53 protein-coding genes (2 of these 53 cut by a window edge) are annotated in these 57,671 nt (G+C 37.4%); 36 read left to right on the top strand and 17 right to left on the bottom strand.

Translation table 11 applies throughout. The annotated features are described in order from the left end of the window. Positions 1-1,618, bottom strand: partial view of a bifunctional [glutamate--ammonia ligase]-adenylyl-L-tyrosine phosphorylase/[glutamate--ammonia-ligase] adenylyltransferase gene (gene glnE, locus QUE72_RS14045; RefSeq protein ID WP_286269665.1) — the 5' portion only. It extends 1,280 nt beyond the left edge of the window; the window shows 1,618 of its 2,898 coding nt (coding positions 1-1,618); the start codon lies at positions 1,616-1,618; its stop codon lies beyond the left edge, outside the window. Positions 1,619-1,688: 70 nt separating this feature from the next. Here glnE and QUE72_RS14050 point away from each other — a divergent pair, with 70 nt between their 5' ends. From QUE72_RS14050 to QUE72_RS14090, 9 genes are all read left to right on the top strand, one after another. Continuing rightward, entirely contained in the window at positions 1,689-2,717 is a 1,029-nt protein-coding gene (locus QUE72_RS14050; protein WP_407704978.1) for a hypothetical protein, read from the top strand. Between the two features lie 24 nt (positions 2,718-2,741). Next, positions 2,742-3,644, top strand: a complete 903-nt coding sequence (locus tag QUE72_RS14055) for a DUF350 domain-containing protein (RefSeq protein ID WP_286269667.1) — start codon at positions 2,742-2,744, stop codon at positions 3,642-3,644. Positions 3,645-3,648: 4 nt separating this feature from the next. Beyond that, the gene (locus tag QUE72_RS14060) at positions 3,649-5,361 is read left to right on the top strand and encodes a polyamine aminopropyltransferase (protein WP_286269670.1); all 1,713 of its coding nucleotides are present in this window, start codon (positions 3,649-3,651) and stop codon (positions 5,359-5,361) included. A gap of 122 nt (positions 5,362-5,483) precedes the next feature. Further along, entirely contained in the window at positions 5,484-5,897 is a 414-nt protein-coding gene (locus QUE72_RS14065; RefSeq protein ID WP_074499850.1) for a YjfI family protein, read from the top strand. A 24-nt stretch (positions 5,898-5,921) separates the two neighbouring features. After that, a complete protein-coding gene (locus QUE72_RS14070) occupies positions 5,922-6,611 on the top strand; it encodes a PspA/IM30 family protein (RefSeq protein WP_074499848.1) in 690 nt (229 codons plus the stop codon). A 61-nt stretch (positions 6,612-6,672) separates the two neighbouring features. Then, on the top strand, positions 6,673-7,314 hold the full coding sequence (locus tag QUE72_RS14075; RefSeq protein ID WP_286269673.1) for a hypothetical protein: 642 nt from the start codon (positions 6,673-6,675) through the stop codon (positions 7,312-7,314). Between the two features lie 3 nt (positions 7,315-7,317). Next, on the top strand, positions 7,318-7,644 hold the full coding sequence (locus tag QUE72_RS14080; RefSeq protein WP_407704926.1) for a hypothetical protein: 327 nt from the start codon (positions 7,318-7,320) through the stop codon (positions 7,642-7,644). A 166-nt stretch (positions 7,645-7,810) separates the two neighbouring features. Continuing rightward, positions 7,811-8,302, top strand: coding sequence for a potassium channel family protein (locus QUE72_RS14085; RefSeq protein WP_286269674.1), 492 nt, complete (start codon positions 7,811-7,813; stop codon positions 8,300-8,302). A 14-nt stretch (positions 8,303-8,316) separates the two neighbouring features. After that, positions 8,317-8,556, top strand: coding sequence for a hypothetical protein (locus QUE72_RS14090; protein WP_074499837.1), 240 nt, complete (start codon positions 8,317-8,319; stop codon positions 8,554-8,556). A gap of 37 nt (positions 8,557-8,593) precedes the next feature. Here QUE72_RS14090 and QUE72_RS14095 read toward each other — a convergent pair whose 3' ends face one another. Together QUE72_RS14095 and QUE72_RS14100 are read right to left on the bottom strand one after the other, a co-directional pair. Further along, entirely contained in the window at positions 8,594-9,496 is a 903-nt protein-coding gene (locus QUE72_RS14095; RefSeq protein ID WP_286269676.1) for a L,D-transpeptidase family protein, read from the bottom strand. Further along, positions 9,484-10,998, bottom strand: coding sequence for a CYTH and CHAD domain-containing protein (locus tag QUE72_RS14100; RefSeq protein ID WP_286269677.1), 1,515 nt, complete (start codon positions 10,996-10,998; stop codon positions 9,484-9,486). Before QUE72_RS14100 ends, QUE72_RS14095 begins: the two co-directional genes overlap by 13 nt. Before the next feature lie 158 nt (positions 10,999-11,156). Between QUE72_RS14100 and QUE72_RS14105 the strand changes: the two genes are divergently transcribed. The 9 genes from QUE72_RS14105 (at position 11,157) to QUE72_RS14145 (ending at position 21,483) form a co-directional block, all read left to right on the top strand. Further along, positions 11,157-11,759 (top strand): TIGR04211 family SH3 domain-containing protein, encoded by a 603-nt coding sequence (locus tag QUE72_RS14105; protein WP_286269679.1) that lies wholly within the window; start codon positions 11,157-11,159, stop codon positions 11,757-11,759. A 74-nt stretch (positions 11,760-11,833) separates the two neighbouring features. Further along, positions 11,834-12,898, top strand: coding sequence for a CDP-glycerol glycerophosphotransferase family protein (locus QUE72_RS14110; RefSeq protein ID WP_286269680.1), 1,065 nt, complete (start codon positions 11,834-11,836; stop codon positions 12,896-12,898). A gap of 68 nt (positions 12,899-12,966) precedes the next feature. Further along, on the top strand, positions 12,967-13,383 hold the full coding sequence (locus QUE72_RS14115; RefSeq protein WP_286269681.1) for an adenylyltransferase/cytidyltransferase family protein: 417 nt from the start codon (positions 12,967-12,969) through the stop codon (positions 13,381-13,383). A 13-nt stretch (positions 13,384-13,396) separates the two neighbouring features. After that, complete coding sequence (locus QUE72_RS14120) at positions 13,397-14,920, top strand: capsule assembly Wzi family protein (protein WP_286269682.1); 1,524 nt, start codon at positions 13,397-13,399, stop codon at positions 14,918-14,920. Positions 14,921-15,463: 543 nt separating this feature from the next. After that, positions 15,464-17,014, top strand: a complete 1,551-nt coding sequence (gene leuA / locus QUE72_RS14125) for a 2-isopropylmalate synthase (protein ID WP_074499821.1) — start codon at positions 15,464-15,466, stop codon at positions 17,012-17,014. Between the two features lie 57 nt (positions 17,015-17,071). Further along, positions 17,072-18,163, top strand: coding sequence for a 3-isopropylmalate dehydrogenase (leuB, locus tag QUE72_RS14130; RefSeq protein WP_286269683.1), 1,092 nt, complete (start codon positions 17,072-17,074; stop codon positions 18,161-18,163). 3 nt (positions 18,164-18,166) lie between these two features. Beyond that, positions 18,167-19,576 carry a 3-isopropylmalate dehydratase large subunit gene (leuC, locus tag QUE72_RS14135; RefSeq protein WP_286269684.1) on the top strand — a complete coding sequence of 470 codons (1,410 nt, stop codon included), beginning with the start codon at positions 18,167-18,169 and terminating at the stop codon, positions 19,574-19,576. Positions 19,577-19,586: 10 nt separating this feature from the next. After that, a complete protein-coding gene (leuD, locus tag QUE72_RS14140) occupies positions 19,587-20,183 on the top strand; it encodes a 3-isopropylmalate dehydratase small subunit (protein WP_286269685.1) in 597 nt (198 codons plus the stop codon). Positions 20,184-20,259: 76 nt separating this feature from the next. After that, positions 20,260-21,483, top strand: a complete 1,224-nt coding sequence (locus QUE72_RS14145) for an HD-GYP domain-containing protein (protein WP_286269686.1) — start codon at positions 20,260-20,262, stop codon at positions 21,481-21,483. A gap of 41 nt (positions 21,484-21,524) precedes the next feature. Here QUE72_RS14145 and QUE72_RS14150 read toward each other — a convergent pair whose 3' ends face one another. Further along, positions 21,525-23,135: an AAA family ATPase gene (locus QUE72_RS14150; RefSeq protein ID WP_286269687.1), complete on the bottom strand. Its 1,611-nt coding sequence runs from the start codon at positions 23,133-23,135 to the stop codon at positions 21,525-21,527. A gap of 143 nt (positions 23,136-23,278) precedes the next feature. Here QUE72_RS14150 and QUE72_RS14155 point away from each other — a divergent pair, with 143 nt between their 5' ends. The 13 genes from QUE72_RS14155 (at position 23,279) to QUE72_RS19030 (ending at position 30,513) form a co-directional block, all read left to right on the top strand. Beyond that, positions 23,279-24,487, top strand: coding sequence for a multifunctional CCA tRNA nucleotidyl transferase/2'3'-cyclic phosphodiesterase/2'nucleotidase/phosphatase (locus QUE72_RS14155; RefSeq protein WP_286269688.1), 1,209 nt, complete (start codon positions 23,279-23,281; stop codon positions 24,485-24,487). Positions 24,488-24,709: 222 nt separating this feature from the next. Beyond that, a complete protein-coding gene (locus QUE72_RS14160) occupies positions 24,710-24,931 on the top strand; it encodes a hypothetical protein (RefSeq protein WP_286269689.1) in 222 nt (73 codons plus the stop codon). Continuing rightward, entirely contained in the window at positions 24,931-25,116 is a 186-nt protein-coding gene (locus tag QUE72_RS14165) for a hypothetical protein (protein WP_286269690.1), read from the top strand. Before QUE72_RS14160 ends, QUE72_RS14165 begins: the two co-directional genes overlap by 1 nt. A gap of 52 nt (positions 25,117-25,168) precedes the next feature. Next, positions 25,169-25,480, top strand: a complete 312-nt coding sequence (locus tag QUE72_RS14170; RefSeq protein ID WP_286269691.1) for a hypothetical protein — start codon at positions 25,169-25,171, stop codon at positions 25,478-25,480. A gap of 199 nt (positions 25,481-25,679) precedes the next feature. Then, the gene (locus QUE72_RS14175) at positions 25,680-25,847 is read left to right on the top strand and encodes a hypothetical protein (protein ID WP_286269692.1); all 168 of its coding nucleotides are present in this window, start codon (positions 25,680-25,682) and stop codon (positions 25,845-25,847) included. A gap of 263 nt (positions 25,848-26,110) precedes the next feature. Then, positions 26,111-26,383: a hypothetical protein gene (locus QUE72_RS14180; protein ID WP_286269693.1), complete on the top strand. Its 273-nt coding sequence runs from the start codon at positions 26,111-26,113 to the stop codon at positions 26,381-26,383. 63 nt (positions 26,384-26,446) lie between these two features. Then, positions 26,447-26,749 (top strand): hypothetical protein, encoded by a 303-nt coding sequence (locus QUE72_RS14185; protein WP_286269695.1) that lies wholly within the window; start codon positions 26,447-26,449, stop codon positions 26,747-26,749. Positions 26,750-26,960: 211 nt separating this feature from the next. Next, positions 26,961-27,899 carry a rhomboid family intramembrane serine protease gene (locus QUE72_RS14190; RefSeq protein WP_286269697.1) on the top strand — a complete coding sequence of 313 codons (939 nt, stop codon included), beginning with the start codon at positions 26,961-26,963 and terminating at the stop codon, positions 27,897-27,899. Positions 27,900-27,964: 65 nt separating this feature from the next. After that, the gene (locus QUE72_RS14195) at positions 27,965-28,135 is read left to right on the top strand and encodes a hypothetical protein (RefSeq protein WP_286269699.1); all 171 of its coding nucleotides are present in this window, start codon (positions 27,965-27,967) and stop codon (positions 28,133-28,135) included. 24 nt (positions 28,136-28,159) lie between these two features. Beyond that, positions 28,160-28,288 (top strand): hypothetical protein, encoded by a 129-nt coding sequence (locus QUE72_RS14200; RefSeq protein ID WP_286269701.1) that lies wholly within the window; start codon positions 28,160-28,162, stop codon positions 28,286-28,288. Between the two features lie 10 nt (positions 28,289-28,298). Further along, positions 28,299-28,439 (top strand): bacteriocin, encoded by a 141-nt coding sequence (locus tag QUE72_RS14205; RefSeq protein ID WP_175573141.1) that lies wholly within the window; start codon positions 28,299-28,301, stop codon positions 28,437-28,439. 59 nt (positions 28,440-28,498) lie between these two features. After that, a complete protein-coding gene (locus QUE72_RS14210; RefSeq protein ID WP_286269703.1) occupies positions 28,499-29,380 on the top strand; it encodes a CPBP family intramembrane glutamic endopeptidase in 882 nt (293 codons plus the stop codon). A 737-nt stretch (positions 29,381-30,117) separates the two neighbouring features. Beyond that, positions 30,118-30,513, top strand: a complete 396-nt coding sequence (locus QUE72_RS19030; RefSeq protein ID WP_407704927.1) for a CPBP family intramembrane glutamic endopeptidase — start codon at positions 30,118-30,120, stop codon at positions 30,511-30,513. A 122-nt stretch (positions 30,514-30,635) separates the two neighbouring features. On the opposite strand, the gene QUE72_RS14215 is transcribed toward QUE72_RS19030, so the two are convergent. Further along, a complete protein-coding gene (locus QUE72_RS14215; protein ID WP_286269704.1) occupies positions 30,636-33,260 on the bottom strand; it encodes a TonB-dependent receptor plug domain-containing protein in 2,625 nt (874 codons plus the stop codon). Positions 33,261-34,226: 966 nt separating this feature from the next. After that, the gene (fahA, locus tag QUE72_RS14220; protein ID WP_286269705.1) at positions 34,227-35,549 is read right to left on the bottom strand and encodes a fumarylacetoacetase; all 1,323 of its coding nucleotides are present in this window, start codon (positions 35,547-35,549) and stop codon (positions 34,227-34,229) included. 320 nt (positions 35,550-35,869) lie between these two features. Here fahA and QUE72_RS14225 point away from each other — a divergent pair, with 320 nt between their 5' ends. Then, positions 35,870-37,390 (top strand): DUF3369 domain-containing protein, encoded by a 1,521-nt coding sequence (locus QUE72_RS14225; protein ID WP_074499132.1) that lies wholly within the window; start codon positions 35,870-35,872, stop codon positions 37,388-37,390. A 40-nt stretch (positions 37,391-37,430) separates the two neighbouring features. Here QUE72_RS14225 and QUE72_RS14230 read toward each other — a convergent pair whose 3' ends face one another. From QUE72_RS14230 to QUE72_RS14255, 6 genes are all read right to left on the bottom strand, one after another. Next, positions 37,431-38,864 (bottom strand): sensor histidine kinase, encoded by a 1,434-nt coding sequence (locus QUE72_RS14230; protein WP_286269707.1) that lies wholly within the window; start codon positions 38,862-38,864, stop codon positions 37,431-37,433. Between the two features lie 99 nt (positions 38,865-38,963). Then, positions 38,964-39,269: a DUF1289 domain-containing protein gene (locus tag QUE72_RS14235; RefSeq protein ID WP_286269709.1), complete on the bottom strand. Its 306-nt coding sequence runs from the start codon at positions 39,267-39,269 to the stop codon at positions 38,964-38,966. Positions 39,270-39,334: 65 nt separating this feature from the next. Next, positions 39,335-40,891: a SulP family inorganic anion transporter gene (locus tag QUE72_RS14240; RefSeq protein WP_074499134.1), complete on the bottom strand. Its 1,557-nt coding sequence runs from the start codon at positions 40,889-40,891 to the stop codon at positions 39,335-39,337. Between the two features lie 217 nt (positions 40,892-41,108). Continuing rightward, positions 41,109-41,771, bottom strand: coding sequence for a GntR family transcriptional regulator (locus tag QUE72_RS14245; protein ID WP_286269712.1), 663 nt, complete (start codon positions 41,769-41,771; stop codon positions 41,109-41,111). A 96-nt stretch (positions 41,772-41,867) separates the two neighbouring features. Continuing rightward, a complete protein-coding gene (locus QUE72_RS14250; RefSeq protein WP_286269714.1) occupies positions 41,868-43,391 on the bottom strand; it encodes an aldehyde dehydrogenase (NADP(+)) in 1,524 nt (507 codons plus the stop codon). Positions 43,392-43,707: 316 nt separating this feature from the next. Beyond that, complete coding sequence (locus QUE72_RS14255) at positions 43,708-44,721, bottom strand: 4-hydroxyproline epimerase (RefSeq protein WP_286269716.1); 1,014 nt, start codon at positions 44,719-44,721, stop codon at positions 43,708-43,710. Positions 44,722-45,077: 356 nt separating this feature from the next. Between QUE72_RS14255 and QUE72_RS14260 the strand changes: the two genes are divergently transcribed. Together QUE72_RS14260 and QUE72_RS14265 are read left to right on the top strand one after the other, a co-directional pair. Next, on the top strand, positions 45,078-46,106 hold the full coding sequence (locus tag QUE72_RS14260; protein WP_286269718.1) for a proline racemase family protein: 1,029 nt from the start codon (positions 45,078-45,080) through the stop codon (positions 46,104-46,106). 4 nt (positions 46,107-46,110) lie between these two features. Further along, the gene (locus tag QUE72_RS14265) at positions 46,111-47,370 is read left to right on the top strand and encodes an NAD(P)/FAD-dependent oxidoreductase (RefSeq protein ID WP_286269720.1); all 1,260 of its coding nucleotides are present in this window, start codon (positions 46,111-46,113) and stop codon (positions 47,368-47,370) included. A 62-nt stretch (positions 47,371-47,432) separates the two neighbouring features. Here the strand turns inward: QUE72_RS14265 and QUE72_RS14270 are convergent, their stop codons facing one another. Then, positions 47,433-48,998, bottom strand: coding sequence for a sensor histidine kinase (locus QUE72_RS14270; protein ID WP_286269721.1), 1,566 nt, complete (start codon positions 48,996-48,998; stop codon positions 47,433-47,435). 132 nt (positions 48,999-49,130) lie between these two features. Continuing rightward, a complete protein-coding gene (gene lhpI / locus QUE72_RS14275; protein WP_286269722.1) occupies positions 49,131-50,087 on the bottom strand; it encodes a bifunctional Delta(1)-pyrroline-2-carboxylate/Delta(1)-piperideine-2-carboxylate reductase in 957 nt (318 codons plus the stop codon). Between the two features lie 129 nt (positions 50,088-50,216). Here lhpI and QUE72_RS14280 point away from each other — a divergent pair, with 129 nt between their 5' ends. Further along, the gene (locus QUE72_RS14280) at positions 50,217-51,665 is read left to right on the top strand and encodes an NAD-dependent succinate-semialdehyde dehydrogenase (RefSeq protein ID WP_286269726.1); all 1,449 of its coding nucleotides are present in this window, start codon (positions 50,217-50,219) and stop codon (positions 51,663-51,665) included. Positions 51,666-52,043: 378 nt separating this feature from the next. After that, complete coding sequence (locus QUE72_RS14285; RefSeq protein ID WP_286269728.1) at positions 52,044-53,477, top strand: MATE family efflux transporter; 1,434 nt, start codon at positions 52,044-52,046, stop codon at positions 53,475-53,477. A 323-nt stretch (positions 53,478-53,800) separates the two neighbouring features. Here QUE72_RS14285 and QUE72_RS14290 read toward each other — a convergent pair whose 3' ends face one another. The 3 genes from QUE72_RS14290 to QUE72_RS14300 form a co-directional block, all read right to left on the bottom strand. Then, complete coding sequence (locus QUE72_RS14290; RefSeq protein WP_074499142.1) at positions 53,801-54,022, bottom strand: EF-hand domain-containing protein; 222 nt, start codon at positions 54,020-54,022, stop codon at positions 53,801-53,803. Between the two features lie 787 nt (positions 54,023-54,809). Further along, complete coding sequence (locus QUE72_RS14295; RefSeq protein WP_286269731.1) at positions 54,810-56,765, bottom strand: alpha/beta hydrolase family protein; 1,956 nt, start codon at positions 56,763-56,765, stop codon at positions 54,810-54,812. A gap of 115 nt (positions 56,766-56,880) precedes the next feature. Next, a protein-coding gene (locus tag QUE72_RS14300) for a parallel beta-helix domain-containing protein (RefSeq protein ID WP_286269732.1) crosses the window boundary here: on the bottom strand, positions 56,881-57,671 show its 3' portion. It continues 727 nt past the right edge of the window; the window shows 791 of its 1,518 coding nt (coding positions 728-1,518); the start codon falls outside the window, past its right edge — the gene reads right to left on this strand; the stop codon is at positions 56,881-56,883.

The following is a 57,671-nucleotide window of genomic DNA, read 5'->3' on the forward strand; positions in this document are numbered from 1 at the left end:
ATCGTTCATTAGCTTGAAATTCAGAAATTTTGGTTAGTAGTTGTGGCATCAATTTATCAAGAACCTGACGCCCCCTACTTCCTACTGAACGCCGATCAACATCACGCTTAAAGTCAACTAATAGCTGATATACCTTTTCGCCATGCCACTCTGACTCGTGATTGGCGATCCATTCAATCGTTTCTTCTTTTGACCAATCTCCATCCCATAAATCAGCCCAATGATCATCAATATCTTGCTCACTCGGACTTTCTTCGCCAATTAACAACGTAAACTCTTGGTGTACTGCTGCCATTAATTTATGTGTGTATGCTAAAAATTGCGGCCAACTTGGAAAAGCATCATCACCTAATACATGAAGTAGCCTACTTTGATCCAGTGCTGAATCAGGCAGTGTTTGCGTTTGTTCATCATGTAGTGCTTGTACAATGTTTTCCACTCGGCGTAAAAAGCGATATGCTTTCTCTAGTACTTGTTTACTATGTTCAGAAATTTCTTCATGATTGACTAATTCAGGCAATACCGATAACAGATTGCGTTGCTGTAACGCCTTTGTCCGCCCTCCACGAATCAGTTGAAATACCTGCACAATAAATTCGATTTCACGAATACCACCAGCACCTAATTTAATGTTGTTATTAAGCTGTTTACGCCTTACCTCTTGAGCAATCATCATTTTCATACGACGTAAACTGTCAATAACGCTAAAATCGATATAACGGCGATAAACAAACGGGCGAAGCATGCTACTTAACGTACCATGGTATTTACCTTCACCAATTAAGCGCGCTTTTAACATCGCATAGCGCTCCCAATCTCGCCCTTGTTCTTGATAATAGTCTTCCATGGCATTAAAACTAAGCACTAAGGGACCACTGTCACCAAAAGGACGTAGGCGCATATCAACGCGGTAAACAAAGCCATCGGCTGTTTTTTGATTTAACGCGGTAATGAGCTTTTGCCCCAAACGCGTAAAAAAATTGTGATTATCGACCGACTTTCGGCCGCCTTGCGTTTCCCCCGCTTCGGGATAAACGAAAATAAGATCAATATCTGATGAAAAATTTAGTTCTCTACCGCCTAATTTTCCCATGCCATACACGAGTAGTGGCTGTAATTCTCCTTTGCGATTAAGGGGCTTCCCGAGCGTTTTATAACAGGCATGAGAGAGCCAATTTAATGCAGATAAAATCAAGCTATCCGCTAACGCAGACAATCTAGAAAGCGACTCATCCAGTGATATATCCAAAATCATATCAGCAAAGGCAATTGCAACCATTTCCCGCATGCGAAACTGTCGCAACATATGATGTAATATTTCTTCACTGTCACAACTAGCTAATCGTTCATTTAGCATATCCTGATAATTAGGCTTTGTAGCTTGGTAGATATCATCTGATGCAAACAAAGCGGTGATCACTTCGGGTGCTTGTAATGCGGAACAATAAATAAAGTCACTTAAGGCAATAGCTTGTTTGAAGTCAGCAACACGTTGTGGTGCCACCTTAGTTGAAAATTCCGTTGCTATTTCGGGGTATTGTTCACAAAATTGCTGCCAGTTGCTGTTTTGTTGTGTTAACAAAACAGGTAAAAGAGGTTTGCGAAATTCTTTATTCAACACTATCACCTATCGTATAAACTTGTATAATGCTAGTTAACAAAATATCAATAGACATATTATGTCAACAATGCTATTAATGAATGATAATCATAGCATTTTTGAGGGAACTATGGCAGAAATGCACCAGTTAACAAAATCGCTAATCATCGTTATTCTATTGCTGCTAATAGGATGCTCTGATCCATATATTGACAAAATAGCGCAACAAACGCCATTAACCGAGCAGAGAATCACACAGCTTGGTGATGCGCTGGCCTCTGGTAATGTGCGCAATGCAACACTAATCAAACAGTATGCAGAGCAATTGATCGAGAGTAAACCGCAATTGCGCCCTGTTGTTGAAGAGTTTTTGAAAGATTCAACGACACAAAGCCCTATGTATAAAGCACTTGTAGATCGATTAAACACCGTAAAACAGCAACCGCAAATGTTTGCCAGTAATGAAGCTGCATTCGCAGAGTTACTCAACATTTATCAAGCAGCAGACCCTACGCTATATTCTGACGCATTAAGTGATCCTCTCAATGTGTTAGCAGACATGTCAGATGGCGCGTTACCACGTGTTAATGCACTAAGTAAATCACAAAGTTTGCAAGCAAATAAAGCACAGGACTTCGGTGTAGGTGAGCAATTAGTCGGTAATCCCAATTATGGCCAATGGCAAACAAACAGCAGCGGTATGTCATTTTGGGCATGGTACGGTGTTTATTCTATGATGGATAACATGTTTGGTTATAATCGCAAACGTTACTATCACCAATGGGGTAAAGGCCGCAATTATAGTTACTACCATGATTATGGTCGTACACGCTATAGTTCGCCCACGCAGCTTCGTAAACAATCACAGTTAGAAACACGTACGCGAAAGTCGTTTAGCAATAAAGGCCAACGATTTACCAGTCCTTATAGTAAAAATAAATCTGGTGCTTCAGCATTATCTGGTCAAAGCAGAAGTGCGCAATCAAGCGCTAATAAATTTGCAAAAAGCAATCGCGCAAAAAGCAGTTATGCGAAAAAATCTTCGAGCTACAGCAAGAATGCCAGTTTTAGAAATAGTGCCAACACTACATCTCGTAGTTTTCGTCGCGGAAAATAAGAGCAACAAACGCAAGGAATTAATATGAATACCTTACTTGAAAATATTGGCCTCAATGCAGACCTGCTAATCTATCTTGCGATTGATATATCTATTGCAATTCTTTTACTTGGTTTTATGAAGTTTATTTCTGGTATTTCTGCCCAAGTAAATGCAACAGATGAGCTTTCAAAAGAAGATAACTTTGCTTTTGGTATCAGTGTCGCTGGCAGTGTCGCTGCATTAGGCATTGTTTTAACAGGAGCCATTACAGGCGAAAATGCAGAAAGCTATGCGATGGAAGCAATTGGAATGCTTTCTTATGGTTTATTAGGGTTAATTTTAATTAAAATCGGCCGAGTGATTCACGATCGTTTAGCGCTCAACCAAATCAACAAAACAGAACAAATTAAAGCACGTAACGTAACTGTGGGTATTGTTGATGCTGCTGGTGCAATAGCAACAGCCATTATTATTCGCGCAGTATTGCTTTGGGTACATGGATTAGATGTCAGTACTTTTATTGCTATCGTATCAGGCTTTGTAGTATCTCAAGCAATGCTAGTTCTTGTAACACGCATAAAAGAAAAGCAGTACGCAAAAAATAACCAACGAGATAGCATGCAAGAAGCTTTTGCAAACGGCCAAGACGCGTTAGCCATCCGTTATGCCGGCCAAGTTATTAGTACAGCTTTAGCAGTAACAGCAGCGAGTTACTTTTTAGTTTACAGCCCAGATACCCTGTTTGAAACATTAGTGGGTTGGTTTGTATTCAGTATACTCATGACCTTATTGGTGGCGTTATTAACCGCTATTGCTAAACGATTAATACTATGGGGAATTAACTTAGTTGAAGAAGTAGACCAACAGCATAATATTGGCGTAGCAAGCGTTGAAATGGCGATCAGTATTTCTATCGCGTTAATCTTAACGGCATTAATGGCGTAAAACGTTGCCCAGATTTTTTAAAAATCGGCTATTTTGGTACGATGTATTATTAATACTTTCCATGGCTGTGCTTGCCGGCTGTGGTTTAATATACGAATATTTACTTTCTCATTATGCTGGGCGTGTGCTCGGTATAATGGAAAGCGCTATTTACGCCATGATCGGCTTAATGATTGTCGCCATGGGTTTAGGCGCTTTCGCTGCACGTAAAATTTCTTGTGCATTTAATGGTATTGTTTGGCTTGAGTTGCTAGTTGCGGTTATAGGGTCTACGGCAATTTTAATCATTGCAGGCCTAATTGCTATTACGCAGTTACTGCCACAAATAATCAGTGATACCTTTGCACTACCGCCTGATGTTTTCCCTCGTGGCGGCTTTATCAAACAATTCACTTGGTTAGCATTAAATAGTCCATATTTTTTCGGCTTAATGTTGGGCTTTTTCATTGGCATGGAAATTCCACTAATAGCTAAGATCCGTGAAGCATTACACAAAAAACATTTAAAAAATAACCTAGGTACCATTTATGGTGCAGATTATATAGGTGCTGGCATTGGTGCGGCTATCTGGGTGATTTTTTTACTTACCATTGATATCAGCAAAGCAAGTGCATTAACTGCTGGGCTTAATTTAATAGCAGGCTTTGTGTTTATCTTTGCTTTCTGGCAACACCTTCATTGGCGAAAGCTACTAATTGTTTTACACACCGTGATGTTTATCGGCTTGCTGTTTATTTATCAACAAGGTAATCAATGGCTTAATACCATGAGTAACCTATTATATTTAGACAAAGTGATTTACACTGAGAAAACACGTTACCAACAACTAACTTTTACAGAACGCCAATTAGGTAACGATCGCCCCTCCATTTTAAATTTTTATCTCAATGGTCGTTTACAATTTTCGTCTGCGGATGAGCATATTTACCACAGCTATTTAGTAACTCCTGCCTTAGCAGGATCAGCAAGACATGATGATGTGTTAATTATTGGCGGTGGTGACGGTTTAGCATTACGAGATGTTTTAGCTTGGTCACCTGAAAAAGTAACACTAATAGATCTAGACGAACAACTGGTTAATATTTTCAAACACCCAGAAAACCACATCAATTCGACTTTATCAACGAAAATACGTCAACTTAATCAGAGTAGTTTACAAGACAAGCGAGTAACGCTCATTCATCAGGATGCTTTTCTTGCCATTGATAACTTTCTTTCGATGGCCCGAACTTTCGATAGTATTATTGTCGACTTACCAGATCCTAATCACCCCGATCTAAATAAGCTCTATTCAGTTAGTTTTTATGCAAAGCTTAAACAATTACTATCAGGTGATGGCCTTATTTCCGTGCAATCAACCAGTCCATATCATGCTAAAGACGCTTTTATCGCGATTGGTAAAACAATCAATGCTGCAGGATTTAACCATGTTGAGCAATTCCACGATAATGTACCTAGCTTCGGCGAGTGGGGCTGGACTATCGCATCAAAAAATGGAGCTAGCCCTAAAACTAGACTTTCAGCGTTAACTTCAATACCTATCAAACAGACTTGGTTAACTCTGCCTATGTTGCTTGGCGCTTTTGAGTTTTCGACTGATTTTTATCAGACTCAAAAAAATATCCCCATAAATTATTTAGGCAGTCATACTATTTATCAACTGCACCAACAAGCTTGGCGTGAACAACAAGGATTAAATAGTGCTTATAATCAATAATAAATTAATGACAACAATACACTTGACATATTATGTCACGATGTTACATTTAGCACATCGACATAATATGTCGTAGATAAATTCGATAACATGTTATCGAGCTTTTAGAGATGAGGAATCAAATGAATATTCACAAAATAGCGAATCACTTGAATGCATTAGCAGATGACTCAGAAACAGGAATGGTATTTGATTGCCAACCTATTTCAGGTGAAGTTGATGTATTGCAGATCACTGTAATTGGACGTGAAGAATTACCTATTTTTGTTTCGGTGACAGATGATCAAATTCTATGCATTACCTACCTTTGGGGTGAAGATGAAGTAAAGCAAGATACCCGAGCAGATATGCATGAAGCCATGTTAGAAATGAACATACCTATGCCACTTTCTTCATTTTCTAAAGTGGGTGATAAATATGTAATTTTTGGTGCCTTATCAATTAATTCACCTTATAGCGATGTTGAACACGAGCTTGCTGTATTAAGTAACAATGCCGTCGAAGTTATCGACGACATGAGTGACTTTTTATTATAACCACCCAATTACTGGAGTAATATTATGAGCATTTTTAAAAAAGTTATGACTGCGATCCGTGGTGGTGCCACTGAAGTTGGCGAAGCCGTGGTAGACGCAAACGCAACACGCATTTTCGAACAAGAAATTCGTGATGCGGAAAACCATTTAACCAAAGCTAAACGTGATTTAACTGGTGTTATGGCACAACAAATGGCTTCAAGTAGAGAAGTTGACCGTATCAAGCGTGAAATTACTGAGCATGAAGGCTACGCAGTGCAAGCACTTGAAAAAGACGATGAGGCCTTAGCACTTGCAGTTGCTGAAAAAATCTCAGCCCTAGAAACTGAACTTAGCGCTCAACAGCAGTCTTTAGATAGCTTTGAAACGAATGCCAATAGATTAAAAGAATTGGTGAAGAAAAGTGAGCGTCAGGTGCAAGAGCACAAACGTCAATTATCAATGGTAAAAACCACAGAAAGCGTGCAAAAAGCAACGTCTGCAATTACTGATAACTTTTCATCAAGCAACTCTAAATTGCTAAGCGCTAAAGATTCTTTAGAGCGGATCAAAGCAAAGCAACAGAAGTTTGATGATCGACTAAAAGCTGCTGAAGTATTAGAGTCAGAAAATGCCGATAATTCATTAGAGGCTAAGTTAAAGGCAGCAGGCATTGGCGAGCAAGAAAAAAGCGCAAACTCTGTCCTTGAACGCTTAAAAGCAAAACAGAAATAGTCAAACTTTAACCCTTTGGCCACTTGTCTCCCAACCAAGTGGCCTTTTTTTGGTATTAAAAATGAGCTTATTTAAAAATATTTTTAGCAAAGACAAACCGGCTCCAAGAAAAATTACTCAGGTAAATGATTTAATTACTGGAGATATTATTCAATTAACTGACAGTTTTGCTCTGCCAGAAATATTACGTGGACAACAATTTGAAGTATCAGCTGTTAATAGTTACGAATTCGAGCACCAAACTGAAACAGAGTGGGTACTCACGGGTAATAGTGATCATCAATTGTTTTTATCGCTAGATATAGACGATGTAGTTTACTTAAAGTTTGCCATAAAAATTGAACATAATGATGTAGAAACATTATTTGATCTTGACCAGTTTTCACTCTTATTTGAAGAGCCTGGCAATGCTACGCTTGATAGAATAGCTGATAACGACAATACTTCTCAATGGAGTGATCAACAATACCATCAACGAATTTTTGCACAAATAGGTTATTTTCATCGTAAAGATCATCGTTCTGAATCACTTTCACCTTTTGAAGGTAAAGAAGCTGGTGAGCAATTAGAGCGCTACCAATTACTTAATCAAGATGAAGATAAAGGCATTGAAGCAGAAGTTTGGACAGACGGCGACACAGATATCTTCTTAACCTTATATCGTCCGACAACAGATATTATCGATATGTATCCAGGAAGCTAAATTGTGAGTAGAAAAATCCCTGAAAAATGGCAATCTTCTGTCAAAGCAGCAAAAGCAACCCAAGTCGCTTTTGATCTTGACGAGCGATTTCAAATGCATATTCGTCGAGAGGCACTAGAATCGGGCTTAAGTCCTTCTGATAGAATTCGAGAAATTTTGGGGTTACCTGTTAACAAGCGACCTAAACGTCCCCGTCTTACCGTGAGCCTTTCTGGTGAAGATTATCAAGCACTTGCTGAAAAATATGGTTTAGATGCAAGCCAGCAACTTGAAATTAAACGAAAATTAATGGAAGATTTAGTTATTCATGTGGATAAAGAACAACAATAGGCACTGTATATGTGTGCTGTACTCGATATTTCAATTGATAATTTACAAAAAATGAAAGCAACTTCTGCACGTTTCACTTTTATCTTCCTGCAGTATCCTATTCAATTAGTTAATGCTTTATCCTCGATTGTAACTAAAACTTTCACATTACAAGGACGATAAACACATGTCTTCTGTCTTTCAAATCACTTCAAGTAAAAGCAAACTATATTCTGTTGATGAATTTGGCGTAGTTAATTATAAAACGCGGTATGTTGCTATGTTATGTATTTTATCTATGGCAACATTAATTTTACTATTAGGCTGTATTACGTATTATGCTGAAGTTGGCACTGAAGGTGCTACCATTCAAAGCTTTGGCGATGCCTTATGGCTGATGATTATGTCTAGCACTACGATTGGCTTTGGCTCGCAGTACCCCGTTACCATTATTGGTCGCGTTATGGTCACCATGATGTTCATCACTGGTGTTGGTATCATTGGCGGTTTAGGTGCTTTGGTCGCATCAAAATTGCTCGGTTTTTCAGATACTAATGTAAAAAATCGTGAATTACGGAAACAAAATGCCGAAATTTTAGCGATGAATAAAAAGCTAGAACAAAAATTAGACTTGCTTGTAGAAAAGATTGAACCTATGGTAAGTGATAGTAAAAAATGATTATGGGAATGAAAATGAAAACAACGATATTTACTGGCTTGACCGCCATCGTTTTATTTACTGGTTGTGCAAGCTCGAACAATCTTGAGCAACAAGTTAGTACGTTATCAAACAAAGTAGATAAGCTGACAACTGAAGTGAGTAAACTAAAAGAGCAACATCAGAAAACGGAAAGTAAACTGACCCAATTACAAAATGCTAACAAGCAAACCACTCAAAAATTACATAATATTTCTTCAAGCTTTAAAAAATAATCACATTACAAACTCGTTGAAGTAATGTGTTGTTTCATTACTTCAACGCGTAAACAACCCCCTGTTGCTCTGCAAGTAATTGTGTTATTTTTTCATTGGTAATACTTTCTCCTAAAAAAGCATTTACCGCTTCAGACATTTGATGCTTCTTAGCATGAGGAAATTCACTTAACGGTTTATGCACCTCAATATATTTACGTCCTTGGGCTTCATAACTCATTTTTATCGGCTGATCGATAATTTTTACTTGTGTGCCTACGGGAATATTATGGTACAACCATTCAATATCGTCAGCATACATACGTATACAACCAGAGCTTGCTCTTAATCCTATACCCATTCTTTGATTTGTGCCGTGGATTAAATACTCACTAGTGCCTATTCTTAATGCGTATTTCCCAAAGGGATTATTAGGTCCTGGTGGGATTTCTTTTGCTAAGTCAATACCATGCTCTTCTTTGTAGCGTTGCCGTAAGGCACTTGGCGGACGCCAAACAGGATTTTTACGTTTATCACCAATAACGCTGATTAAATTTGGCGTTGATAAACCTTCACGGCCAATACCAACAGGAAAAACGTAAACAAGTGACTCCTCAGGAGGGAAATAATATAAGCGCAACTCCGCAAGGTTAATGATGATCCCTTTGCGTTCTGCATACGGTAAAATCATGCGCTTAGGTATAATGATATGTGAGCCAACCGGCGGCAAAAAGGGATCTACATTAGGGTTAGCCTCAATCAAGGCAAGTAAACCTACGTTATAATACTCAGCCAGCGCCTGAAAATAATCTCCAGGTAATACCTCATGTCTGACATCTTCACCAATAACTCTACTTTTAGAAGTAGGTAAAGCGTAAACACTCGCTTGAATCGACAACGTGAACAATAAGCTTAACGTAAGCAGAAAACGCAGTAATATCATGATGATTAATTTTGCCAATAGGCGGGCAATGATAATGCAGCATCTTTAGTATGTGATAAGGCAACAAGTAAATTTTCAACTTTTCTTTGCTGCCACGTAATGACTTTCACGACAGATTCATTGTTATCGTCTGCAAGTTTTTCTAATTGCTGTTTAATAATCCATAAACTTTGTAATTCAGATAGCCCTTGTTGCATATCAAGCCAAGGAACTCTAAAGTGATGACGATGTTGCTGATCAAAAAGATGACCAAACCAGTTGCCCGTTAACAAGCAACGATGAAGCACTTTTCGCTTATCTAGAAACTGTTCAGCGTCTGTTGGATCAATGGCTTCAATTGCAACATGGAGCTCTGTTAAACTTTTATTCATTTGCTCACGTGCAAAAGGAAGTAATGAAGGCTGTGCTACCGGCAAAAATGCCTTTGAGGGATCATCATTTAAAATAAGTTGTAATAAACGCATCTGTAATTGATTAAAGCGTTCACTGTGTAATAGCTCTGACACCATTTCAGCATCAGGAAATCTTCGCTTTTCAAGCTTAAGTTGCTCGATTAACTGCTGGCTATATTCAAGTTTTTTGCGATAATTCCCAGTTTTATTCATCACTTCTTTAAGGTAAATCGCACTATCAACCCAAGCAAATAACTGAATAAAATGGCTTAATTCTCGCCTAATTTCTTTACTATGTTCAGTAATAATTTCATCGTACAGCCAAAAGCCATGTCTGATAATAGACAGTATTTCTACCATTTGCATGAGCGCTGATAACTTTCTATTTGTCAGGTAACTTTCAGTCGCTAATTGAAGTTGTTGCAAATAATGGCTCAGTGCGGCAATAAACCATTGTTGTGTGTTATTTTGTGTATTGTCATCGCTAAAAAAAAGGGCGACGCTGTAATTAAATGGCTTATCAGCAAAAAGTCGATAACCTCTTGCAGCTTTACTGTGAATGCCGGCACGCAATGAAAGTTGAGAAAATAATAATGTTGCTAAGTTATATAATGCAGATACATCACCTTCAACTAATTCAAGTTCAATTTCATTGATAGCCTCTTGTCTGCCATCCGATAGAATTTCACCTTGATCAAGCGCCATTTCAATTTTACTGCCCTCAATATCTACAAGCCATGTTTCACGCTGAAAATTTGTCGAAAATAAAGAAGTTAGTTCGCGTTGAATGGCTTCAACATTAGCATCATCAGGCCAAATATTGTTTGGAAATAAAGACAAATCCGGAAAATTATGCTCAACAGTAATATTGTATTCTGGACGTTGATGCAACCCGCCAAGCACTTTTCCTGATGTTTTAATGGTTTGCTCTAAGTGCGTTTCATATTGACGAATACGAAGGCCGCAATCCAATGCCCTAAGCTTTAAATCGGGGGTATCAAAATAACAATTGTGTAATTTTCTAACGTTATGTTGATAGGGTATCTGGTGACTTGTTAATAATTGCTTGATTCTTTCAGATACATCATCACTTAAAATCAAGAATTTAAGTTCAACTTCGGTGATCATTAGCTATATCTTACAAACTCTACGGTAAAGTTGGCTTTTATTTAGTTTACCATACAAAAGCTAACGCGGGGGTGCAATATTTTTCGCTTGCTATCGTCGTGTCAAAGCCCTACTATTTTCATCATCAAAGAAAGAAAAAGGTGTATTTAGGTAACTAAATGAAAATAATAACATGTCTGGTGATTGCAACGTTGTCGCTACTAGCGCCACAGGCCTTATCTGAAGAATCACAACAAGAACCGAAAGAATCAGCGTATATTATCGATGATTTATTTATTTATATGCATGCAGGTGCGGGAGCTAATTATCGTATCGTAGGTAGCGTAAATGCAGGTGATGAAATTAAACTTACCGGCAATGAATCTAATGGATACACGGAAATCATTGATCCGCGCGATAGAATTACCTGGGTAGAAAGCAAGTATTTAAGTAAAACGCCAGGCATGCGTGTTGCAATTGCTGAATTAAATACAAAATTAGCCAACCAAGAAGAAAGTGTAGAGCAATCTGAATCAAGCTTGTCGTTGGCCAATCAGCAAATTAATCAATTAAAGGCAAATGAAAAAGCGTTAAATAAACAAATTACCACTTTAACTCGTGATTTAAAAACTGCACAGTCAAAAGTTGATAATCAAGATTTAGCGGTCAAAAAAGAGTACTTTTTTAATGGCGCTATTGTATTAGCCATTGGACTTATCTTAGGGCTTATTTTACCTAGACTTGCTGCTAGAAAGCGCTCTAGTATGGATAACTGGAAGTAATTAACTGCAACTTTATGGCAAATAAATGATAGGATAAGCGGAAAATTTCGTTTTAATTACACTTATTTGCCATTATGCATCTTATTTTCGACGTACTCCATCTATATTATTTACCGCAATACCTGCCTGTTTACCACCAATTAATAAAACAAAATGCTGGGCACGCTACCTTCGTATTTTACCATGGTATACATGATGAAATTATTCAGTCGATTATTGAGCAAGAGCAACTCAACTATCTATGGGTTGATAATGAAGAGCAAGCTTTAGCTTTTTATCAGTCACAGGCTGCTGATTGGGTCTTTTTTGCCAATAGCTTCCCATATCTAGATAATATCCATAAAGTAAGTAAGTCTGTACAGCTCGGTCACGGAATCGGCCCTAAAGCTAGCTATTACCAAAAGTCAGATACACCAACTACCGTTAGGTTTGTCGAAGGAAGTTACCGCACAAAACGCTTTAAAACTATGTACCCAAATGATACCTTTATCGATGTTGGTTTTTGCAAATTAGATCCCATAATTAATAATGAGCCTGTTGCCTTCGCATTAGCAGATCATCAACTTGATCCAACAAAAAAAACCATACTTTACGCCCCAACTTTTTATCCAAGTAGTATTGAGTGTTTTCCAAAAGACTGGCCCAACGCCTTTAAGCAATACAATATTATTATTAAACCTCATTACTTTTCTCTTAGTAAAGAAAAATACAAAGCACAAAAAGCTTTACTTTTACATTGGCAAAAATTTGATAATGTCTACTTAGCCGACGTACATGACTACTCTTTAATCCCATTTTTAGCCACTGCAGATATCTTAATTAGCGATGCTTCTTCTGCGCTATTTGAATTTGCAGCACTAAATAAACCTGTTATATGGTGCGATTTTTTAAAGTTACGATGGAGTTACCGCGGTATTTTCTCATTCCGCTTTAAAAAGCGCATGGATCAAGATTATGGAGAATATGCAAATATTGCTGTGCATGCTAAGACTTATAAAGAGTTGGCAACACTTGTTGAGGAACAATTATCATCTCCTAAACTCTTAGAAAAAACACGTTTATCTTTTGCTGAAAAATTGGCTGGTAGGCTCGATGGCAAAGTAAGCGAACGTATTATTCAATATTTACAAAATAACTAAATAGCCCCCTACCTAAGACAAACCGGTTTGTGTAGAATTAATACTGCTTTTCCTAGTAGGAATTATTGATGAAAAAAATAGGTTATACCACAGGTGTTTTTGATCTGTTTCATATTGGACACCTCAACGTGCTTAAACGCGCAAAATTAGAGTGTGATTATTTAATTGTCGGGGTAACAAGTGACGAGTTGTGTTTAAAAGCAAAAAATAAACAACCCATTATTCCCTTTCCTGAAAGAATGGAGATAGTTGAAAACATTAAATTTGTTGACGAAGTTGTACCACAAGTCAATTACGATAAAAAAGAAGCGTGGAACAATTTAAAGTTCGATCTTATGTTTGTTGGTGATGACTGGAAAGGTACAGAGAAATGGAACAGCATAGAAAAAGAATTTGCTGAGTTTGGTGTTGAAATTATTTACTTCCCATACACTTCTCATACATCAAGCACTAAGTTAAGAGAAGTGCTCGAAAAAATAACATAACAAAGTAACATTTATGAAAAAATTTCATGTAATTTTAGCGCTATTTTCTTGTTTAACTTTATCCGTAAAAGCAGACCCTTGGATAGATACAAGCAATGTTTTTTTACGAGCTAATATTCAATGGTTAGTCGACAATGGTATTATAAAGACACCTGTCACTACATACCCCTTAATGTGGCATGATATTTCACGCGATCTAAACAACGTCTACATAGGTAAATTGGACGAAAGAAGCCGTGAAGCACTGTTATATGTTAAGCATCAATTAAAACTTGCCCAACGAAACAGTAAAAAAATTACCGCTAGTATAGCCAATGAAAACAAAAGGTTTACCAGTTTCGGTGAAGATTACCGTAATGATAAGCACATGAACATTGCAACCAACTGGATGAATGATCGATTTGCTTTTAAAATATCAACCCATTACCGACCTGAAAACTCTTTTGGTGAAAACACCAGTTTTGACGGCAGTTATGGTGCTTTTTTCCTTGGTAATTGGGTTTTTTCAGCAGGTATGCAAGATCGCTGGTGGGGGCCAGGTTTAGATACTAGCCTCAGCTTAACAAGTAACGCCCAATCAATGCCTGCCCTAGCATTAAGCCGAAAATCAGCAATCCCTGTAATTATTCCTTTTACTGATCATCAAATCCCATGGACAGTTACCACGTTCATGGGGAAAATGGATGATAAAAGGATCATAAAGAACACACTTTTGTGGGGGTTTCGCTTAAATTTTAATCCAATAAAAAATTTAGAAGTAGGTATTACTAGGCTTGCTCAATGGGCTGGAGACGGACGACCGAGTGATTTAGGTACCTTTGTCGATGTACTAAAGGGTCTAGATAACTGTGGTGGTAACGGCCCTACCATTGAAGAATGTGCTGCCGGTAAAGAACCTGGCAACCAATTAGCCGGTTATGATATTCGCTGGTCTTCGTCACTATTGTCACATCCTTTCGCTTTGTACTTTACCAGTTTTGCAGAAGACGGAGATCGAAAAGGAGAATTAAGTATTTTAGGTGAAGAGCGATACCAAGTAGGTATAGAAACGCAAATTATGGCTTTCAATGCTTACTGGAAAATTTACATAGAGGGTACAGACACCTATGCGACATGCCGAGATGGCGTAAATGGTGATGGTACGAGCCTAATCGGTGATTGCTATTACGAACACAAAATATATCAAACAGGAATGCGTTATCACGGCCGTTCAATCGGTAGTATTTATGAAAATGACGCAACAAGTTTAGTGCTAGGTGCCAATACCATTGCAGCTAAAAACACTCAGTTAGCATTTAAATTGCGTTGGTTACAATTAAATAAAGACAACAGCGATAAAGCACCTGAAAACCCATTAATTGGTAACACCTTAACACCAATAGCAGAAGACATGGTACAGCTTTCTAGCAAAGTACAACATAGTTACCAAAATTGGCGCTTTACTCTAGGCATGGATATTAGTCGCTCACGCTATCAATCCACCAATACAACTGATAACAATATAAGTGCCTTTGCAAAAGTTGAGTATAACTTGTAAGTTATTGCTCACTGATTTGATGCTGGATACACCTTTTAGTAATCCAGCATCACATTGTATACTTTTTTTCAACACCTATCTTGAACTAGCTTTGCATTATTCATATAGATGGTAAGCTATATTTTCATCACTCTGTTCGAGAGGTATTTATATTGAATACCAATTTATAAGCTTATGTTCTCTAATAAAAAATCATTTCTTATACGATATACAAATAACCTTAGAAAACTTTACTCTTAAATTTTATTTGACAAAATTTGAGTAAATACGCTATTAATAGCTCACTGATGTAATAAAATTACAATTAATTACTAAACGGCAATGATAAAAATGCCGATTAGTACTAAGGCAAACATAGCAAATAATGAAATTTAACTTCAACAACACATTAAACCTCCTCCTCCTCGCATTAACATTGCGCGGATAGCTTGTAGGTGACTGTTGAAGAATTAAATTAAACAGAAAGAATCACTAAAACCCGCGCTACTCAACGCGGGTTTTTTTATGCTCGCATGTTTAGACATACACTTTAAGGGAAACAAAATGGATAATCAGGTCATCATATTCGATACCACCTTACGCGATGGTGAACAAGCATTAACAGCCAGTTTATCAGTACATGAAAAACTACAAATTGCACAAGCAATAGAGCGACTTGGTGTTGATATTATTGAAGCTGGTTTTCCCGTTTCATCACCAGGTGATTTCCACTCAGTACAACAAATTGCCAAAACCGTCAAAAACTCAGTAGTTTGTGGTTTAGCAAGAGCAGTAGAAGCTGACATACAAGCATGTGGCGACGCATTAAGTGTTGCAGAACAATTTCGCATTCATACCTTTATTTCTACTTCAGATGTTCATGTACAGCAAAAATTACGCAAAGGCTTTGACGATGTAGAAGCAATGGCGATTAATGCGGTAAAATTTGCACGAAAGTTTACTGATGATGTTGAATTTTCTTGTGAAGACGCAGGAAGAACACCAATTGATAACTTATGTCGTATGGTAGAAAGCGCCATTAAAGCCGGTGCGACAACCGTAAACATCCCCGATACAGTTGGTTACACACTGCCCGATGAGTTTGGCGGTATAATCACCCAGTTATTTAATCGCGTGCCTAACATAGATCAAGCAGTTATTTCCGTACATTGCCACAATGATTTAGGATTAGCCGTTGCTAATTCAATTTCTGCGGTACAGGCTGGCGCAAGACAAATTGAGTCAACGATCAATGGCATTGGCGAACGAGCGGGTAATTGTTCATTAGAAGAAATAGCGATGATCATGAAAACTCGCCAAGATATGTTAGGGGTGAAAACAAATATAAACCATCAAGAAATCGCTCGCACTTCAAAGTTAGTTAGCCAACTTTGTAATATGCCAGTACAACCCAATAAAGCGATTGTAGGTAGCAATGCATTTAGTCATTCATCAGGTATACATCAAGATGGCATGTTAAAAGCAGCGAATACTTACGAGATCATGACACCTGAAAGCGTTGGTATTGCGAAAACTAAATTAAACTTAACTTCGCGAAGTGGCAGACATGTGATTAAACATCGCATGGAGAGCCTTGGATATAAAGAATCAGATTACCAATTAGATAAGCTATATAAAGACTTTTTAGCGTTAGCTGATAAGAAAGGCCAAGTGTTTGATGATGATTTAGAAGCGCTGTTGTTTAACATTCAACAGCAAGACCAAAAAGACCACTACACACTTGAATCTATCAACGTGCAATCTGGAGGCAGAGAATATGCTACAGCAGGTATTAAGTTAGTAATCGGTGATACAAGTCAGATTTCATCCGCGACAGGAAATGGTCCAGTAGATGCGTTATACCAAGCGATAAAGCAATCTGTAGATGTTGATTTTGAAGTAAGTGATTATAAAATTTCAAACAAAGGCTCTGGTGAAGATGGACTTGGTCAGGCTCATCTTGTTGTTGCTTGGCAAGGTAGAAATTTTCATGGTTACGGTTTAGCTACAGATGTCATTGAAGCATCAGGGCAAGCATTAGTGCACTGTTTAAACAGCATTCACCGTGCGATAACCATTGCTGAAATTAAAGAGCAGAAAAAAATAAGCGAATAATAAGAATGAGTGTGAACTCGCTAACTCATTCATACACATAATAAGGGCAAAAAACACATGTCAAACATTGCAGTATTAGCCGGTGATGGTATCGGCCCAGAAGTCATGAAAGAAGCGGTCAAAGTGATGTCGGCCGCCGCCAAAAAATTTAATTTCACCTTAAATTTCAACAGCTATGATGTCGGTGGTTGTGCCATCGACAATCACGGTACAGCGCTACCTCAATCAACCATTGCAGGTTGTGAGAAAGCCGATGCCATTTTATTCGGCTCTGTTGGCGGCCCTAAGTGGGAAAACCTGCCACCGACAGAACAACCTGAACGTGCATCTTTATTAGGGCTACGCGGGCATTTTGGTTTATTTTGTAATATGAGGCCTGCACAATTACAACCTGCCATGTCTAACTTATCTCCTTTACGTGCAGACATTTCAGCAGCAGGCTTTGATATTCTAGTGATGCGCGAGCTTACTGGTGGCATCTACTTTGGAGAACCCAAAGGCAGAAAAAATGCAGGTACTGCTGAAGAGGCAGGCTTTGACACTATGATTTATTCAAAAGCTGAAATTACTCGCATTGCAAAATTAGCTTTTGAAGCTGCGCAAAAAAGAAACAACAAAGTAACCTCTATTGATAAGGCAAATGTGCTTGCTACCTCTATTTTATGGCGAGAGGTTGTGAATAATATCGCAAAAGATTACCCCGATGTAACGCTGGAACATATGTATGTTGACAATGCCGCAATGCAATTAGTGAAAGACCCTGCACAATTTGATGTCATGCTTTGCTCAAATTTATTCGGTGATATTTTATCTGACATTTGCGCTATGATCACCGGTTCAATGGGACTATTACCATCAGCAAGTCTTAATGAGCAAGGCTTCGGCATGTATGAACCCGCTGGTGGCAGTGCACCTGATATTGCAGGTAAAGGTATTGCAAACCCTATTGCCCAAATTTTATCTGGAGCATTACTATTACGTTACAGCCTTAACCAAGATGAAGCAGCTACCGCAATTGAATTTGCAGTAGCAAAAGCACTAGATAAAGGCCACTTTACTGGTGACTTATTACCTGCCGAACAAATAAACAAAGCAAAAACAACCCAAGAAATGGGTGATATAATCTGCAACATTATTCAGGAGAGCTAACCCATGGCAAGCACACTTTACGATAAACTATGGCAGCGCCATCTTGTTGAAGAAAAACAAGGAGAAACACCGTTACTTTATGTAGATCGTCACTTAATCCACGAAGTAACTTCACCACAAGCTTTTGCTAATTTACGATTCCATAACCGAGCATTACGTTGCCCTGAGCGTACGATTGCCACGATGGATCACAATATCTCTACTCGCTCAATTGAAATTACAGCAGCAGGTGAAGGCGCAGCAAACCAATTACGAACGTTAGAAAAAAACTGTAAAGAGTTCGGTATCGAACTTTTCGGTATGGGACACAAAAACCAAGGCATAGTGCATGTAATGGGACCAGAATTAGGACTAACATTGCCAGGAACTGTTATTGTTTGTGGTGACTCTCATACAGCAACCCATGGTGCTTTTGGTGCTTTAGCATTTGGTATCGGTACCTCTGAAGTGGAACATGTTTTTGCCACGCAAACGTTGCGCCAAACTAAAGCAAAAACAATGAAAATTGAAGTTAAAGGCAACGTTGGTGCGGGCATAAGCGCGAAAGATATTATTTTAGCCATTATAGGCAAAACAGGTAGCGCAGGAGCAACTGGTTATGTGGTTGAATATTGTGGCGAAGCAATAGAAGCGCTTTCCATGGAAGAGCGAATGACCGTTTGCAACATGAGTATTGAGTTTGGTGCTAAAGCAGGATTGATCGCCCCAGATCAAACAACTTTCGATTATGTAGAAGGCCGTGAATACGCACCTAAGGGTGACTTATGGCAACAAGCGGTAAACGATTGGAAATCGTTGAAAAGTGATGACGATGCAGTATTTGATAGCGTATTAACGCTAGAAGCAAAAGATATCAAAGCCCAAGTGACTTGGGGCACAACACCGGGTCAGGTCATCGAAATCGACGCTGTAGTACCATCTCCTAGCGACTTTTCAGATCCTGTTGAACGTGATTCATGTGAGAAAGCATTATTGTATATGGGGCTAATCGCAGGAACTAAGATTACCGATATCAAAGTAAATAACGTGTTTATTGGTTCATGCACTAATTCTCGAATTGAAGACTTGCGCGCAGCAGCTTCAGTTGTTGAAAAATATATTGCTAAGGGTGATAAGTGTGCCAAAGAAGTCACAGCTATTGTTGTGCCTGGCTCATATCGCGTAAAAGCACAAGCAGAAAGCGAAGGTTTAGATAAAATATTCACCCAAGCAGGTTTTGAATGGCGTTTGCCAGGCTGCTCTATGTGTTTAGGTATGAATGACGACAAACTAAATTCAGGCGATCGCTGTGCTTCAACAAGCAACAGGAACTTTGAAGGTCGTCAAGGACGAGGTAGTAGAACTCATTTAGTCAGCCCTGAAATGGCAGCCGCGGCTGCTATCGAAGGTCATTTTGTCGATTTAAACGCATAGGAGTGTTCACGTGGAAAAGTTTTCAACACATACGGGTTTAGTTGCTCCGTTAGATGCAGCAAATGTAGACACCGATCAAATTATACCTAAGCAATTTTTACAAAAAACGGAACGTGTTGGCTTTGGTCAGCATCTATTTCATGATTGGCGCTATCTTGATGCAGATGGCCATCAAGACAATCCTGACTTTGTATTAAACAAGCCTGTTTATCAAGGAGCCAGTATTTTGCTTACACGCGAGAATTTTGGTTGTGGTTCAAGTAGAGAGCACGCACCTTGGGCGATTCAAGAGTTTGGCTTTAAAGTTATTATTGCCCCTAGCTTTGCTGATATTTTTTATGGTAACTGTATCAACATTGGTGTTTTACCGATTATGTTACCAGAAGATCAAATCAATACATTATTTGCACGTTCAGAAGAAGACCAACTTTCATTGGAGGTTGATTTAATTAACAATACCGTAAAAGGACAAGGATTTACTTTTTCTTTTAACGTAGATAAGTTCCACCAGTATTGTCTTGAAGAAGGAATAGACAGTGTAGGCTGGACCCTAAACAAACTAGACAAAATTAAAGCTTTTGAAGCGAACATGCCTGCATGGCAATAACGTATTAGCTGATTGAAAGCTTAAGTGATAACGTGTTAAATTCAAATATTCACGTTATCACTTAATTTGTTTTGTAATGGCACCATCAAACTCGCAAGCAATTTTAGAAAAAATTCCTTTATCCAACCTAACCTTAGGAATGTATGTCACATCAATCATAGATAATGACAATATCGAAATAAAGTCAGAAGGTTATATTTCAGATCAAGAAATAATAAACCAATTAAAAAAAGCAAATGTTTGCTACGCCATTGTTGATACAACTAAACAAAAATCAGTTGAAAAAATTGACCGAGTATTAGGTGAAATTACAGTTACTCAAACCGTTCCTACTAAGCATTCAACACCTGATGTTTCACTTGATCAAGAAATGCGTAAAGCCAATAAGCTCTATATGAGTGCGCGAGACTTACAAGAGAACATTTTAGCGTCAGTTAAACGAAACCGTACCCTTAATCAAGAAAACATAAGTCAAACAACCGATTCTCTCGTAGATTCTGTTTTTCGAAATCAAGACGCACTGACTTGTTTAACCCGCTTACAATCTAAAGACTCTTATTTATTTGAACATTCGTTAAATGTGGCCATTCTAATGTCGGTCTTTGCTAAGCATTTAGCCCTTGAAAAGCGTATTGTACAAGAACTCACTTTAGGCGCATTCTTACACGATATTGGTAAGGTATTAATCCCAAAAGAAATACTTCATAAACGTGGCTCTTTGACTATTCAAGAAGAAAAAATAATGCGTAGTCATGTTGCACTGGGTTTAAAGCTGCTAGAAAATAGCCCTGAGATATCTCATATTGCAATGCGAATGATACAAGAACACCATGAAAGAGCTGATGGTAGTGGTTACCCACATGGGTTAAATAGCAAAGCAACATCTAAATACGGAAAAATGATTGCGATCGTTGATAGCTATGATGCTATGACATGCGAGCGGCCGTATAAGTCAGCTGTTTCACCAATTTCAGCCTTTAAAACGCTTGTTGCAGAAGCGCCAACCAAGTATGACGAAGAGCTTGTCGAAAAATTTATTCAATGTTTAGGCGTTTACCCAGTAGGTACACTGGTAAAACTTAATAGCGGGAAGTTAGGCTTGATTAGCCAGCTAAACAAAAGCATGCCGCTACGCCCCTTTGTCAAAGTTTTTTATAATACTCGTTTAAATCAAGCTATCTCAATTGAAGAAATTGATCTTTCAAAAAGTAAATATAAAGATCAAATTGATTGTTGCATTAAACCCGAAGATTTTAACATTAATTTATTAGGCTTTTTCAAAAATGCTTTTATTGATTAACCCCCTAAATGAACTTTAATCACAATAAAAGCTTTTTAAGCTTACCAATTAGATAATGCAGGCATGGAGAACTGTTCACCTCTAAAGTTTAATATCACTTTTTGTGGCAAAATAGCTTCTAATAAAACATCATTAGCGATATGCTCGCCTTCTTTGAAGTCACGTCCGTTTACCCTAACCCAACCGTTGCCCTCGGTTTCAAACATATGCATTTCAAAACTAAGTGGTGGTAAGGCATCTTGAAAAGTAGCAGGCATTTGATGTAAAGCAGTAATTGATGAATAATCAACATTTTCAATTGATTGGTTTTCGTTCTTGTTAATCGGTTCGTCTTCAGTTTCTTTCACCGCTTCTTTAAACAGTTCGAGTATTTCCTTAGACACTCCCTCTTCGGCCTTTAAGGTGATAGCACTTTTTTTCTGTTGTTCTTGGTAAGCTTTTGCGTTGTAACCTAAAACCAAAGGTGCTGAAGTTTTTTCTTCTGTTTGACTGGGTTCGGTTGATTTTTCATCAACAGGTGTTTTTTTAGCTAAAATCTCAATCGCTTGGCTAATCTCCGTTTGGTTAGCATGCTTCGCCTTTTGAGCAGGTAGGTTAGTTTCTAGGTTGGTATCATTTTGCAGCGCTAGGTTATCTGTTGTGTTTTTCTGTGTGGGAGCAGATGGTATGAGTTGTTCATCAGGCTCTTGGTTGCCTAGTGTTGAATTAGACGATACCTGTTTCTCATCATTGAAGAATTTACCATTATTCGCAAGCCACACACCTATCAATAGCGATAAAATCACAGTAACTGACATAATCGCAGCTTTAACTGAAAGCGATTGCCATAGTGAAGGCTTCACAGCTTCTCCTAATGCTTCATGTGCCGCCTCTATCACTATTTTTTTATTAACAACAGCTTGATTGTCACTATAGGCCAACACCAACGCGCGATCACACAACAAGTTAACAACACGTGGAATGCCTTGTGATATTTTATGAATCGCTGCTATTGCACTTTTATTGAACAAGTTGCGAGTGCAATTTGCAACCGAAAGGCGATGTTGAATATAACTTGTCAACTCTTGTTGCGTTAGTGGCATTAAGTGATAACGAGCAGTAATACGCTGTGCAAGTTGACGTAAGTCTCTGCGTTGCAATAACTGCTGTAGTTCTGGTTGACCAATTAAGATCACTTGAAGCAACTTTTTGGTATTCGTTTCAAGGTTAGTAAGTAAACGTAATTGCTCTAACACTTCCGCTTGTAAGTGCTGCGCTTCATCAATAATAACTAATGTATTAATTCCCTGCTCATGATTGCTAATCAATTTTTGTTGGATTTTATCAGTAAGGTACTTTAACGTTGCGCCTGTTTTTTTATAGCGTATTTTTAAATTATCACAAATCGTAGCAAGCAACTCTTCACATGAAAGCGTAGGATTTAAAATAAATGCGAGTTGTGTATTTTCTGGTAGTTTTTCCATTACCGTTCGACTAATGGTAGTTTTACCCGTTCCAACTTCCCCTGTAAGTAAAACAAAGCCGCCGTTATCACCAAGACCATACGTTAAATGTGATAACGCCTCGCGGTGGCGATCACTTAAAAATAAATAAGCAGGATCTGGGGCAATAGTAAAAGGCGCTTCACTTAATCCAAAATAAGCCGTATACATAAAAATAATTTACTGGTGAAAAAGGCTAAAGCAAATTAACCCGTATCTTCAACGATGTCAAAGGCCCGCATATAAGAAAAAACAATGTTATGTTAGAATGATTACCGTTAATGATCACTAAACCTTGTGCGATATTTCTTCTCATGAAAAACAGTCAAAAAAAACTTCCTATTGAACATTACCTTGTGGGTGGTGCGGTGCGAGATCATTTACTTGGTCGTGAGATTAAAGAACGCGATTATGTGGTGGTAGGCACAACCGTTCAACAAATGTTATCACTTGGCTTTACGCAAGTCGGTAAAGATTTTCCTGTTTTTCTTCACCCAGAAACTAAAGAAGAATATGCTCTGGCACGTACTGAGAAAAAACAAGGACAAGGCTATAGAGGCTTTGTGTGTAATGCATCGCCAGAAGTAACTTTAGAGCAAGATCTATTGCGAAGAGATTTAACCGTTAATGCAATGGCAATGACCAGTGACGGTCATATAATAGATCCATACCATGGCCAGATAGACTTAAATAATAGAGTACTTCGCCACGTATCTGATGCTTTTATTGAAGACCCGCTAAGGGTGCTAAGAGTAGCTAGATTTGCCGCGCGATATCATTATTTAGGATTTAGTGTTGCACCGGAAACACTTGCTTTGATGACGAAAATTAGTCAATCAAACGAGTTAAATGCATTATCTGGTGAACGTATTTGGCAAGAGTTTGCTAAGTCTTTATCGGAAAATAATCCTGATATTTTTATTAAAATATTAGCTCAATGTAAAGCACTTGATAAAATTTGGCCTAACTTAGCCGATGCCTATGCTGAATACCCTTATTTAGAGCCATTAACCCAATCTGTTAACGTCACGGATTCATTATCAATTAGATTTGCCTTATTAGCTCAACAGCTCCGATATACTAAAAATAAACTGCAATCACTTAACTCAATTGATTCTGAGCATGAAAATATTGCTAGTATTGAAGAAATAGCCAATAAGTTACGAATTCCAAACAACATTAAATGGCTTGCGACAAAATTGCTCGTTCATCAACAACACGTTGAACACGTACTTACTTTAGCTGACAAAAAAGTTTTATCATTACTCAATGATTTAGATGTTTGGCGAAAGCCAGATGCTTTTGAAGATTTTCTCATTGCATGTCAGGCATCAAAGCACGATGGAAACTGCACTTTGCAAACACAGTTTTTAAGACACGTTGTATATGAATCAAGTAAAATTAACGCGCAAATGTATATTAAGCAAGGCGTTCAAGGTAAAGATATTCGTTTAGCGATGGATAAGGAAAAACTAGCTATTATTCAAAAATTACAAGCCCAACACATCAAAAATACTCAATAATCAAATCCAATTTTTATTGTATTTTTATTAAATAATAGATTTAACCGACTAATAAACTTATCATTTTTAATTCACAACTTTTCTACAGGTAATAATCAAAAACATTCCTGTTAGACTTTCTAATATTCTTGCTTCAAGAACATATCTGTCGCATTAAGAAGCTACTTAGCGATTCTGCTATTCCTTCACCTGTAGGAGTGGAGAATAACAGGCTAATCCAACATGGAATTAGTAAATTTAAATGAAACAAAAAGGAATTTAAATATGCGTGAATTAAACGTAAATGAAACTGAAAATGTAAATGGTGGGGTTTTCATAAACCCTTTAACGATTGCTTTAGGCATTAGAGTAGCCAAAATTGCAGCACCTCATCTAAAAAGAGCGGGTATAGCTATTGGTTCTGCAATTGCAGCTGCTGCTGGCTTCGAGCATGGAAATTCATAATGAAGATCTTAAATGACTATCAAGTTAAACAGGTTAATGGTGGAGTCTTCATTAGTGCAATTATTGTAATCGGAGGCAGTTATTTAGGTGGCTATATTTATGGTCGCTTAACGAGGCCTACTCCTCCGCCAAAACCAATAGAGCCTTGTAGCCCTAATCCTACTACTGGAAAACAATGCGCATAAATATAAATAGACGGCTAATTATAGTCGTCTATTAGCTATCACGGAATACATTATGAAGTCATCCACTTGCCCACATTGTCACAGAATGATTAAAAAGAATACTTTAAAGGAACTGAAAAACACGCCATCTATACTTTGTCCATATTGTATTAAACCTATTCGTATTAGTGAACGTCATATTGACTTTACCGTTTACTTTTTTTCGGCATTATCGGGTATTGTAGGTTATGGTATTTATAAGTGGCCAATAGCAGAATTAGTTATATTCATTGCTATTTTTAGCGTGGTTTATGGTGTATTTTTTAAATCGAACATTGGTATATACTTCCCACTTGAAAAAGGAGAAGAAGAAGATGTTTTTTAATGCTTTGCTTTCATCCTTTCTCAAAAATATCATTGTTCATTTTTAAAGTATATTTGTAAGTTGTGAATTCCAAACACCATTAAATGGCTTGCGATCAAAGTGTATCGTCACAACAACACGTTGAACACTTACTTACTTTAGCTGACAAAAAAGTTTTATCATTACATGTCAGGCATCAAAGCACGATGGAAACTGCACTTTGCAAACACAGTTTTTAAGACACGTTGTATATGAACCAAGTAAAATTAACGCGCAAAAATATATTAAGCAAGGCGTTCAAGGTAAAGATATTCGTTTAGCGATGGATAAGGAAAAACTAGCCATTATTCAACAATTACAAGCCCAACACATCAAAAACACTCAATAATCAAATCCAATTTTCATTGTATTTTTATTAAATAAACTCACTAACCCATTAATAATTAAAATAATTTCAATTCACAATGTTTCCACAAGTAATAATCAAAAACATTACTGTTAGACTTCTAATATTCTTGCTTCAAGAACATATTTGTCGCATTAAGAAGCTACTTAGCAATTCTTCTATTCCTGCATCTGTAGGGGTGGAGAATAACAGGCTAATTTAACATGGAATTAGTAAATTTAATTGAAACAAAAAGGAATTTAATTATGCGTGAATTAAGCATGAATGAAATAGAAAAAGTAAAAGGCGGTGCATTATTTTTTGGTGCGGCTGTTGGTGCTATTGCTGGCGGAGCAAACGCTTATGCTGATGGCGGTGATTTAGGAGATGTAGTAGCAGGTGCTTTTGTGGGAGGAGTTTCTGGTTTTTTTGGTGGAGCAGGAGGAATGCTATGGAATAATGGTGCTAGATTAGCGGGAAGCATCTCAGGTGGTGGTAGTATATTTTTTGCCTCACTCCCTTCGTTATCAAGAAGATAAACATAACACGCATACAATAGTTAGCTTGTATTTCTTGTATGCTATTTATCGGAGAAAGAGAAGATGGTTAATTTTTTTGCTAAGTACTGCTCGTTATACACAACGTGGGATATAAATAGTATCGCCAAGTGGGAACATCAAAAACAAGCAGGCATAGTTAAATTTATATTAGTTGAAGGAGTTATAAAATGGGGGATATTTTCGGCATTGATTTTTCTCAGCATAACCCTTACAGGAAAAGAATTTGGTTCAAAAGAAGTAATTACAACATGTTTAATTTGGCTAGTTGCTTCAATAGTATATGGTTCTTCACTTTGGTACGGTACATCTGTAGCTTACAATGCACAACTTAAAACAAGGCGATAAATTAATTAGTTCATATTTTGTTTTTTTAACTCATCATGCGCTAAAAGCTTAGACCTTAAGGAGAGATTTCTGCTTAATTTGAAGAATAGCTTTCTTTAGTAGCTTTATGATTTTTGCACTCACCATCAAATAGTTATGTACTAAAAGAATTAAAATCTTTAAAGATCGATATAAGCATGAATAAAAGTGTTAACGAATAATGGATATTTCTATGTACAAAGTACGCTTTTTTTGGGGTAATGAAAAATATTTAGACAGTGAGAGTATTTTAACCGCTCTAAAATATCGTTTGATAAACCCCGTTACGCTTATTCAAAAAGAAGGTGTTTATCTTTTACCTGAAGAATGGAAAGAATTTAGTGCAACAAGTATTTACAGAAGAGAAACTTATATTGACAAAGCATTACTAGAAGTAAAATTTTTAGGCACCCTTTTTTTTCTTTACTTCTTTTACTTAGTTTTTTTTGATTTTGACTATGAAAAAATTTCTTATGTGATCGCATTTGCATCAATCCTTTGTCTGATCCCTTTATATATTATTAAATTAGATCGAGAGGTTATTAAAAGCTTTCAAAAACAAAAATCGAGTTTCATATCACGCTATAGAGCCATGACAATTATTGAAAGTAGTAGGGCATACCTCCCTCTGATCATATCCCCAATAATTATATACCTGCCAGCAAGCATTTTTTTTCAGGAGGAGAGCACTTTACCTAGCTTTCTCTATAATGTATTTAAACATAATAGCTTATTGCATTGGGCACTTAATTTTACCGGGTTGATTTGGTGTATAAAAATTATTGAAGGTCGGTTTTCAATACTCAATACCTTACTTATATTGATAACTATTTTTGCAATTACCTTTTGTTTATATAAATACATACATGTAAACCATGGAAATGGTTTATCTGGAATTTTATATGCCCTACTTCCATTTGTTGTTTTTATTTCTTATGAGGTGAGGTGCTTTACAAGACTAAAAGAGTATATAGGATCTTTTATTATTCTGACTAGCGCTAGCCTGTTAGTGTTATCTTACATAGATACAATTGGCCATCTCTTAGGTCTATTTTCAGGCATTGCAGTATTGAGTGTGCATCAAATTTTGTTAAAGAACGTTCAGAATAAAGCTCAACTACAGGCAAAATGAAATCGATCAATAACAAAGTAAATTTATACAAACAACATTGACCTAAATTGTTACAGGCGAAAATAATGAAATTTTACCAATATTTTGGCGTTACTTCCTTTTTTGGTTTTGGCATATTTATTTTTAATAGTTGGTATTCTGGACAGCTACAGATTGAGGTATTAAGTATTTTATTAATTTCAATTGCCATATCAGTTACCGCTAACATCTTACGGATTTATATTGATAAAACATAGTTGCTGGTTGTAAGAGGACTAAGCATGAATGAATTAACTACTGTAAATGGTGGTGCGGCTCTCATTTTATGGACAATATTATTGCTTGGCCATGAAGCACTAAACGAACTTGGCAGAGGTATTGGTGCTGGCGTTTACGATGCAACACATTAAGGAGTCAATAGTGAAAAATTTAAATATAAATGAATTAAAAGCTGTAAGTGGTGGTGGCCTAATGAGAGAGATTGGTTATGAAATTGGCAGTGGGCTAGCCGGAGATTGGGGTAAAGAGCTGGGCGGCTGGTTATATGAGATAACTCATTAAAAAATGACCATGAAACCAGCGAATAACCCGCTGGTTTCAAACAACTCAAGGAGGAAAGCATGTTACAAATATTAAAAAAAAGCCCCATAGCGAGAATTATTACACTACTCATTCTTTCACAACTCATGGCAGGGTTGATACTTATTCCTTTTTTTAGTCTAAATATTATTAATCCCAACGACTTTAATATTGAAGCTTTAGGCATTGAGTTAATGTCACTTATTTTTTTGCTACAAGCTGCGGCTAATTTATTTTTAATTTACCAATTGCAAAAGAACTATGATAAACAACCTTTTCTTCAGATTGGTTTTTCTCGTGAAAATTTATTAAAAAAAATTAGCTTTGGATTAGGCGGCGGCGTTATTTCCATAATAATTATTTACCTGATTTTGTTATTTTCAGGTCTAATTGAAACATCTACTAATACTGTTAATTTATATCACTTTGCTTGGTACTTCGGACTTTTCTCAATTGTTGCTGTTAATGAAGAACTTCTCGTAAGAGGCTACATTTTAAAGAGCTTGTTAGGTTCACAACATAAATATATAGCGATAATAATTTCTGCTTTAATTTTTATGATACTTCACTCTGGAAATAGTGATGTTTCGTTACTTAGTTTTATAAACCTATTGTTGGTAGGTATATTTTTAGGGCTGTATTATACCTATTTCAAAGATCTATGGTTTCCTATCGGTTTCCATTTCACATGGAACTTTATCCAAGGGCCAGTATTAGGCTTTCCTGTGAGCGGACTTCCAGTTGAAGGTTTGTTAATACAAAAATTCACAGGTAATTCAGCCATAACTGGGGGAGAGTTTGGTTTAGAGGGGTCTTATCTTACTATGGCTCTTTTAGTACTTTTATGTCTAATCGTTTGGCGTATAAATCATCAAACTGATGGTAAACATCACAAGGTTATTACCAAACAAAGTTTAATATAGGGTTGATGGATAAGCAGTATGAACTTCAAGAACAAGGTCCTGCCTGAGAAATTTCTGTTTTTAATATTTTAATAATTAAGGAATTCACCAATTTTAACATTGAATGGACTCACAACATGACTAGTATTATCACTCAAAAAAATAACACAATACCTACCAAACATAGTGAACTATCACCAATTCAATATCTTAAATGGTTTGTCGTACTTATGATTGTTCCAGTTATATTAAGTCATATGATTTTTAATTTTCTGTTAGGAATTGAAACAACAGATCTTCGTTTAGCAAGTTTGAATACGGTATTTATGAATAATACCAATTCGCATAAATATTCGGTCATTCAGCGAGAATTAAATGCTTTAGAGGCACGGCGTTGATTGCAGAGAATGGTTATTCAGGAGAACGTGCTCCTGCGTTCTCTAATGAGCTACATCCTTGTAGCGTCCTTTTCAAAATCAACAACACAGGCTATGAAGCGTTTAAACTCGCCCTTTGGGAGCGTGTTAGAGGCGCGATAATTGCGCAAAACGTGTTTGATGTAGAACAACTATACCTGCACACGTTTCGCTTATTCCCCCACCTCTGACATCGCTCTGAACTGACTTAATCTTTATGCGAATTGGTATAACATCTTAGTGGCGGTGTTATCAACCCCATTCATTCATCATGTCTATAAACTTGCTCCTAACATTCTCTGTGTACAAAGGGTCTCAACAAAACACATTGTTCGCATTATTATGTTTTGTACATTTATCAGTATTTTTTTCACGTTTTGCTATCAATGGTTTGACATAGAACAGTCAGACTTTCTTGACAGGTTAAGCGACTCAGCTTTAACCTTATTATTAGGCTTTATTGTTATTTGTCTGATTGGCCCAGTATTAGAAGAGATTTTATATCGAGGAATACTATTTACTGGACTACAACGTACAGGAATGCATACTTCACTTGTACTAATTATAACAACATCAATTTTTACCTTTATACATGTTCAATATGACGCTCAACAACTCGCCTTTATTTTTATTTACGGTTTATTGCTCGGGATCATTAGATACAAAACTAATAATATTCTTTTATGTATTGCAATTCACATGATACATAACGTTTACAATTTATTTTTTTATATATAGCTATCCTGCTAGCAATGCACTTTTAGGAAGCGCTTATTCACCATAAAACCACTTTCAAATGATTGATTATTTAAGATAAAAAACCACGTTAGAAAACGTGGTTTTATCATTGAAATTATGGCTTAGAATTTATAAGTCGCTTTTACGTAATAGAATGCGCCGTTGTAATCAAACGGCCCGCTTTCAAAGTACATAGCCCCTGCATAGTCTTCGCTTAATTCATAGGGTAGTTCTTCTGCGTCTTGATCAAAGATATTATTTGCACCCGCAGATAATGTCCAAGAATCGCTGAAGAAATAACTCACTTCTGCATCAAAAGTAACAGCAGCATCAGCATCGGCACTTGCACCACCATCATCAGCATGAACAGCCCAGTATTCTCCGTAATAGTTACCACGAATAAACATCGACACATCATCCCAAGACTGTGACATCGTTAGCGTGCCACGATGCTCTGGAATGCCCTCTTCTAATCGACGTACTTTAACTTCACCAGTGGCATCAGAAAACCTATCGACTTCTGTTTCATTAAAGTTATACGCTAAAGCAAATGCGGTATCTCCTCCAAACAATTGCATCGAATAATTTGCAACTATATCAAGGCCATTCGTGGTAGTATCAAAGTCATTCGCAAAGAATGTAACGCTGGAAATTGATTTATCCTCAATACCAAGTTGATCTAACACCGCACGCGTAACTTCAAATTTATCTGTTTGCTGAATACGATCTGTCACTTCTATTTGATAAATATCCGCAGTTAAGAAAAAGTCCCCCTGTTGATAAACTAAACCCGCAGCAAAACTTTTAGACTCTTCAGGTTCAAGTTCTTTACCCCCATAATACATTGATAACGGATTTGTCGGAGGAAACGTTGCCGATTGTACGAGTTCCCCTTCAACAAATGACGTTTGCGTATTTACGACATTAGCTTGTCCCACGGTTGGTGCACGAAACCCTGTACTATGTGAACCACGAACGGATAAATTATCTGTCAATTGATATTGCGCGGTTATTTTATAATTGGTTGTAGCACCAAAAGAATCAAAGTCTTCATATCTTAATGCAGCTCCTAATAAAAAATAATCTGTCATCTGGGCTTCGATATCTACGTATGCAGCAAAAGATCTACGCTCTTTTGTACCTTGAGATTCAGGACTAAAACCAGCAAAACCATGAGAACCAACACTAAACCCTTGCGATGCTAAAACACCACTATCCCAAGAGGCTCTCTCGCCGGACTTAATTTCAAAGCTTTCTTCACGCCACTCAACACCCATTGCAACGCTAGCATCATCCTCTAATCCCCAATCAAACGTTTTATTGATATCGAAATTAAAGGTTTTTTCTAGCTGAACATAACTACCCGTTTTGAAAGAAAGATCACCCTGTTCTGGCCCCATTGAAGGGTTAACGGTATTACGTAATGTATATTCTGATTCATTGCGCCCTACACCACCACTTAAATCAAAAAACCAGCCATCTAAAAAGCCTGATTTAAATTCACCGTCAACTCCCATTGTTAATGAAGTATCATTTATATCTCCAGTAAATTGTGGAGTGTAGCCACCAGGTAGTAATTGATTGAACGCCCAACAATTATCATTATTAGCAACTTGTTGATAAGCAGAAGTATCAAGGATATTTGGTACACTGGTACCATTAACGTAATCAACCAATGTGACATCTATAGGACAGCCACTTATGCTATTACCGCTGCTGTCTAAACCTTGTAAGTCACCAACAAGCCATACTTTTCTTGTTGGATTACCATCACCATCACCATCAGGATCCCAAAAGAAATCATTAACGTCTTTACTAAAAACACCACCACGGTTTTGTGGGTTTCGGTAATAATACCCCCCCGTTGCAGTACGTTCAGAGTAGTTACCAAACATGTAAAATTGTTTATCATCTCCCAAATCTAAACCAACATTAGCGAATACCGTTATATCATCATCAATTTCTGGATTACCCCATACCATCGCAGGATCATTAATATGAGTATTACCGGCTTCACTTAACGCTAACGCATCATTACGCTGAACACTTCGACTAGTGGCATCAGCTGTTTTATATTGAAAGCTTAAATTCGCAAAACCGTATTTAGTAAATGGCAACCCGATATTGCCATCAACAGTCGTTGCGGCACCGTCACCTTCACCATACTCACCTCTACGAACAGATATCGACCCGCCGTCTGCATCATCTTTTAAAACAAAATTCATCACACCTGCTATCGCGTCAGACCCATATTGAGCGGCTGCACCATCGCGCAATACCTCAACTTGTTTAAGTGCAATAGATGGGATAACAGAAATATCTGGTCCTTGTGCGCCATCATTTACCCCACCACCTTGAAAAGCAATGACTGAGGCACGATGACGTCGCTTTCCGTTTACCAGAATTAACGTACTATCAGAGGAGAGCCCTCTTAGATTTATTGGCCTAATAAAAGATGCGGCATCGGATATAGGCTGTGCTCTTGCGGCAAACGAAGGCACCGCAGCTTGTAATTGATCAAGCATATCTGTTGATGCGTTTTTCCCAAGCTCGTCTGCACCAACAATATCGACGGGAACCGGCGACTGAGCGACAGAACGCGGTGCTGAACGAGTACCAACCACAGCAATTCGCTCAACCTCTTTTTCAGCATTAGACGATTCGGTTTCTTCAGCAAATGAGGGGGATGTACCAAGTGCTATGCTAATAGCAAGTGCTAGCTTAGTAGCACGATTTAACTTAGACATATTATTTCCTTCCTGGCGTTTTAGTGTATTTAATTTTTTAGTTATTTAGAGCGTGTTGATCTTTACTGTTTAAGTTTTTTTCAAATTAAACGCCTTCTGATCGCGGCACTTGGATTATTGCATAGTCATTCTATGGTTAATTCAAGTAACAAAGAGCAGGAGGCGTTTAGTTGAACCCTTCGGGCTGTATCTGTTTGGCATTTCTACTGTGTTAACGCTTGACTGGAGTAGAATAACTACACAGCGCAAGTGTTGCCTTGTATAAATACCAAACAAATTGCGGCAAAAGTAAACATGAAAGATCAACACGCTCTAATTATTTATTTTATAATTTTATCGATCTGACCTGATCGCTTAATCACGAATTCAGACCTCTATTGGGTATAAGCTACGATTTAGTGGTTTACAAGTTTGCAGTTTTTACTTAACGAAGTTTAAGAATTAGTAATAAGCGTCATGTATACAATATTAAATAGCTATAAGTGACTCATTGAATTTAATAAAGCTTGTAGAAAGCTTTATAAAACAAAGGTTATTATTATCGACGATAAAGAGAGGTTTTAAGTTGATGACGTAATTTCTACGATTAAAATTATAAAATATTGATATTAAAATACTGAATAAAATAGCAAAAAAGTCTTAAAAACACCCTAAGTAAATGTTTGATAGATCCATAAATTAACCAAATTGATAAGTAAAAAATAATGCTTGAATCATATATATAGGCTAAAAAGTTCGAGATTGAATCAAACGTTATACTTAATATTTTACTGAGGGAGGTTACAGAAAAGTAATAGCAATCATTGTAAGTTATCGTGACGGTGAAACGTCGGTATATAGAGGCGAATATTGCAAAAACACGAATATAACACGAGCGTACATTGAACTTTTCAGTTATCTATTGCGCAAATATTGCTAACAATTATCATCAAAATTCAATGCACATTCGTGAGAGTTTTCAAATAACTATTCAGCAGGCAACACTAATGCTTCAACAGAACCAAAGCCAATTCTTACTGCTCCAGCTTTTTCACACCAACCTTTCATTACCACGTTGTCTCCATCCTCTAAGAAGGTACGAGTCTCACCATTTGGTAAGTTAATAGGCTCAGAACCTGCGTTTGATAATTCTAACAACGACCCTGCTTCATCTGGATTTGGCCCTGATTGCGTACCAGAACCAAACATATCGCCAGCCCTCAAATTACAACCGTTAACCGTATGATGTGCCACCATTTGATTGACAGTCCAATAAGAGTCATTGAAGTTAGATGTTGATAGTGGTGTAGCTTCTTGATTAGCTGCGCGCATTTTTTCAGTTTCAAGTAGCACTTGCAATTGAATGTTGTAAGCACCAGTTTCACGGTTTTCTGCTGATTCCAAGTAATCCATAGGTTGCGGATCATCTGAATCACGCGTCCAGGCACCTCTATATGGCATTAGCGCTTCAGAAGTGACTATCCAAGGAGATATAGTTGAAGCGAAGCTTTTCGACAAAAATGGACCTAATGGCTGATATTCCCATCCTTGTATATCGCGCGCTGACCAATCATTAAATAGACATAAACCAAATACATGATCATCTGCCTTATTGATACTTATTGGCTCACCAAGATCATTACCTTTACCAACAAAAATACCCACTTCAAGCTCATAATCTAAGCGTTTACAAGGGCCAAAACTTGGCTCAGTTGCTGTTGGTGCTTTAGTTTGCCCTTTAGGTCGTTTAAAGCTGCTGCCTGAAATTTCAATCGAAGATGAGCGACCGTGATAACCAATAGGGACCCATTTATAGTTAGGTAATAATGGATTATCTGGACGAAACTTTTTACCGACAGAGGTTGCATGGTGAATCGAAGTATAAAAGTCGGTATAGTCGCCAATATTGCACGGTAATGCATATTCAACATCTGACATATCTACTAAGCAATTTTCCAGCACTTGTTGATGAGCAGAGCCTTCTGATAATGCATCAGACAGTACTTTTCGTAGTTCACTCCATGCTTCTTTACCCATTGCCATAAAATCATTTAACTGCTCTTTTGCGCAAGCAGAAATAGCTTCCGCGGCTAAGCCAGTAAAAATCTTCGCTTCTTTAACTGCAGCTAAATCAACTACTTTATCGCCAATCGCTACACCACCTCGAAATGACTCCTCATTGCCTTTTCTACGAAAAATAGCAAAAGGTAAGTTTTGAATCGGAAAATCACATTTATCTTGGTTAGCAGAGCTTACCCAGCTTTTAAGTGATGGATTATGCGTCGCATTTAACTTGAGATTAGATGACATTAAAACACTCCATAAGTCAGCATGTTACTAAGGCTGTTAATACATGCTATAAAATTTTTCTCATTATAACAGTGGCCGAAATAAACGCTATGTCGTGGGTTGAACTGCAAGAGAATGTTTGTCACTGCTCTTTGCACATATATGTTTACACTACAGTATGATTATCAATACACTATGCATATGAACCCGCCAAGTCATGTGTTTACATGAATCATGCAATAAACCATTGACTACCCTTTGATATATCTCCTTATTTTCTTAAGCAAAATATTTAAGGGTAGGCTATACATTAAAATACCCTACATTAAAATATACTCGTTATGCCTTTATCTTTTTTGACACAAAAAGCAACCGTAGACTCATCTCCTTGGCGTGTTCTCATTGTTGATGATGAAGAAGATATTCATCAGATCACCAAAATGGCATTAAAACGCTTCGAATTAGATGGACGTAAACTTACTTTTTTACATGCATATTCTGCAGAAGAAGCAAAAAGCGTTTTATTAGAAGAACAAGATATTGCGCTGGTGTTTTTAGATGTGGTAATGGAAAGCGATGATGCTGGATTGTTACTAGCCAAATGGATTCGCCAAGACCTCAATAATCAATTTTCCCGTATCGTTTTACGTACAGGGCAACCCGGACAAGCCCCAGAAGAAAAAGTCATCGTAGAATTTGATATTAATGATTACAAAGAAAAAACAGAACTAGATCGTAAAAAACTATTCACAACTGTATTTACTGCACTGCGTGCTTACCGCGATATTATTGAAGTCGATAAAGCGCGAAAATATCAAGAACGGTACCGTTCAGGTTTAGAACGCGTTATTGATGCCACTGGAAATGTATTAGAGCAGCGCTCTCTTAGAGAATTTTTCAATGGTTTATTAGAGCAAATCATGTCGTTATTACAAATTAACCAACAAAGCATGCTGCTGCAAGTGAAAGGTTTAGGAGCAATTTACACTGAAAATGATTTTCAAGTGATTGCAGAGATATCTAATAACGATGAAAACATTGCTAAAAAACAAGCATTCGAATACCTAAATTTAGCAATCAAAGAAAAGCGAAGTATATTTAAAAACAACGTGTTAGTTGGATATTTCCCCAGTAATAGCGAGAAAATAAGCTTACTGTATTTAAGCGGTATTGAGTCGCTATCAGATATTGACGCAAAACTCCTTGAAGTATTTTCAGGGAATATTAGCTTAGCGTTCGATAATTTATTACTCAATCGAGAGATTGTTGAAACCCAAGAAGAGCTTATTTACCGCTTAGGTGATGTTGTAGAATCTCGTTCCAATGAAGCAGGTAATCATATTCGCCGAATGGCTGAAGTATCTTATATGTTGGCGATCAAATCAGGTATGGATTTGTCTGAAGCTGAATTATTAAAACAGGCTGCTCCAATGCATGACATTGGTAAAATTTCCACACCAGACCGTATATTACTGAAACCAGGGAAATTAACTGATGATGAAATGGATGAAATGAAGCTACACCCTACTATAGGTGAAAGCATTCTTCATGGTTCTAAACGCCCCATATTACAAGCTGCGGCAATCATTGCGGCTCAACATCATGAAAAATTTGATGGTACAGGTTACCCTAGAGGGCTTGCTGGTGAAAATATCCACCTGTTTGCACGTATTGTTTCAGTTGCAGACGTATTCGATGCACTTACCCATAAGCGTTGCTATAAAGATGCTTGGCCACTCGAAAAAGTACAATCTTTTTTGCGTGAAGCTGCTGGAACGCATCTTGATCCCAACATAGTTAACATTATGTTAGAAAACATTACTTTGGCCGTGGAAATTAACCAAAAGTACCAAGATGATTAATTTAAAATCATAACAATACACATATAACCATAAAATTCAGTTACTTACCAGATGAGTAAGGTAAACTAATTAAATAGGCTAAACCTTTACCTTCTTCACTTTTTACTTTTATTTTTCCTCCCAAAGATTGTACTAAATTATAAATTAAATGTGTGCCTAAGCCACTCCCTCCTTGACCTCGCTTAGTGGTAAAAAAAGGTTCAAATAAACAAGACAATTGTTCGCCTGTTAACCCTTTACCATTATCAGCATAATGAATATTTATCGCAGTTTTTTTACTTCGCACAATAATTTGTATGCGACCATGATCATGTTCTTCAAATCCATGAATAAGTGAATTTAAGATCAAATTACTCAAAATTTGTGATAATGCACCCGCATTAATGTTCATCGTTATCTGGTCAGGACATTCAACAATCACCTGATGATTGACTCGTTTTAATTTAGGTTTTAATGATAGTAATATTTCATCAATATATGCCTTTAAATTAATATTACGCGTTTCGTTAGAGGATTGATCAACAGCAACCTGCTTAAAGCTTTTCACTAAAGCTGCGCCTCGTATTGTATTACTTTTTAGTATGGCTAAACCTTGTGCAAGCTCTGTAAAAAAATCTTGTAAGTCTTCTTCTGATAGCATTTGCTCTTCATAGCGGCTTTTAATGAAATTAAACTCCTCCTCCAAATGGCTAACGCCAGTAACACAAATACCTAACGGCGTATTAATTTCATGGGCAATTCCAGCAACTAAGCCCCCTAATGATGCCATTTTTTCTTTTTGCACCAATTCTTGCTGCGTAGTTTGTAAATGTTTAATAGTAATATTTAATTGCTTATTTTGTTGCTCAAGTAACCGGTGTTGCTCGGCAAGCCTCTGCTGTGCATCTCTACGCTGACTTTCATTCACATGGCTTTCAATCGCACTAGCAAGTTGATTTGCAACAAAGTTTAATACCTTTAAGTCGTTGTCAGTATATTGATTACTGTCTTGATATGTTTGAGCAACAATAACACCATGTAGCGTTTCACCACTAAGCATCGGCGCACCAATCCAACTAGTAAATTCACCCGAACCTAAAACATCTTTTATCTCCCCTTTCTCGATTAAGGCTTCAATACTACTTTGGTTCAAAAGTTGGGGGATTCTGGTTTTTATCACGTAAGAGGTTAACCCCTGTTCTAGCGGGATTATTTTTCCGGTTAGGTCTTTCTCGTCAACGTCTTTTTCATCCACAAAATAAACAAGTTCAATATGCTGTTCTTCTTCATTTAAAAGCGCGATAAAAAAATTATTCGCCTCAATAACAGCATTGGTGATCTCGTGTACTTGCTGATACAAGCTTTGTAGTTCAAGATCATCATGAGAAATTGACGCAATTTTAAATAAAGCATGTTGCAACTTTTCACTATACGTTAGTGCGAGTAGTTCTTGTTCTAATTGTTGGTAACTTGGTTTAAGGTCTTGTTCACTCAATTAAACATTGCCCATTTCATATCTATGTCATTTAAGAATAGACGAAAAATCCACAAGCGGCTTTAGAAACCATTTTACAAATAATAAGTGAACGTAGAACTACAATTCAAAGTCACCAAAATCTATATTACTGCTGGTATCAAGTGACTTTTTACTAGGAGGATCAAATAAGGAGGGCTGAGCTTCATCAGCAGTATGTGTTTTTTCTTTCGCTTTAAGTTTGCCATCTTTTCGCTTTTTACGTTGAATACAGCGTTTAATGACTTTTTGTTTATCATCCGAAGTTAAGTTTATCCATAACTGTCTTTCATCACGAGTACGCATACACCCTAAGCAATAGCCTTTGTCATCTGATTGACAAATACCAATACACGGGCTTGGAACATCAAAAAATTCTAATTGCATACATCACGCAGTTAAGGGTCTATAGATTAACTATAACCTATAGACCTATTAAACAAAACTTTCGCTTAAGCAAGCTTATCACTAGCAATATGATAGTCTGGATCTTCAATCACATTAACTTCTACCAAATCACCTGCTTTTTCTAACAACTCTAAGCATTCATTGCTTAAATGTTTCAAGTGCATTTTTTTACCTTGTGCAATATAACGCTCTGCAAGTGTATCTATCGCTTCAATGGCTGAATGATCTGCAACACGAGAGTTTTTAAACTCTACAATGACATCATCACTATCTTTTTCAATCTCAAACTGTTCCAAAAAGCTTGATACTGAACCGAAAAACAGTGGTCCGTTAACTTCGTAAACGGTAGAGCCTTGATCATTTACAAAACGTTCAACAATAACATGTTTTGCATGTTCCCAAGCAAATACTAATGCTGAAACAATAACACCAACAACCACAGCTACAGCCAGGTCAGTGGCAACGGTAACCCCTGAAACTAACACAATGACAAATGCATCAGCTTTTGGTACTTTGCGCATAATACGAAAACTTGACCATTCAAAGGTACCAATCACCACAATAAACATAACCCCTACCAGCGCCGCCAGTGGTATTTGTTCGATTAGGTCTGATGCAAACAAGATAAAGCAAAGCAATCCAAGTGCAGCAGCAATGCCTGACGCACGACCACGGCCACCTGAATTCACATTAATCATTGATTGACCAATCATGGCACAACCACCCATACCACCAAAAAAGCCGTTAACGGTATTAGACATGCCTTGAGCAACACATTCTTTATTGCCGCGACCGCGAGTACCGGTTAACTCATCAATTAACGTTAACGTTAACAATGATTCGATTAAGCCAATAGCAGCAAGCACTAACGCAAAAGGAAAAATAATGCGTAGTGTTTCAAAATTAAACGGGACTTGAGGAATAGCAAACGTTGGCAAGCCTCCAGCAATAGAAGCTGCTGGATCATTTGTCATATCACGTAAATAATCTACCACAGTACGAGCATCTAAATCTAAGCTTTGCGCTAATACTGTAACCACGATAATCGCAACTAAGGAAGAAGGAACCGCTTTAGTTAATTTCGGTAAGAAATGTATAATACCCATGGTAAGTACGATTAAGCCAATCATGGTTGCTAATTGATTGCCTTGCATCCATACGAAGATGCCGTCACTGTTAGCGACTTTAAATTGGCCTAACTGAGCTAAGAAAATAACGATAGCTAAACCGTTTACAAAACCCAACATAACAGGATGTGGTACTAATCGTATGAACTTACCCAGCCTAAATATACCCGCGAGTATTTGTAAAATACCGGTTAACACCACACAGGCAAATAAATACTCAACCCCGTGAAGCGCAACAAGGCTGACCATAACAACAGCCATTGCACCGGTAGCACCTGAAATCATACCTGGACGTCCGCCAAAAATTGACGTAATTAAGCCAACCATGAAGGCTGCATATAAACCGACTAATGGATCCACACCCGCAACAAATGCAAATGCTACTGCTTCTGGCACTAAAGCTAAGGCAACAGTTAAACCAGATAAGACATCATTTTTTAAATTGCCAACTTTGCTGGCTTTTAGTTCAAACATGAGTTTCCCGTGTTTTGTAGGCTATGCCAAAAAATCGGCAGATAAAATATTTAAGAGTCGCTTACTATCTATAAAGCTTAGAAGAAAAGTATGAAAACAAGATGATAAGCGTTAAAAAGCGCGGGAATACTATAGACTCGAAGGGAAAAAGTCAATAAATGCTGATTTTTTAACCGTCAAAATCAGCATTTATTTTATTGATTTTAAATAGAAAATTTTAGCCATTTTCACGTTGCAATAAAAATTCTTTAATTTCATCACGCGAGCCTAAAATATGTTGTTTCATTAATACCATAGCTTTTTCAATATCGCCTGATTTACATAACGCAAGTAATTCGTTATGTTCTGATTCTGCTTTGGAAATACCGCCCGCCCAAAGTAAATGCATGCGAATATAACGATCAGCATTTTTATTCAGCATATTCACAAGTTCTTGTGTTTGTGGTCGATTAGCGCCTGAATATAAACAGTTGTGATAGTCAGAGTTTAATTCACTCCAAGTATTTGCTGCATTCTCTTTACCAAGGGCTTTATCTAATTTACCAAGTAGTTGCGTTGCATGTGCTAGTGTTTCGTCACTCAAGTTAGGAATTGAAGCAGCCAATAGATCACACTCTAGCATTGCCCGTAATTCGAATAGTTCATCTACTTGTTCAATGTTTAATTCTGTCGCAGTAGCGCCTTTGTGTGGCTCAAACGCAACGAGTCCTTCAGCCTCTAATTGCAATAAAGCTTCCCTGACAGGAATTCGACTAACATTTAATTCTTCAGCTAACGCAGCCTGGCGTAATGGTTGGCCAGCCTTAATTTCACCATTAAGAATTTTTTCCCTTAAGGTCTCAACAACCAATTGGGTACGTGTTTTGTAAACTATGCTCATAAACGTTTTCCTACTTAAGATGGTGCCCATTATAAGCATTTGTGCATTAAAAAAAAGGAGCTAATGAAATTAGCTCCTTTTCTTTTCTAAATTTTGTTAATCTTTTAACTGTTCAGGCAATAATTCCTGCGGCATATTTTGATAACAAATCGGTCGTTGAAAGCGTTTTATCGCTTCACTACCAACAGAAGTCGCTCTAATATCTGTTGACGCTGGGAAGGGCCCACCGTGGTTCATGGATGCGCACACTTCCACACCTGTTGGCATTTGGTTATATATTAAACGCCCCACTTTATGTACAAGTAATGTAGCAAGAGATTGACTTTGCGCTAAATCATCATTTATGGCATGGATACTCGCGGTTAAGTTACCTTTCAATAAACGTGAAAATTCATACATTTCGTCAAGTGTTTTCACCCGTACTATTAATGCAGATGATCCGAAAACTTCTTCACTTAACATTGCAGTATTTTTAAACGTAGCAAAATCTGTTTGAAATAAAGCCGCAGAGCAATGATGTTCGGCCCCTGTTTTACCTTGTGCAAGGAGCGAAACGTTAGGTAATTTTTGCCATTGTGCAACTGTGTTTTGATAGTTAGTAGCCATCGCAGGCGTTAGCATAATGCCAGCCTCTGTATTAGCAACGGCTTCGGCTGCTGCTGCTTCGAATGCCTGACTACCTTCGCCTTCAACATACACCCAAATTCCAGGACTAGTACAAAACTGCCCTTGTCCCATCATTAAAGAAGCAACAAGTGCTTGCGCCGTTAAAACAGCTTCTTCTTTCAATTTATTAGGCATAATAAATTGTGGATTGATACTGCCTAATTCACCATAGAAGGGAATTGGTTCTTCGCGTTCGTTAATTTGTTTTTGTAAGATCATACCTACACGTTCTGATCCAGTAAAACCTACCGCTTTCACTAATGGATGTGTTACCACTTGACTTGCTATCGCGTAATTCTTCCCTTGCAGTAAAGAAAAAATACCTGGATGAAGTTGACACTTAGCAATAGCGCGACTAATTGCTAAAGCGACTAATTCAGCAGTTCCTGGATGTGCAGCATGTGCTTTCATGACCACTGGACAGCCGGCAGCCAATGCCGAAGCAGTGTCTCCACCTGCCGTTGAAAATGCTAAAGGAAAGTTACTTGCAGCAAATACACCAACAACCCCTAAAGGTAAATATCCTAAACGCGTATCAGGTTTAGGTAATGGTTGTCTATTATTATCAGCTAAATCGATCACACCTTGATACTCACCTGACTCAAGTAAGTCCGCGAATAAGCCTAATTGACCTACGGTTCTACCTCGTTCACCTTGAATTCTCGCCGAGGGTAAACCTGTTTCAGCACACGCCATGTCAACTAACTCATCACCGAGTGCTAAAATTTCGTCGCCTATTGTTCTTAAAAAGTTAGCGCGTTGTAATGCAGGTAATATATGGTAGCTTTCAAACGCTTGATTAGCCTGTTGAATTGCCGTTTCAACTTCTTGTTCTGTTGCATCAGCAAAGGTTGTTTGCATCGGCTTATTTTCAGCCGCATGAATGGCTGTAAAACCGCCTAAAGTATCACCAGACCATTCTCCGGCAATTAAATTTTTTCCTGAAATAGACATTTTGCCTCACTTTCGTTTCGTTGTGATTACTTTATTTAAATCAATTATCTTATACCAATTCGCATAAAGATTAAGTCAGTTCAGAGCGATGTCAGAGGTGGGAGAATAAGCGAAACGTGTGCAGGTATAGTTGTTCTACATCAAACACGTTTTGCGCAATTATCGCGCCTCTAACACGCTCCCAAAGGGCGAGTTTAAACGCTTCATAGCCTGTGTTGTTGATTTTGAAAAGGGAATAACCATTCTCTGCAATCAACGCCGTGCCTCTAAAGCGATTAATTCTCGCTGAATGACCGAATATTTATGCGAATTGGTATTATTTAACTGTAAAACCAAATGCGTAAGGATCATCATCATCAATGGTGATACAGTTTTTGCCAAATACTTTTGCCCAACCTTGAATGCTTGGTTTAATAGCGAGTATTTCTTCATTAGCAATATTAAGTGTGACGGTACCTTCAATACGCCCAACAAATTGACTCCCTATATAGCTTTCATGAGTAAAGCTATCTCCTACTTTAAGCAACCCTTTAGCAAATAACTGCGCCATACGAGCACTTGTACCTGTACCGCATGGCGAACGATCAATTGCCTTATCGCCATAGAAAACAGCGTTCGCACCGTTTGAGCTTTCATGCTTTGGTGTACCAGTCCAAAGGACATGGCTAATACCGTTTACGGTTGGGTCTTCTGGGTGTTCACAAATTAATACCTCGCTGGCAATTTGACGTATAATTGGACTCCAACGCAATATATCTGCGGCACTCCAGTGTTCAATCCCGGGAAAGTTCTCTTGCGGTTCCACTATTACGTAATAATTGCCGCCATAAGAAACATCAACAATTATTGTGCCTAGTTCAGGGATATCTAAAGCAATATTCTGATGGGCTAAATAAGCAGCAACATTGTAGATCTTTACAAATTCCACCTTATCGCCTTGCATACCGTATTCAACATTGACTTGCCCTGCTGGTACATCAATGATCAATTTCCCAGGAGTTTTTGGTGTTAATAAACCCGCTTCTAGTGCCGTTGTGACAGTACCAATAGTACCGTGACCACACATTGGTAAACATCCTGATGTTTCAATAAACAATATTGAAGCATCAGCATTATTACTACACGGGGGGTATAGAAAAGCACCAGACATCATGTCATGACCACGGGGTTCAAACATCAACCCTCGCCTTATCCAATCATACTGAGCTAAAAAACTTTGTCGTTTTTCACTCATTGATTTGCCAAGTAATTCAGGGTGCCCGCTTGTGACTAAACGCACAGGGTTGCCGCAGGTGTGCGCATCAATACAAAAAAATGTGCCTTTGTTCATTTAAATCCTAAAATTATTGACTAACATATAAGCGAGATAACTCTCGCTTATAACAATACTTCATCGGTAACAATTTTCACTACTGTAACCAAGGCGATAATACCGTCACCCATCTTGGATAATAGAATCTACTATTGTTTTCGTTGCCGAAAAGGTTAATTGGAAAGTCTTCCCTATAATGTCTTGTGACTGCAGAGTAACCACCACGCCAATTAATATTCGTCATCTATTTTTACTACATAATGAAAAGGAACTAGCTTTTGTTATTAATTGCTAGAATCAACATAGAATATTGTATACAATTATTTCATCGAGACAAGTATAATATATAAAATTTTTTAATTTGAGCGTGAAAAATGCAGTTTAATCTTAATAAACTAACAGGTTATCAATCTGTAAAAACTATTGATATGCACACAGAGGGAGAGCCGCTACGGATTATTTTAGCTGGATATCCAGAAATAATAGGCGATACCATTTTAGCTAAGCGTCAATATGTTACACGACATTTAGATCATCTACGTAAGTTTCTGATGTACGAACCAAGGGGTCACGCTGACATGTACGGCGCATTAATTACCACTCCTTGTACATCTAATGCAGATTTCGGAATTTTATTCATGCATAATGAAGGTTACTCAAGTATGTGTGGTCATGGCATTCTCGCTGTTGTTTCTCTTGCTGTTGAAACCCAAGCAATCGAATTAAACAATACTAAAGGTTATATTGGTATTGATACACCGGCTGGATTAATAAAAGCTTACGTCAATGAGCATAATAAAACTTCACAAATCAGCTTTGATAATGTACCCGCCTTTGTTGAATTAACTGAACAAGTCATTTATATAGAAGGCTTTGGTGACGTATCTTTTGATATTGCCTATGGTGGTGCATATTATGTGTTTGTTGATGCCGATAAAATAGCTGTTTCATGTTCTCCTGAAAACCAACAGCAGTTAATTAATCTAGGTCGCTTGATCAAAAATCTAGTCGCAAAACAGTACCCAGTTAACCACCCTTTAGAACAAGATTTGAGTTTTATTTACGGTACTATTTTTTATTCCAGTAAAACAACAGATGCTCAATCCCATTCTAGACACGTCTGTATTTTTGCTGATGGAGAGGTTGATCGTTCCCCTACAGGTACTGGAGTTTCAGCAAGAGTTGCCTTACTACATCATCAACAAAGCGTTGAGTTAAACACACCTATTATTATCGAAAGTATCGTTAGCAGTAATATGACGGTAATGGCGACTCAGCCACTTGACTACCATGGAGTTAATGCAGTAATTCCTCGCGTAAGTGGTCGCTCGTACATCACAGGAATTCACGAATTTCTACTAAATAAGCAAGATATTTTCCCGCAAGGCTTCTTATTAAGGTAGAACTATGACAGCAAGCAATGCTAAACAAGTCGCCATTATTGGCGCGGGCATCATCGGAATAAACAGCGCTATTGCATTACAGAAACGTGGCTACGAGGTAACCGTATTTGATCATCGCCCTGTTGGCGAAGGTTGTTCAAAAGCAAACGCTGGCCATTTTGCTACCGAACAAATATTCCCACTTGCCGAATTTAGTTTACTCAGGCAGTTACCTTATATGTTGTTAAATCCGTTAGGACCTGTGGCTATATCCATGCGATATTTTCCTAAAGCAATTCCTTGGTTTTGCCAGTTTATCGGTAATATGCGTAAATCAAAACGTGAAGAAAGTACTAAAGCATTACGTTCATTAAATGAAAGAGCAATTGCTAGCTATCAATCATTACTAGAAGAAGCAAAAGCTAGCGACTTATTTATTAATCAAGGCAGCTTATTAGTTTTTGAAAACACGCCACTTGAGCAAATTAAGCAACAACAAAAGCGGTACATCGCACAGAATGTGAAGGTTGAGCTTTTAAATAAAACTCAATTAAAGCAACTTGAACCTAATATTTCAGATAACATATATCATGCCTTATATTTCACTGATGTTGCACATACTTGTAACCCTTTAGCGTTAACGCAAGCACTGGCAAAATATGCACGTTCTATAGGTGTTAAACTGTATCAAGAAGAAGTAAGCGCGGTGAATCATTATGATGAAGGAATAAGCCTTGTCACGCCCCATCAAACTCACTGTTTTGACAAGCTTGTACTAGCTACTGGTGCTTGGTCGAAAAAATTTACCGACGCATTAGGTTATCGTCTACCGTTAGAAAGTGAAAGAGGCTATAGCTTGGATTTACCAAAAAACACAGCACATACTTTTACCCGGCCTATTGCCTCTGCTGAACGAAGGTTCATTATAACTCCAATGCGAGATGGTTTACGCTTGGCAGGTACAGCTGAATTTTCAGGTCTTGTTCAACCAATGAATGCCAAACGAGTAGAAATGCTCTATAACAATGCGAGTTACGTTATTAACGATATCGTCGAACGAAAAGCCGTTAGTGCAGAAGGGTGGGTAGGTTGTAGACCATCATTACCTGATTCATTACCTGTTATTGGCAAAGCGCCTAAGCACGAAAATATTATTTTGGCTTTAGGTCATCAGCATTTAGGCCTTACGTTAGGCGCTATTACCGGAACATTAGTGGGTCAAATTATTGATAACGACAAAACTGAGGTTGATATTAGGCCATTTTGCATCAGTCGGTTTAATTAACAAAAATAAGAGCTATTGATTGTTACGCATGTTTCAAGCTTAGCTTTTATCTTCAAATTCATTTATGCGATGTGAGCTTTTTCGGCAATAGGTACTTTTACTTGAAAGCCACAGCCTTGCTCTGTAGATAAACAAGTAATTGTGCCCCCCAATTTTACGGTGACTAAATTATACACAATGTTCATTCCTAAGCCTGAACCACCTTGCCCACGCTTGGTGGTAACAAACGGATCAAAAATGCGTTTGCGAATATCAGCAGACAGACCTTTGCCATCATCACGGTAAAGTAAGGTTAAAAAGCCATTTTTATTAGTGAATTCGATCCAAATTTCACCTTTATCTCTGTCTTCAAAACCATGAATATGAGAGTTTGTTAAAAAATTAGTTAATATTTGATTCCAGGCACTAGGGTAAGTTACAAGGTTTAATTGTTCATCAACTGATAAATTAATCGTATAGTGTTTGCGTTTAAATAACGTTTTAACGGTATTAACAACATCATTCACGTGCTGCGCTAAATTAATATTAATTTCAGGATCTGTGTGCTGTTCAACAGCTACAGATTTAAAACCTCTGATTAATTCAACGGCTTTATTTAAACTACGCTCAATAATTTCTTGGTATTCTACCAACAAAGACAAGGTATTGGTTAATTGCGCTTTTGTTAAATTTTCACTTTCAACTGCGCTATTAAGTTCGATAACCTTTTCCTTTAATGCAGAAATAGACGTAACACAGATACCTAAAGGGGTGTTAACTTCATGGGCAACCCCCGCAACAAGTTGGCCTAATGACGCCATTTTCTCTGATTGAACCAACTGATCTTTTGCTAATGTTAAATCGTCTAATGACTGCTGTAATTGCTGATTACTTGCTGCAAGTTTAGCAGTACGATCATACACCTTAATTTCTAACTCGCCATTTAACTTGATTAACGCATTTTCAGCTTCTTCAAGTTTCACAATGTCATTTTTCAGCGCTATACGCATATTATTAATAGCGTCAGCTAAGTCATCAAGCTCGTCAGTGTGTTCATTTCTATGTTGTAATACCAATGGTGTGTCTAGGGTATCCGTACTAATTTTCTGGGAATAAGAAGTAATATGATAAATATGACGGGTAACCACCCAATGAACTATAAACATGATAAAGAACGCGACGATAAAGGTTTTTATCGATTCAGACATCACAATAAAACCCGCTTGCTCTCGAATATTTAGATATATATCTTCGTAATCAGATACGATCTTTATCACCCCAAGATCGTTCTCGCCATAAAAGATAGGATATTCAACCGTTTTCATCGCTTCAACTTGCGCATCGCCATGCTGATATACTTTGCCAAAACCCGTAGTTATCTCAACAAATTTCACATTCGGTAAATTAACAATCCCCTGAATTTGTTGTTTCACAAGAGGCGCATTAAAATCCCATAGACTAGTAGATATTGATTTAATATAGCTAGATTCAATATTGTCCATTTGTTGATTCAAACGAACAATATCTTTTTGAAAAGCGGAGTACAGCTGTATAGAAATTGACACCAAAGACAATAATGAGCTGCATAATAGTATATAAATTAATACCCTACGACTTAATTTATTATTAAAAGAAACTGTCGAACTCATTAAAAATTAGCTTATATCCATCAGCGATAGTCTAATTAAAAGCAGCTAGATGACGAAAGTCAACAAATACTCCTTTATATTACAAACTGTTAACATTGTTAATTAACTTCGTTGATGCACTCGTCTCTAATATCATTTCGCTTTTACTGCATTTACATGCTCTGCAACTAATCTAGCCGCGGCTAAATCTTCTAGTGCATGGCCCACTGATTTAAAAAGCGTGATCTGTGATGCGCTGCGATTAACAGCTTGCTCCTTTTTGCATAGAGCAAATAAATCTGCGTGAATATCTGAAAGAGTTATAACACCTTCAGCGAGAGGGATCGCTAAATCGCCTGTTTCTCTGGTAGCACTTTCTGTGTTATCCACATATATCGATGCTTTTTTAACACATTCATCATCCATTTCGCGCATATCAGGACGGTAAGCGCCGACCATATCTAAGTGTTGACCAGGAACCAGCCACTCACCTTTTATTAGCGGTGATTGGCTTAAGGTGGCGCACGAAATAATATCTGCACCGGCAATATTTTCTTCAATATCACTAACGGCCTGACAATCAATAGCTAAATGAGCGACCTTATCGCAAATTGATTGTGCTTTTTCTAGTGACCTACCCCAAACTTTCACCTGTTTAATTGGTCTTACTGATGCATGTGCCTCAATTAGCTGCGATGACAAAGTGCCAGTACCAATAACAAACAAGGTTTCACTGTCAATACGAGATAAATAACTTGAGGCTAACGCTGAGGCTGCAGCTGTACGTTTAGCTGTTATTGTAGGTGCATCCATAATAGCCATTAACTGACCATCATCAACATTGAATAATAAATAACTACCCTGAATCGACGGTAGATTTTTTGTGGCATTTTCTGGCGCAACAGTCACGAGCTTAACACCGGCCACTTCTCCTGATTGCCATGCAGGCATAATCAATAACGTTGTTTCTCTGCTAGCTTTTGGGTTTTCAATATCAAAATGTAAACGTGGCGGAACAATAACATCACTGGCAAATGCATACTCCAAAGCAGGAACTAATTTAGGAAATGTAAGTGCTTCATTCACCTTACTTGCATCAATATTTAACATACAAACCTCTATAACAAATAATCCGCCCAATTATTGCATACTGTATACATTTAATAAATATATTCTTTTTCAGGCTTTATAAACTATGCTCTGTTTGAGAAACTAACTGAAAATTGTACGGAGGTGAGAATGAAAGACTTGAAAAACACCGAATTACTAAAACACGGCTCATTTATCAATGGTCAATGGCAAACATCTGATGATAATTTTCCGGTGATAAACCCAGCAACCAACGAAGTGATTTCTAAAGTAGCAGAGGCAACCGCAGAACAAGTAGAACAAGCGATTACTGCCGCTAATACGGCTCAATCTTTATGGCAAGCAAAAACAAGCTACGAACGAGCAGCTAAATTACAACGATGGGCTGCGTTGATCAATGAACATAAAGATGATCTTGCCCTGATCATGACACGTGAGCAAGGCAAAACACTGGCTGATGCCAGTGGTGAAATCGCTTATGGAAAAAGTTTTATCGACTGGTTTGCCGAAGAGGCCAAACGCGTATATGGCGATACCATCTCACAGCATGTTGATAACAAAATGATCAGTATTATTAAACAACCGGTTGGTGTAGTAGCAGCCATTACACCATGGAACTTCCCAACTGCAATGATCACCCGTAAAGCTGCAGCTGCATTAGCTGCTGGTTGTACTATTGTAATTAAACCTGCCTCAGAAACACCTTATAGCGCACTTGCATTAGCTGTACTCGCTAAACAAGCAGGTATACCAGACGGCGTATTTAATATTATCGTTGGCAAAGATTCTCGAGCGATTGGTGAACAACTAACGCAGCACTCTTTAGTTAAAAAATTTACCTTTACTGGCTCAACAAAAGTTGGAAAATTGCTGAACAAGCAATGTGCTGAATCAATTAAAAAAGTATCATTAGAACTAGGTGGCAACGCCCCTTTTATTGTCTATGATGATGCAGATATTTCGTTAGCTGTTAAAGCTTTAGTCGATGCTAAATTAAGAAATTGTGGCCAAACATGTATAAGCCCTAATAGAATTTATTTACACCGCCCTATTGCCGATGCCTTTAAAAAACAATTAGTTGCAAGTTTAGAGAAAATAACACAGGGTAACGGGGAAGCAGCAGAAAGTGATATAGCCTGTTTAATACATCAAGAAGCGGCAGAAAATGTACATAAATTAGTTGAATCTGCTAAAGCTGATGGTGGCAAAATTTTATTAGGCGGCTTATCGCAATCTCCAGACTCAAGTTTTTATCCGATAACCGTGATTGATAACGTCAATCACAGTAGTGATATTACTCAATGCGAAATATTTGGCCCAGTATTTTCCTTAATCACTTTTGATGAACCTGAGCAAGTAATTACACAAGCAAACGATACCGAGTTTGGTTTGGCCAGTTATGTATTTAGTCAAAATATCAACCGACTACAAGAAACAACTATGGCATTAGACTATGGCATGATTGGTGTTAATGATACCGCAATATCACACCCAATAGCGCCTTTTGGTGGTATAAAACACTCAGGCTTTGGCAAAGAAGGATCTAAATATGGCCTTGATGATTACTTAATCATTAAAGCGATCACCTATGGTTTTTAACGCTTTAATTTAACCTCCAAATAGACATAAAAAAGTCGTTGACTTTAACAGCAACGACTGCCATTCTATGCGTCTATTCAAAAATCCTTGGAGAACAAGACAATGAACAATGTAATCGCTATCGCTTCAGCGGATATTGTAGTTTCAGGGATCTTTTTTGGTTGTTTCAACCTAGCATAATCTTTCGATTTTGATTTAAGTTACATCGCAACTCAAAGACGCATAGACCTCTTTATTACATGATAATCATTTGTTAGACAAACATTCGATTTGTTGTCGTTGAGAAAGTCGATCCCATCTATTTATAGTCATCACTATTCATTCTTATTATGAATTAATTTTAGACGCTCAATGAGAGCATGGAAAAGGTTTAACGTTTTGACCACAGAACATAATAATTTAACAACACCCCCAACAACAAAGAGAAAAGTAAGTATATTTGCACTTTTCAAACAAGCGTTAAAGGGAGGACACCAAGATTTAACTTCAGGTTCAATAGGTATTGCTGCATTTATTCTGGCAGTGCCTATGGTACTTGAAATGCTAATGGAGTCAGTATTTGCTATTACTGACATATTTTTTGTTTCAGGTTTAGGCGCAGAAGCAGTTGCAGTAGTAGGTCTTACAGAAGCAGTGTTAACACTTTTATACGCCGTTGCTATTGGTTTGAGCATGGCAGTCACTGCAACAATCGCACGTAGATATGGTGAAAAAAATGTAGAACAAGCAAATGCTGTTGCAGGACAAACCCTTTGGATTGGTTTGGCCGTGGCGCTTATTGTTGGTTTCATCGGACTAAACTTCGCAGAAGATATTCTTATTTTGATGGGAGGTAATGATGCCATTGTTGCCGCAGGTAAGAGCTATACCACTATAATGCTAACTGGCTCGATCACAATTTTGTATTTGTTCTTAATGAATGCGATTTTCCGTGGTGCTGGCGATGCATCAGTTGCCATGCGATCCTTATGGTTAGCCAATGGCATAAACATTGTGTTAGATCCCTTGCTTATTTACGGTATTGGCCCATTCCCTGAAATGGGATTAACAGGCGCGGCTGTAGCAACAACAATAGGGAGAGGCGTAGGCGTTTTATATCAATTAAACCACCTATTTGGCCTTGCCGGACGCATCCAAATAAGTATTAAGCACCTAATGGTAAAATTAAGTTTAATTAAACAATTACTTAGTCTGTCATTTTTCGGCGTTATTCAATTTTTAATTGCAACCGCAAGCTGGATTGCTTTAGTCAGAATAGTGTCAACTTATGGTAGTGAAGCCACAGCAGGTTACACCATTGCGATCCGTATCTTTATGTTTGCAATTCTTCCTGCATGGGGGCTTAGTAATGCGGTAGCAACGTTAGTAGGCCAAAACCTCGGCGCTTCAAAGCCTGATCGTGCAGAAGCATCAGTGAAACGTATCGCTAAATATAATATTTACTATATGGTAGGTGTTGCTGCGATTTTCTTGTTGATCCCAAAACAAATTATTGGTTTATTTTCACAAGATCCATTGGTTGTTCAATACGGAGTTGACTGCTTGAGATTGATCAGTCTTGGTAACGGCTTCTTTGCACTTGGCATGATATTAGTACAAGCTTTTAACGGCGCAGGAGATACAAAAACTCCCACTAAAGTTAACTTACTATGCTATTGGTTAATTCAAATTCCATTAGCCTATAGTTTAGCCAAGTTATTTGCTTTTGGACCAAATGGCGTTTTTATCTCTGTAACGCTAGCACAAGCCGTATTTGCCTATGTAGGTTGGCAGTTATTTAAAAAAGGTCAATGGAAACTAAAACTAGTTTAAATTAACCAGAAAAAGCTGCCGTTAAGTGTCTAACTTAACGGCAGCTTATATTTAAATAAATCGTATTATTTGAAATACTCGTACTGGTTGGGAATTACAAATACAAGGTAAATACAGAGTAACCTCAACCTGTATAAGACATATCAATAAATCAAATTTAACAACTAAAATCCGTTTTTATAAATTTGAAGTTAAATTTTTATCTTATTTCAAAATATGTTGAAGAAACGATAGCCCCCTACACTCTTCAACATATTAAGTGTTAGTAAAAAATATTAACTAATGGTATGTATTCCTTATACAAAGCCGAGGTTAAAAATATATTATTCACCTGAAAAGCTTGCAAACTCTTCTTTGCTTAATTCACCATCAGCATTAGTGTCTAATTGATTAAATTGTTCAGCTAGTGCAGCATCTTTACTCGCTTCCTCTGCACTGATAACACCATTACCATCAATATCATATTCGTCAAAGTCTGAACCAGCATAGGCATTAATAGAAGCTAACATCATTGCAGTTGATAAGATCATCGCTAAATTTTTCATAATTTTTTCCTCTAACTAATTGCTTAAATAATTAAGTAAATTTTCTTTAGCACCTAGATAAGGCAAATAATTTTGTGCTTGCCATTATTTTTCAGTGCTTCGATTAGAATATAACAACTTTGGTGCCAAGATTTTAAAAACAAATTAAATCAACGACTTAAAACAAACAGCAATAATAATCTATAAAAAAGTACGTAAAACAGCTTAAAAAGTGTTGCCTTTAGGTAACACTTTTTAAGACTTTAAATAAAAATATAACAATTTCAATTATTTAAAGTGTTGTTCATTGGAGACATATTAAAAATTATTGATTTATTTTCATAATATCCATTGGTGTCTCAATACAATGTTAATTGTTTAAGGTTAATAAGCAGTGGTAACAGCTTCCTCACTCTTGGCATGGTATTAGTGCAAGCGCGGTACAGGTGATACTAGTGTCAGTTGATCTTTCGCATTTATTTTAGCGGCAGTTTATGGGTATTTAGGCAAGGCATTGAATTTATGTGTGGTTATTCCTCATGAAAAAAGTAATGACGAAAAAGCTGCCTTTTGGGTTTAACTAAATTTAATCTCGAAAGAACAACCGACCCTAAAGTAAACTTCTTATTTTACTGGCTAATTCAAACTCCATTAGCTTCTAATTTAGTCAGGTTGTTTGTATTCAAGCCAAAAGTCGTTTTTAATTCTGTTACCTTAGCACATGCTGTATTTACCTATGTAGACTAGACATTATATAAAAAGGCCAATTGTAAAAGGCCTTAGTTGTCAAAAAAGCTCGGAAGGTTATTTAACCGATATGATTCGATATAAATTTGTCTAGCGCTTTAAGAATAATGATTTTGCTTTGGTTTTGTTTCAAATGATGACCTTCCATTTTTAACTTAATAAACTCCACTTTTTTATTTGCGTCTTCCATCGCTTCCACCATAATTTCAGATTGTTCTATAGGTACAACCATATCGTCAGTACCATGTATTAGCAGCACTGGTACATTTATATTTGCTGCATGTTTTGCAGGTGAAATCGCATCAAGTTCTTCTTTTTCAATATTATTATTAACAGTTACCTCTTGCCAATACGCCAATATAGAACTATCACGACCATGATTATCCTCTTCTTGTTCCAACATCTCTGCAATATCAGAAACACCATTTATAGATACCGCGCATTGATAAACATCAGGTGTGAACGCAGCGCCTGCTAATGCGGCATAGCCACCATAACTAATACCCACTATACAAACCCGATTACTGTCTATTTCACCCATATTAATCAATGCTGTGACAGAGTCGGTAAGATCATCTTGCATACTCTTACCCCACTGACCTCTACCAAGAAGCGTATGTTCAGCACCAAAACCTGTTGAACCTCTAAATTGAGGCTGGATAACTAAATATCCTCTATTAGCAAAATACTGAGCTAACCAATAAAAGGTTTTCTTATCATAGGATTCAGGGCCGCCATGTGGCAGTACTATCGCTGGTAATTTGCTTTTATCACCTTCAGCAATTGTAGGTAACGTTAGCAACGTTGGTATAATCACACCATCTCGAGTTTTAAATTTAAAATCAATGACCGTGTGAACATCTTCCCAAGTGATGTCTTTCCATAACCTTGCAACATGGGCGAGTTTTTTGTTGTTATATGACAAAAAATCACCCGCCAAGCCATCCCACTCAGCAAAAACAATAACTTTGTCTCTATTTGGGGTGACACTTGTTAATGTTAAATTGCTGTTTGGCAATTCATCTTTTATCTCGGCAAACTGCTTTTCAAGTTTTTCATCGAAAAAAGTATAGCTTGGGGTAAACCCAGAGTATTCAATACCATATACTTGCTGATTTATATCAGTTAATACGTGTTCAATATCTTTATTCTTTTTACCAAAGCTTGCAGGTGAAATGACGCCACTATCCAAGTTTAAGGTAAAAACATCTTGATCAGAACCCGTTTGATTTAGGGTCATAATAAGGTGTTTATTGTCAGGCATAACGCCCGATATGCCATGAGTAATGTAAGGTGTTTTATCACTAAATATTACCTTCCAATCATCATTGTGTAGTACTTCTACAGTATGTATATTATTTTCTTGGTCAAAGCGTTCTCTTGCAAGTAAGTTATTATCTTGATCTAAAAAGTAATCTATCACATTTGAGCCGCCCTCAATATGCACTCTAGGCGTTTTATAGGGCTTATCTAAATTAACCTTCATGATGCTATTTTTTGGCACCGCGTTTTTACTTCGCTGAGCATAGGCAGTCATGTACGCAAACTTATAATCCTTTGACACTCCAATGATATTTCCCAATTCAGTTTGCCCGTCATAAATTCCTTTACCTGGATTCAGTAATTGGCTAACTTTATTTTTATCTATGTCATATAAATAAGCTGTACTAATATCATAACGTCCTATAAAGCCACGTATTTTAGAACGCTTTTCCATAATCAAGATAAGTTGCGTTTCACTGATGAAATATGCATTTTTCGGATCAATTCCTGAAACATCAAAGCCACGAACCACTTTTTTAGTCGTAAGATCAACAACAACAAATAAATCTCTATTTTGCTCTGTCAGACGATACGCTAACAACTTACCGCTTGGCGAAATTCTGACGAGTGATTTATTAGGCGACTGACTATATGTCTCAATTGAAATAAGAGGATCGGAGGTTTTAGCATGTACACTAAAAGTAAATATAAAGAATAAAATAAAAAAATTGATAGACGAAAAAAACAACTGCATAGGTTAAATTCCTTTTTATATGCATGCTAAAACACAAAGGTACAAGCTAAGTTAACACTTGGAAAGCGATATAAATAAAAGATGTAAACAATCTTTATTTATATCGCATTAAATCCTATTTGTTTACACTTAGCAAATACTTAGCCACGGCTAAACGTGTCGCTTCATCAAGGTAATCTTGCGGTGGCATTTCTGGATAGTCGTCACGTTTTTTCGTTGGTTTGGCAATCCAATCAGCTAAGCCTTGTGGATTGTCCATATAAAGTGCTTGAATAATTTGAACTGGTGGCCCAATCATGCGTCCAGTGTAAGTGTGACAACCCGCACAAATCCCCATATATACAACTTTACCTCGCTCTGACGGATCTATTTCACGCGCAGGTACTGGTTCATCAAGAATATAACTGTCAACATTTGCAGTATTAGTAAAACTACATTCTTGCCAGTTTTTAACCCCAACCGTAACGTAACGATGGCGATTGATAATGCAGCTATCTCTACTCACACCTACCCGAACAATATCAGGATTACCTTGTTTAAACTCTGTCAACATTAAGGCTTTAGCTTCATCGATGGTATCGTAGCCGTTATTATCCATTACATTATCTAATATCATTACTTTATCAGGCGCAGGATCAGACTCAGGATCTATCGTAGTGTTTGGCGCATTCTGATGATCAGTTATGATGATGCCAGCGGTTTTATTACCAGATATAATGTTACCTTCTACAATAACTTCATCTGCAGCCATGATCAAAATACCAGTACCTGCAGGGATCCCCGCAACTGTAGAGCCCGGTGCGCCAAAGTTAGCCGTATTATTATTGACGATGAAGTTATGACGAATAATGACGTCAAAAGTCGTTTTTATCGGTAAACCTGGAGTGATAAAAGCAAGTATCCCTC

Source organism: Thalassotalea hakodatensis, from assembly GCF_030295995.1.
GTDB lineage: Bacteria > Pseudomonadota > Gammaproteobacteria > Enterobacterales > Alteromonadaceae > Thalassotalea_C > Thalassotalea_C hakodatensis.

Excerpts from the sequence above, each read along its gene's own strand:
- QUE72_RS14050 (WP_407704978.1), top strand. The coding sequence starts at position 1,689 with ATGCTATTAATGAATGATAATCATAGCATTTTTGAGGGAACTATGGCA.
- QUE72_RS14055 (WP_286269667.1), top strand. The coding sequence starts at position 2,742 with ATGAATACCTTACTTGAAAATATTGGCCTCAATGCAGACCTGCTAATC.
- QUE72_RS14065 (WP_074499850.1), top strand. The coding sequence starts at position 5,484 with ATGAATATTCACAAAATAGCGAATCACTTGAATGCATTAGCAGATGAC.
- QUE72_RS14070 (WP_074499848.1), top strand. The coding sequence starts at position 5,922 with ATGAGCATTTTTAAAAAAGTTATGACTGCGATCCGTGGTGGTGCCACT.
- QUE72_RS14075 (WP_286269673.1), top strand. The coding sequence starts at position 6,673 with ATGAGCTTATTTAAAAATATTTTTAGCAAAGACAAACCGGCTCCAAGA.
- QUE72_RS14085 (WP_286269674.1), top strand. The coding sequence starts at position 7,811 with ATGTCTTCTGTCTTTCAAATCACTTCAAGTAAAAGCAAACTATATTCT.
- QUE72_RS14090 (WP_074499837.1), top strand. The coding sequence starts at position 8,317 with ATGAAAACAACGATATTTACTGGCTTGACCGCCATCGTTTTATTTACT.
- QUE72_RS14100 (WP_286269677.1), bottom strand. The coding sequence starts at position 10,998 with ATGATCACCGAAGTTGAACTTAAATTCTTGATTTTAAGTGATGATGTA.
- QUE72_RS14105 (WP_286269679.1), top strand. The coding sequence starts at position 11,157 with ATGAAAATAATAACATGTCTGGTGATTGCAACGTTGTCGCTACTAGCG.
- QUE72_RS14110 (WP_286269680.1), top strand. The coding sequence starts at position 11,834 with ATGCATCTTATTTTCGACGTACTCCATCTATATTATTTACCGCAATAC.
- QUE72_RS14115 (WP_286269681.1), top strand. The coding sequence starts at position 12,967 with ATGAAAAAAATAGGTTATACCACAGGTGTTTTTGATCTGTTTCATATT.
- QUE72_RS14120 (WP_286269682.1), top strand. The coding sequence starts at position 13,397 with ATGAAAAAATTTCATGTAATTTTAGCGCTATTTTCTTGTTTAACTTTA.
- leuA (WP_074499821.1), top strand. The coding sequence starts at position 15,464 with ATGGATAATCAGGTCATCATATTCGATACCACCTTACGCGATGGTGAA.
- leuB (WP_286269683.1), top strand. The coding sequence starts at position 17,072 with ATGTCAAACATTGCAGTATTAGCCGGTGATGGTATCGGCCCAGAAGTC.
- leuC (WP_286269684.1), top strand. The coding sequence starts at position 18,167 with ATGGCAAGCACACTTTACGATAAACTATGGCAGCGCCATCTTGTTGAA.
- QUE72_RS14145 (WP_286269686.1), top strand. The coding sequence starts at position 20,260 with ATGGCACCATCAAACTCGCAAGCAATTTTAGAAAAAATTCCTTTATCC.
- QUE72_RS14150 (WP_286269687.1), bottom strand. The coding sequence starts at position 23,135 with ATGTATACGGCTTATTTTGGATTAAGTGAAGCGCCTTTTACTATTGCC.
- QUE72_RS14155 (WP_286269688.1), top strand. The coding sequence starts at position 23,279 with ATGAAAAACAGTCAAAAAAAACTTCCTATTGAACATTACCTTGTGGGT.
- QUE72_RS14160 (WP_286269689.1), top strand. The coding sequence starts at position 24,710 with ATGGAATTAGTAAATTTAAATGAAACAAAAAGGAATTTAAATATGCGT.
- QUE72_RS14165 (WP_286269690.1), top strand. The coding sequence starts at position 24,931 with ATGAAGATCTTAAATGACTATCAAGTTAAACAGGTTAATGGTGGAGTC.
- QUE72_RS14170 (WP_286269691.1), top strand. The coding sequence starts at position 25,169 with ATGAAGTCATCCACTTGCCCACATTGTCACAGAATGATTAAAAAGAAT.
- QUE72_RS14180 (WP_286269693.1), top strand. The coding sequence starts at position 26,111 with ATGCGTGAATTAAGCATGAATGAAATAGAAAAAGTAAAAGGCGGTGCA.
- QUE72_RS14185 (WP_286269695.1), top strand. The coding sequence starts at position 26,447 with ATGGTTAATTTTTTTGCTAAGTACTGCTCGTTATACACAACGTGGGAT.
- QUE72_RS14190 (WP_286269697.1), top strand. The coding sequence starts at position 26,961 with ATGTACAAAGTACGCTTTTTTTGGGGTAATGAAAAATATTTAGACAGT.
- QUE72_RS14195 (WP_286269699.1), top strand. The coding sequence starts at position 27,965 with ATGAAATTTTACCAATATTTTGGCGTTACTTCCTTTTTTGGTTTTGGC.
- QUE72_RS14200 (WP_286269701.1), top strand. The coding sequence starts at position 28,160 with ATGAATGAATTAACTACTGTAAATGGTGGTGCGGCTCTCATTTTATGG.
- QUE72_RS14210 (WP_286269703.1), top strand. The coding sequence starts at position 28,499 with ATGTTACAAATATTAAAAAAAAGCCCCATAGCGAGAATTATTACACTA.
- QUE72_RS19030 (WP_407704927.1), top strand. The coding sequence starts at position 30,118 with ATGTTTTGTACATTTATCAGTATTTTTTTCACGTTTTGCTATCAATGG.
- QUE72_RS14215 (WP_286269704.1), bottom strand. The coding sequence starts at position 33,260 with ATGTCTAAGTTAAATCGTGCTACTAAGCTAGCACTTGCTATTAGCATA.
- fahA (WP_286269705.1), bottom strand. The coding sequence starts at position 35,549 with ATGTCATCTAATCTCAAGTTAAATGCGACGCATAATCCATCACTTAAA.
- QUE72_RS14225 (WP_074499132.1), top strand. The coding sequence starts at position 35,870 with ATGCCTTTATCTTTTTTGACACAAAAAGCAACCGTAGACTCATCTCCT.
- QUE72_RS14235 (WP_286269709.1), bottom strand. The coding sequence starts at position 39,269 with ATGCAATTAGAATTTTTTGATGTTCCAAGCCCGTGTATTGGTATTTGT.
- QUE72_RS14240 (WP_074499134.1), bottom strand. The coding sequence starts at position 40,891 with ATGTTTGAACTAAAAGCCAGCAAAGTTGGCAATTTAAAAAATGATGTC.
- QUE72_RS14245 (WP_286269712.1), bottom strand. The coding sequence starts at position 41,771 with ATGAGCATAGTTTACAAAACACGTACCCAATTGGTTGTTGAGACCTTA.
- QUE72_RS14250 (WP_286269714.1), bottom strand. The coding sequence starts at position 43,391 with ATGTCTATTTCAGGAAAAAATTTAATTGCCGGAGAATGGTCTGGTGAT.
- QUE72_RS14255 (WP_286269716.1), bottom strand. The coding sequence starts at position 44,721 with ATGAACAAAGGCACATTTTTTTGTATTGATGCGCACACCTGCGGCAAC.
- QUE72_RS14260 (WP_286269718.1), top strand. The coding sequence starts at position 45,078 with ATGCAGTTTAATCTTAATAAACTAACAGGTTATCAATCTGTAAAAACT.
- QUE72_RS14265 (WP_286269720.1), top strand. The coding sequence starts at position 46,111 with ATGACAGCAAGCAATGCTAAACAAGTCGCCATTATTGGCGCGGGCATC.
- QUE72_RS14270 (WP_286269721.1), bottom strand. The coding sequence starts at position 48,998 with ATGAGTTCGACAGTTTCTTTTAATAATAAATTAAGTCGTAGGGTATTA.
- lhpI (WP_286269722.1), bottom strand. The coding sequence starts at position 50,087 with ATGTTAAATATTGATGCAAGTAAGGTGAATGAAGCACTTACATTTCCT.
- QUE72_RS14280 (WP_286269726.1), top strand. The coding sequence starts at position 50,217 with ATGAAAGACTTGAAAAACACCGAATTACTAAAACACGGCTCATTTATC.
- QUE72_RS14290 (WP_074499142.1), bottom strand. The coding sequence starts at position 54,022 with ATGAAAAATTTAGCGATGATCTTATCAACTGCAATGATGTTAGCTTCT.
- QUE72_RS14295 (WP_286269731.1), bottom strand. The coding sequence starts at position 56,765 with ATGCAGTTGTTTTTTTCGTCTATCAATTTTTTTATTTTATTCTTTATA.